General features: G+C 66.9%; 55 protein-coding genes and 5 tRNA genes (2 of these 60 running past the window's edge). 34 read left to right on the top strand and 26 right to left on the bottom strand.

The window, feature by feature from the left end; genetic code table 11:
• The 5 genes from rsmB to ACX17K_RS16485 form a co-directional block, all read left to right on the top strand.
• Positions 1–660 carry the 3' portion of a 16S rRNA (cytosine(967)-C(5))-methyltransferase RsmB gene (gene rsmB / locus ACX17K_RS16505; RefSeq protein ID WP_493775639.1) on the top strand. The gene continues 591 nt to the left of window position 1, outside the view, so only the last 660 of its 1251 coding nucleotides appear in the window; its start codon lies beyond the left edge, outside the window; its stop codon occupies positions 658–660.
• Positions 647–1219 (top strand): DUF4390 domain-containing protein, encoded by a 573-nt coding sequence (locus ACX17K_RS16500; RefSeq protein WP_493775638.1) that lies wholly within the window; start codon positions 647–649, stop codon positions 1217–1219. Before rsmB ends, ACX17K_RS16500 begins: the two co-directional genes overlap by 14 nt.
• Positions 1219–3330: a sensor histidine kinase gene (locus ACX17K_RS16495; protein ID WP_493775637.1), complete on the top strand. Its 2112-nt coding sequence runs from the start codon at positions 1219–1221 to the stop codon at positions 3328–3330. Before ACX17K_RS16500 ends, ACX17K_RS16495 begins: the two co-directional genes overlap by 1 nt.
• Positions 3330–4598 (top strand): sigma-54-dependent transcriptional regulator, encoded by a 1269-nt coding sequence (locus tag ACX17K_RS16490; protein ID WP_011137805.1) that lies wholly within the window; start codon positions 3330–3332, stop codon positions 4596–4598. Before ACX17K_RS16495 ends, ACX17K_RS16490 begins: the two co-directional genes overlap by 1 nt.
• A 149-nt stretch (positions 4599–4747) precedes the next feature.
• Complete coding sequence (locus tag ACX17K_RS16485) at positions 4748–5515, top strand: HesA/MoeB/ThiF family protein (RefSeq protein ID WP_493775636.1); 768 nt, start codon at positions 4748–4750, stop codon at positions 5513–5515.
• A gap of 36 nt (positions 5516–5551) precedes the next feature.
• Here the strand turns inward: ACX17K_RS16485 and ACX17K_RS16480 are convergent, their stop codons facing one another.
• The 5 genes from ACX17K_RS16480 to ACX17K_RS16460 all read right to left on the bottom strand — a co-directional run bounded on the left by ACX17K_RS16480 (position 5552) and on the right by ACX17K_RS16460 (position 8289).
• Positions 5552–6037 (bottom strand): TlpA family protein disulfide reductase, encoded by a 486-nt coding sequence (locus ACX17K_RS16480; protein WP_221667909.1) that lies wholly within the window; start codon positions 6035–6037, stop codon positions 5552–5554.
• Positions 6038–6066: 29 nt separating this feature from the next.
• Positions 6067–6480 (bottom strand): acyl-CoA thioesterase, encoded by a 414-nt coding sequence (locus tag ACX17K_RS16475; protein WP_166439827.1) that lies wholly within the window; start codon positions 6478–6480, stop codon positions 6067–6069.
• 27 nt (positions 6481–6507) lie between these two features.
• Positions 6508–6885, bottom strand: a complete 378-nt coding sequence (locus ACX17K_RS16470) for a VacJ (protein WP_493775635.1) — start codon at positions 6883–6885, stop codon at positions 6508–6510.
• Positions 6886–6899: 14 nt separating this feature from the next.
• A complete protein-coding gene (locus tag ACX17K_RS16465; RefSeq protein WP_493775634.1) occupies positions 6900–7730 on the bottom strand; it encodes an energy transducer TonB in 831 nt (276 codons plus the stop codon).
• 91 nt (positions 7731–7821) lie between these two features.
• On the bottom strand, positions 7822–8289 hold the full coding sequence (locus ACX17K_RS16460; protein WP_021475269.1) for a Dps family protein: 468 nt from the start codon (positions 8287–8289) through the stop codon (positions 7822–7824).
• 76 nt (positions 8290–8365) lie between these two features.
• Between ACX17K_RS16460 and ACX17K_RS16455 the strand changes: the two genes are divergently transcribed.
• Complete coding sequence (locus ACX17K_RS16455) at positions 8366–8662, top strand: DUF167 domain-containing protein (RefSeq protein ID WP_493775633.1); 297 nt, start codon at positions 8366–8368, stop codon at positions 8660–8662.
• On the opposite strand, the gene ACX17K_RS16450 is transcribed toward ACX17K_RS16455, so the two are convergent.
• Positions 8656–9096 carry an FxsA family protein gene (locus ACX17K_RS16450; protein ID WP_493775632.1) on the bottom strand — a complete coding sequence of 147 codons (441 nt, stop codon included), beginning with the start codon at positions 9094–9096 and terminating at the stop codon, positions 8656–8658. The two genes, ACX17K_RS16455 and ACX17K_RS16450, sit on opposite strands and share 7 nt — an antisense overlap.
• 31 nt (positions 9097–9127) lie before the next feature.
• Between ACX17K_RS16450 and cutA the strand changes: the two genes are divergently transcribed.
• The 12 genes from cutA to ACX17K_RS16390 all read left to right on the top strand — a co-directional run bounded on the left by cutA (position 9128) and on the right by ACX17K_RS16390 (position 16880).
• Positions 9128–9442: a divalent-cation tolerance protein CutA gene (cutA, locus tag ACX17K_RS16445; RefSeq protein ID WP_493775631.1), complete on the top strand. Its 315-nt coding sequence runs from the start codon at positions 9128–9130 to the stop codon at positions 9440–9442.
• 130 nt (positions 9443–9572) lie between these two features.
• Positions 9573–9648: transfer RNA gene (locus ACX17K_RS16440), tRNA-Lys, on the top strand.
• A gap of 37 nt (positions 9649–9685) precedes the next feature.
• Positions 9686–9761, top strand: a tRNA-Lys gene (locus ACX17K_RS16435).
• 28 nt (positions 9762–9789) lie between these two features.
• Positions 9790–9865: transfer RNA gene (locus ACX17K_RS16430), tRNA-Lys, on the top strand.
• A 35-nt stretch (positions 9866–9900) separates the two neighbouring features.
• A tRNA-Lys gene (locus ACX17K_RS16425) sits at positions 9901–9976 on the top strand.
• Positions 9977–10012: 36 nt separating this feature from the next.
• A tRNA-Lys gene (locus tag ACX17K_RS16420) sits at positions 10013–10088 on the top strand.
• A gap of 131 nt (positions 10089–10219) precedes the next feature.
• Positions 10220–10714, top strand: coding sequence for a sigma-70 family RNA polymerase sigma factor (locus tag ACX17K_RS16415; RefSeq protein WP_493775630.1), 495 nt, complete (start codon positions 10220–10222; stop codon positions 10712–10714).
• A complete protein-coding gene (locus tag ACX17K_RS16410) occupies positions 10711–11697 on the top strand; it encodes a FecR family protein (protein ID WP_493775629.1) in 987 nt (328 codons plus the stop codon). Before ACX17K_RS16415 ends, ACX17K_RS16410 begins: the two co-directional genes overlap by 4 nt.
• A gap of 101 nt (positions 11698–11798) precedes the next feature.
• On the top strand, positions 11799–14720 hold the full coding sequence (locus tag ACX17K_RS16405; RefSeq protein WP_493775628.1) for a TonB-dependent receptor: 2922 nt from the start codon (positions 11799–11801) through the stop codon (positions 14718–14720).
• A gap of 93 nt (positions 14721–14813) precedes the next feature.
• On the top strand, positions 14814–15392 hold the full coding sequence (locus ACX17K_RS16400) for a biliverdin-producing heme oxygenase (protein WP_231161913.1): 579 nt from the start codon (positions 14814–14816) through the stop codon (positions 15390–15392).
• Between the two features lie 20 nt (positions 15393–15412).
• Positions 15413–16492 (top strand): TonB family protein, encoded by a 1080-nt coding sequence (locus ACX17K_RS16395; protein ID WP_493775627.1) that lies wholly within the window; start codon positions 15413–15415, stop codon positions 16490–16492.
• Between the two features lie 58 nt (positions 16493–16550).
• Positions 16551–16880 (top strand): hypothetical protein, encoded by a 330-nt coding sequence (locus ACX17K_RS16390; protein WP_493775626.1) that lies wholly within the window; start codon positions 16551–16553, stop codon positions 16878–16880.
• On the opposite strand, the gene ACX17K_RS16385 is transcribed toward ACX17K_RS16390, so the two are convergent.
• Positions 16881–17465, bottom strand: a complete 585-nt coding sequence (locus ACX17K_RS16385) for a DUF4124 domain-containing protein (RefSeq protein ID WP_493775625.1) — start codon at positions 17463–17465, stop codon at positions 16881–16883.
• 1 nt (position 17466) lies between these two features.
• Positions 17467–18111: an orotate phosphoribosyltransferase gene (pyrE, locus tag ACX17K_RS16380; RefSeq protein WP_021475833.1), complete on the bottom strand. Its 645-nt coding sequence runs from the start codon at positions 18109–18111 to the stop codon at positions 17467–17469.
• A 74-nt stretch (positions 18112–18185) separates the two neighbouring features.
• On the opposite strand from pyrE, the gene ACX17K_RS16375 reads away from it, so the two are divergent.
• Complete coding sequence (locus tag ACX17K_RS16375; protein ID WP_493775624.1) at positions 18186–18962, top strand: exodeoxyribonuclease III; 777 nt, start codon at positions 18186–18188, stop codon at positions 18960–18962.
• Positions 18962–19558 carry an alpha/beta hydrolase gene (locus tag ACX17K_RS16370; RefSeq protein WP_493775623.1) on the top strand — a complete coding sequence of 199 codons (597 nt, stop codon included), beginning with the start codon at positions 18962–18964 and terminating at the stop codon, positions 19556–19558. Before ACX17K_RS16375 ends, ACX17K_RS16370 begins: the two co-directional genes overlap by 1 nt.
• 73 nt (positions 19559–19631) lie before the next feature.
• On the opposite strand, the gene ACX17K_RS16365 is transcribed toward ACX17K_RS16370, so the two are convergent.
• Positions 19632–20468: a sulfurtransferase gene (locus ACX17K_RS16365; protein WP_493775622.1), complete on the bottom strand. Its 837-nt coding sequence runs from the start codon at positions 20466–20468 to the stop codon at positions 19632–19634.
• 204 nt (positions 20469–20672) lie between these two features.
• Between ACX17K_RS16365 and ACX17K_RS16360 the strand changes: the two genes are divergently transcribed.
• Entirely contained in the window at positions 20673–22322 is a 1650-nt protein-coding gene (locus ACX17K_RS16360) for a methyl-accepting chemotaxis protein (RefSeq protein WP_346790285.1), read from the top strand.
• A gap of 7 nt (positions 22323–22329) precedes the next feature.
• On the opposite strand, the gene ACX17K_RS16355 is transcribed toward ACX17K_RS16360, so the two are convergent.
• Positions 22330–22731, bottom strand: a complete 402-nt coding sequence (locus ACX17K_RS16355; RefSeq protein ID WP_493775621.1) for an HIT family protein — start codon at positions 22729–22731, stop codon at positions 22330–22332.
• 162 nt (positions 22732–22893) lie between these two features.
• Here ACX17K_RS16355 and paeA point away from each other — a divergent pair, with 162 nt between their 5' ends.
• From paeA to ACX17K_RS16340, 3 genes are all read left to right on the top strand, one after another.
• A complete protein-coding gene (gene paeA, locus ACX17K_RS16350; RefSeq protein WP_493775620.1) occupies positions 22894–24210 on the top strand; it encodes a polyamine export protein PaeA in 1317 nt (438 codons plus the stop codon).
• A 133-nt stretch (positions 24211–24343) separates the two neighbouring features.
• The gene (locus ACX17K_RS16345) at positions 24344–24589 is read left to right on the top strand and encodes a hypothetical protein (RefSeq protein WP_493775619.1); all 246 of its coding nucleotides are present in this window, start codon (positions 24344–24346) and stop codon (positions 24587–24589) included.
• Positions 24590–24859: 270 nt separating this feature from the next.
• The gene (locus ACX17K_RS16340; protein WP_493775618.1) at positions 24860–26476 is read left to right on the top strand and encodes a glycosyl hydrolase family 18 protein; all 1617 of its coding nucleotides are present in this window, start codon (positions 24860–24862) and stop codon (positions 26474–26476) included.
• A gap of 60 nt (positions 26477–26536) precedes the next feature.
• On the opposite strand, the gene ACX17K_RS16335 is transcribed toward ACX17K_RS16340, so the two are convergent.
• From ACX17K_RS16335 to ACX17K_RS16310, 6 genes are all read right to left on the bottom strand, one after another.
• Complete coding sequence (locus ACX17K_RS16335; RefSeq protein ID WP_493775617.1) at positions 26537–27061, bottom strand: cysteine hydrolase family protein; 525 nt, start codon at positions 27059–27061, stop codon at positions 26537–26539.
• 40 nt (positions 27062–27101) lie between these two features.
• Positions 27102–28073: a D-2-hydroxyacid dehydrogenase family protein gene (locus tag ACX17K_RS16330; RefSeq protein WP_493775616.1), complete on the bottom strand. Its 972-nt coding sequence runs from the start codon at positions 28071–28073 to the stop codon at positions 27102–27104.
• 40 nt (positions 28074–28113) lie between these two features.
• Positions 28114–29589 (bottom strand): sensor domain-containing diguanylate cyclase, encoded by a 1476-nt coding sequence (locus ACX17K_RS16325; protein WP_493775615.1) that lies wholly within the window; start codon positions 29587–29589, stop codon positions 28114–28116.
• 65 nt (positions 29590–29654) lie between these two features.
• A complete protein-coding gene (gene dnaN / locus ACX17K_RS16320) occupies positions 29655–30755 on the bottom strand; it encodes a DNA polymerase III subunit beta (protein WP_493775614.1) in 1101 nt (366 codons plus the stop codon).
• Between the two features lie 66 nt (positions 30756–30821).
• Positions 30822–31616: a MerR family transcriptional regulator gene (locus tag ACX17K_RS16315; protein ID WP_493775613.1), complete on the bottom strand. Its 795-nt coding sequence runs from the start codon at positions 31614–31616 to the stop codon at positions 30822–30824.
• 98 nt (positions 31617–31714) lie between these two features.
• Complete coding sequence (locus tag ACX17K_RS16310) at positions 31715–35569, bottom strand: DUF3683 domain-containing protein (protein ID WP_493775612.1); 3855 nt, start codon at positions 35567–35569, stop codon at positions 31715–31717.
• Positions 35570–35882: 313 nt separating this feature from the next.
• On the opposite strand from ACX17K_RS16310, the gene ACX17K_RS16305 reads away from it, so the two are divergent.
• Genes ACX17K_RS16305 through ACX17K_RS16295 form a run of 3 tightly spaced genes read left to right on the top strand, consistent with a single transcriptional unit; the run spans position 35883 to position 37843 of the window.
• Positions 35883–36488 (top strand): LemA family protein, encoded by a 606-nt coding sequence (locus ACX17K_RS16305; protein WP_231163722.1) that lies wholly within the window; start codon positions 35883–35885, stop codon positions 36486–36488.
• A 1-nt stretch (position 36489) separates the two neighbouring features.
• Positions 36490–37338, top strand: a complete 849-nt coding sequence (locus ACX17K_RS16300) for a TPM domain-containing protein (protein ID WP_493775611.1) — start codon at positions 36490–36492, stop codon at positions 37336–37338.
• Between the two features lies 1 nt (position 37339).
• Positions 37340–37843 carry a TPM domain-containing protein gene (locus tag ACX17K_RS16295; protein ID WP_231163724.1) on the top strand — a complete coding sequence of 168 codons (504 nt, stop codon included), beginning with the start codon at positions 37340–37342 and terminating at the stop codon, positions 37841–37843.
• 15 nt (positions 37844–37858) lie between these two features.
• Here ACX17K_RS16295 and pdxA read toward each other — a convergent pair whose 3' ends face one another.
• The 3 genes from pdxA to ACX17K_RS16280 are packed head-to-tail and all read right to left on the bottom strand — an operon-like array spanning position 37859 to position 42408.
• The gene (pdxA, locus tag ACX17K_RS16290) at positions 37859–38845 is read right to left on the bottom strand and encodes a 4-hydroxythreonine-4-phosphate dehydrogenase PdxA (RefSeq protein ID WP_493775610.1); all 987 of its coding nucleotides are present in this window, start codon (positions 38843–38845) and stop codon (positions 37859–37861) included.
• Positions 38845–40134 carry a peptidylprolyl isomerase gene (locus ACX17K_RS16285; protein WP_493775609.1) on the bottom strand — a complete coding sequence of 430 codons (1290 nt, stop codon included), beginning with the start codon at positions 40132–40134 and terminating at the stop codon, positions 38845–38847. The genes pdxA and ACX17K_RS16285 overlap by 1 nt, the downstream gene beginning before the upstream one ends.
• A gap of 12 nt (positions 40135–40146) precedes the next feature.
• On the bottom strand, positions 40147–42408 hold the full coding sequence (locus ACX17K_RS16280) for an LPS-assembly protein LptD (RefSeq protein ID WP_493775608.1): 2262 nt from the start codon (positions 42406–42408) through the stop codon (positions 40147–40149).
• 74 nt (positions 42409–42482) lie between these two features.
• On the opposite strand from ACX17K_RS16280, the gene amgK reads away from it, so the two are divergent.
• The 4 genes from amgK to ruvC are packed head-to-tail and all read left to right on the top strand — an operon-like array spanning position 42483 to position 45410.
• Positions 42483–43517, top strand: a complete 1035-nt coding sequence (gene amgK, locus ACX17K_RS16275; protein WP_493775607.1) for an N-acetylmuramate/N-acetylglucosamine kinase AmgK — start codon at positions 42483–42485, stop codon at positions 43515–43517.
• Positions 43517–44173, top strand: coding sequence for a hypothetical protein (locus ACX17K_RS16270; protein ID WP_493775606.1), 657 nt, complete (start codon positions 43517–43519; stop codon positions 44171–44173). The genes amgK and ACX17K_RS16270 overlap by 1 nt, the downstream gene beginning before the upstream one ends.
• 11 nt (positions 44174–44184) lie before the next feature.
• A complete protein-coding gene (gene murU / locus ACX17K_RS16265) occupies positions 44185–44883 on the top strand; it encodes an N-acetylmuramate alpha-1-phosphate uridylyltransferase MurU (protein WP_493775605.1) in 699 nt (232 codons plus the stop codon).
• On the top strand, positions 44880–45410 hold the full coding sequence (gene ruvC / locus ACX17K_RS16260) for a crossover junction endodeoxyribonuclease RuvC (RefSeq protein WP_463089684.1): 531 nt from the start codon (positions 44880–44882) through the stop codon (positions 45408–45410). Before murU ends, ruvC begins: the two co-directional genes overlap by 4 nt.
• A 75-nt stretch (positions 45411–45485) precedes the next feature.
• On the opposite strand, the gene ACX17K_RS16255 is transcribed toward ruvC, so the two are convergent.
• Positions 45486–46238 (bottom strand): trypsin-like serine protease, encoded by a 753-nt coding sequence (locus ACX17K_RS16255; protein ID WP_493775604.1) that lies wholly within the window; start codon positions 46236–46238, stop codon positions 45486–45488.
• Positions 46239–46255: 17 nt separating this feature from the next.
• Here ACX17K_RS16255 and ACX17K_RS16250 point away from each other — a divergent pair, with 17 nt between their 5' ends.
• The 3 genes from ACX17K_RS16250 to ACX17K_RS16240 all read left to right on the top strand — a co-directional run bounded on the left by ACX17K_RS16250 (position 46256) and on the right by ACX17K_RS16240 (position 48209).
• Positions 46256–46453 (top strand): hypothetical protein, encoded by a 198-nt coding sequence (locus ACX17K_RS16250; protein ID WP_493775603.1) that lies wholly within the window; start codon positions 46256–46258, stop codon positions 46451–46453.
• A gap of 306 nt (positions 46454–46759) precedes the next feature.
• Positions 46760–47353: a Holliday junction branch migration protein RuvA gene (ruvA, locus tag ACX17K_RS16245; protein WP_021477442.1), complete on the top strand. Its 594-nt coding sequence runs from the start codon at positions 46760–46762 to the stop codon at positions 47351–47353.
• A 70-nt stretch (positions 47354–47423) separates the two neighbouring features.
• The gene (locus ACX17K_RS16240) at positions 47424–48209 is read left to right on the top strand and encodes a substrate-binding periplasmic protein (RefSeq protein WP_493775602.1); all 786 of its coding nucleotides are present in this window, start codon (positions 47424–47426) and stop codon (positions 48207–48209) included.
• An 80-nt stretch (positions 48210–48289) separates the two neighbouring features.
• On the opposite strand, the gene ACX17K_RS16235 is transcribed toward ACX17K_RS16240, so the two are convergent.
• The 6 genes from ACX17K_RS16235 to ribB all read right to left on the bottom strand — a co-directional run.
• Entirely contained in the window at positions 48290–48640 is a 351-nt protein-coding gene (locus ACX17K_RS16235) for a BON domain-containing protein (protein WP_493775601.1), read from the bottom strand.
• Positions 48641–48949: 309 nt separating this feature from the next.
• Positions 48950–50290, bottom strand: coding sequence for a sigma 54-interacting transcriptional regulator (locus tag ACX17K_RS16230; RefSeq protein ID WP_493775600.1), 1341 nt, complete (start codon positions 50288–50290; stop codon positions 48950–48952).
• Positions 50287–50775 carry a hypothetical protein gene (locus ACX17K_RS16225; RefSeq protein ID WP_493775599.1) on the bottom strand — a complete coding sequence of 163 codons (489 nt, stop codon included), beginning with the start codon at positions 50773–50775 and terminating at the stop codon, positions 50287–50289. The genes ACX17K_RS16230 and ACX17K_RS16225 overlap by 4 nt, the downstream gene beginning before the upstream one ends.
• On the bottom strand, positions 50772–52175 hold the full coding sequence (locus ACX17K_RS16220; RefSeq protein WP_493775598.1) for a sensor histidine kinase: 1404 nt from the start codon (positions 52173–52175) through the stop codon (positions 50772–50774). The genes ACX17K_RS16225 and ACX17K_RS16220 overlap by 4 nt, the downstream gene beginning before the upstream one ends.
• Before the next feature lie 91 nt (positions 52176–52266).
• A complete protein-coding gene (locus ACX17K_RS16215) occupies positions 52267–52977 on the bottom strand; it encodes a riboflavin synthase subunit alpha (protein ID WP_493775597.1) in 711 nt (236 codons plus the stop codon).
• Between the two features lie 11 nt (positions 52978–52988).
• A protein-coding gene (gene ribB, locus ACX17K_RS16210; RefSeq protein ID WP_493775596.1) for a 3,4-dihydroxy-2-butanone-4-phosphate synthase crosses the window boundary here: on the bottom strand, positions 52989–53316 show its 3' portion. It continues 305 nt past the right edge of the window; 328 of the gene's 633 nt are visible here — the last part of the coding sequence; its start codon lies off the right edge, out of view — the gene reads right to left on this strand; it ends in the stop codon at positions 52989–52991.

The following is a 53316-nucleotide window of genomic DNA, read 5'->3' as shown; positions in this document are numbered from 1 at the left end:
AAGGCGCTGGGCGACGACGCGGTGCAGTTGGCGCGGCCGGTGGCGGTGCGCGATCTGCCCGGCTTCGCTGACGGTCTGGCCTCGGTGCAGGACGAGGGCGCGCAGCGCGCCGCGCATTGGCTGGATCTGCAGCCGGGCTTGCGGGTGCTGGACGCTTGCGCCGCGCCGGGCGGCAAGACCGGCCACATGCTGGAGCGGGCCGATGTGGAGGTGACCGCGCTGGACATCGACGCCACGCGGCTGGCCCGCGTCGGCGACAATCTGCGCCGGCTGGGCTTGTCCGCCCAGCTGATCGAGGCCGACGCGTCGCGGCCGGACGAGTGGTGGGGCGGCCGTCCGTTCGACCGCATCCTGGCCGACGTGCCGTGCTCGGCTTCCGGCGTGGTGAGACGCCATCCGGACATCAAATGGCTGCGCCGGCCCGGCGATTTCGCCGCGCTGGGAGAGCAGCAGGCGGCGATGGCCGACGCGCTGTGGCCGCTGCTCGCCAGCGGGGGAAAAATGCTATACGCTACCTGCTCGATTTTTCCCGAAGAAAACCGCCAGCAATTGGAGGGCTTCCTCAAGCGCCACCCGGATGCGGCGTGCCTGAAGGAAGAACAACTGCTGCCTTGTGAGCGACATGACGGCTTCTATTACGCGCTGCTTGAGAAACATTAGCCTGCTGTTGGTTCTGCTCTGTTGCCTGTTGCCGCCGGCGCTGGCCGACACCATAGGCTCGCGCCGCGCCGAGGCCGAGGTGATGCCGGACGGCACGCTGGCGGTCAGCACCCGTTTTCTCACCAAACTCACCCCCAGTCTCAGCGAGGCGCTCGAGCAGGGGGTGGTGCTGGGCTTCCGGCTGGAGTTCGAGCTGACCAAGCCGAGGACCACGTCCTACTACCTGTCGCTGCGCGAGTGGTTCGATCCCCATGCGCAGCTGGCTTTCAAGCTGTCCTACCAGCCGCTGACCGGGCGCTACCGCGTCACCATCGGCAGCCTGTCCAACTATTACCCCACCTTGCGCGAAGCTTTGTCCGCCCTTGGCGCGATCCAGGGCTGGCGCGTGCTCAATCCCGGCACCCTGGACCCGAAGAAGCCGGGCCAGGTGGCCGGCCAGGTCCGGCTGATGCTGGACATCGGCGATCTGCCCAAGCCGTTCCAGATGAACGCACTGGGTTCTGACGACTGGTCGCTGGATTCCGGCTGGATCAAGCTGGATGTCAAGGACGCCGGCTGATGCGCTACGCCACCATCGCGATGGCGACGATCGGAGCCATCCTGCTCTATCTGTTGGCGGTGGCCACCGGCAACGCCTCAAAACTCAACGATTACTACTGGTGGGTGTTCGGCCTCAACAGTCTGCTGCTGCTGGCCCTGCTCGGCGTGGTGGGGCGCCAGCTTTGGCGTCTGCGCCAGCGGGTGAAGAACCGCGTGTTCGGCGCCAAGCTGACGCAGAAGCTGGCGTTGATGTTCGCCGGCGTCGCGTTGGTGCCGGGTTTGCTGGTATTCACCGTGTCGGCGCAGTTTCTGACCCGTAGCATCGAGAGCTGGTTCGACGTGCGTGTCGAGGCGGCGCTGGATCGCGGCCTGGTGCTGGGCCGCAGCGCGCTCAATTACGTGCTGGACGACGTCGGCCGCAAGGGGCGGATGGTGCAGGACGAGGTGGAGGCGCTGCCGGACGGCGTGCTGCCGGTGCGGCTGGAACGGCTGCGCGAGCAGCTGGGCCTGAAGGAAATCGCCATCTTCAACCGCGGCAACGGCCAGCTGCTGGCTTTCGCCGGCGGCGACGCGCGCGGGTTGCCGCAATCCCCTGGCCATGAGGCGCTGCGCGCGGTCAAGCTGCGCACGCCGCAGCAGAGCATAGAAAACGACGGCAACAACGGCCTGGCGCTGAAAGTGCTGCTGGCTTACCGGGGGCCGGGCGAGCAGACGCGGGTGCTGCAGCTGCTGCAGGCGGCGCCGGCCGACATCAGTCGCGACGCTGAACAGATCGAGAGCGCTCGCTCCGAGTATCGGCAGCTGCTGCTGGCGCGCCAGGGCCTGCGCACCTTCTACATGCTGACGCTGGCGCTGGCGGTGCTGCTGGCGCTGACGGCGGCGCTGGCTTTCGCGCTGTTCCTGTCGGAGCGGCTGTCGGCGCCCTTGTCCGAGCTGGCGGCGGGTACCCGGGCGGTGGCGCAGGGCGACTTTTCCAAGCGCCATCCGGTCTACCGCCGCGACGAGCTGGGCATGCTGACCACGCTGTTCAACCGTATGACGCAGCAATTGGACGAGGCGCGGCAACTGGCGGAAAAGAGCCGCGGCGAGCTCGAAGGCGGCAAGCTTTATCTGGAAAGCATACTGACCAATCTGTCGGCCGGCGTGATCGCCTTCGGCGGCGACTGGCAGATCCGCACCGCCAATACCAGCGCCTCGCGCATTCTGGGCGTCGATTTCAGCCAGTTGGCGGAGCACCGATTCCCGGAATGGGGCGGTCTGATGCCGGCAGTGTCCAGCCTGGTGGAAACGGTGATGCAGCATGCCGACAGCGACGTCGAGAGCGACTGGGAGACCCAGCTCGACTACGACACCGCCCAGGGCGAGCGCACGCTGCTGGTGCGCGGAGCGCGGCTGCCCGAGCATTCCAGCGACGGCTACGTGCTGGTGTTCAACGACATCACCGAACTGGCCCGCGCCCAGCGCGACGCGGCCTGGGGCGAGGTGGCCAAGCGGCTGGCGCACGAGATCCGCAATCCGCTCACGCCCATCCAGCTGTCCGCCGAACGGCTAGCGATGAAGCTGGCGGACAAGCTGGAAGGGCCGGAAGCGGACATGCTCAAGCGCTCCACCGACACCATCATCAAGCAGGTCGGCGCGCTGAAAAGCATGGTGGAGGCGTTCCGCGACTATGCCCGCGCGCCCAAGATCAAACTGGTGAAACTTGATCTCAATCAGGTGATCCGGGAGGTGATGGCCCTTTACGAATCCAATCCTGCTGTTAAGATTGCGCTGGACGAAGTTCCGCTGATGATCATGGGGGATGCTGCTCTACTGCGGCAGGTGCTGCATAACCTGATGCAAAACGCCCAGGATGCAGTCCTTGACGTTGGCATCCCGATGATTCAAATTAGCAGCCGACAAGAAGAAGGAAACGCGCTCGTCAGCGTCGAGGACAATGGCGCGGGCTTCGGCCCGGACATCCTCAGACGCGCGTTCGAGCCATATGTGACCAGTAAAGCCAAGGGAACCGGTCTTGGACTGGCCGTGGTCAAGAAGATTATGGAAGAACACCATGGACAGGTCATTTTGGGGAACGCCGGGCAGCATGGAGCGCGCGTCCTTCTCTCCCTGCCATTGCTGGAGGCCTAATGCGTAGCAGCGACATTTTGATTGTGGACGACGAGATCGGCATCCGAGAGCTGCTCTCCGAGATCCTGCAGGACGAAGGTTATACCGTGGCTTTGGCGGAAAACGCCGAAGTGGCCCGCCAATTGCGCAATCAGACCCGGCCGGCGCTGGTGCTGCTGGATATCTGGATGCCCGATTGCGACGGCGTCACCCTGCTGAAGGAATGGGCCAAGTCCGGCCTGCTCAACATGCCGGTGGTGATGATGTCCGGCCACGCCAGCATAGACACCGCGGTGGAAGCCACCCGCATCGGCGCCTTTGATTTCCTGGAAAAGCCGATCGCGCTGCAGAAGCTGTTGACCACGGTTCAGCGCGCGCTGAAGTACGGCGACATGCAGGCCAACACCTCGTTGAACCTGGACAAGCTGGGCCGCAGCGAGCCGATCCAGGAGCTCAAGCGCCAGCTGGAGCGCGTGGCCAAGGTCAAGTCGCCGGTGCTGCTGACCGGCGAGTCCGGCTCCGGCTTCGAGCTGGTGGCGCGCTTTTTCCACCAGGGCAACACGCCTTGGGTGACGCCGGCCAAGCTGGAGCAGTTGGCCGACGCGCCGCTGGAGCTCTTGCAGAAGGCCAACAACGGCGTGCTCTACCTGCCGGAAATCGGCCAGTACAGCCGCCGCGTGCAGCAGGGCCTGCTGTTCCTGCTGTCCAAGCTCGACCGCTTCAACGTGCGTCTGATCTGTTCCTGCAGCCGTCCGCTGCAGGAGCTGCTGGTGGATCCCGAGTGCGACAACCGCCTGCTGACCGCGCTGTCCAGCGTGATCGTGCCGATCCCGCCGCTGCGCGAGCACGCCGAGGACATCACCTTCATCGCCGAGCAGATCCTGGTGGAGCTGGTGGAATCCAAGCAGGTGCCGGCGCGCAAGCTGACCACCGCCGCGCTGAACGCGATGCGCCAGTACGACTGGCCGGGCAATCTGGAGCAGCTGCGCAGCATCATCAAGAGCCTGGCGCTGACGGCCGAGTCGGACGAAGTCGACGCCGCCGAGGTCAACAAGGTGCTGGCCCAGTTCCGCCACGAAAAGCCGGTGGAAGAGTCGGGCTTCGACTTCAACATCCCGCTGCGCGAGTTGCGCGAACAGCTGGAGCGCCGCTATTTCGAGTACCACATCTCGCTGGAGAACGGCAATATGAGCCGGGTGGCGCAGAAGGTGGGCCTGGAGCGCACTCACTTGTACCGCAAGCTGAAGCAGCTGGGCATCAAGTTCGCCCGCAAGGTGGCGGAGGAGTAAGGCAAAACGCCTGATACTGCGTCGCGCCTCCCCGCCGTGCTATTTGTACTGTCTGCGGAGGCGCGCTTGGTCTCAGGCGTTGTGCTCGACACAAATCGCTTATCGACGCCAGCCTTCCCGGCTGGCGTTTCGCATTCCGGAGCATGAGCATGGAGCAAGACCGCGAGCTGGACGACGAGGCGCTGCTGCGATATAGCCGCCACATCCTGTTGCCCGAGATCGACATCGAAGGCCAGCGCCGGCTGCTGGCGGCGCGCGCGCTGATCGTCGGCGCCGGCGGCCTGGGCTCGCCCGTGGCGTTGTACCTGGCCAGCGCCGGCGTCGGCCGGATCACCCTCGTCGACGACGACGTGGTGGAACTGTCCAATCTGCAGCGCCAGATCGCCCACGACGCCGTCAGTTTGGGCCAAGGCAAGGCCGAGTCGGCGGCGCGGCGGATGGCCGCGATGAATCCCTCGATCGAGATCAGGCCGCTGGCCGAGCGGCTGGCGGGCGATCGCTTGATCGAAGAGGTGGCTGCGCACGACGTGGTGCTGGATTGCTCCGACAATTTCGCCACCCGCCACGCGGTCAACCGCGCCTGCATCGCCGCCAGGGTGCCGCTGGTGTCCGGCGCGGCGGTGCGCTTCTCGGGCCAGTTGGCGGTGTTCGACAGCCGCGACGCGGCCTCGCCCTGCTACCACTGCCTGTTTCCGGACGAGGGCGAGGCCAGCGACGGCCCCTGCGCCACCTTCGGCGTGCTGTCGCCCTTGGTCGGCGTGATCGGCAGCCTGCAGGCGGTGGAGGCGGTCAAGCTGCTGGCCGGCGTTGCGCCGGTGCTGGGCAAGCTGACGCTGTACGACGCGCTGAGCGGCGGCTTCAAGCAGATACGCGTGCCGCGCGATCCGGGCTGCGCGGTGTGCGGGGGCATGGGGTAGGAAAACGCCCCGGCGGGCGGGGCGGTGGTTTGCGGCTTAGAGGTGCTGCTCGATCAGCTTGCGCACCTCGGGGAAGTTCATCACCCCGACGTAGCGCTTGATGATATTGCCCTGCTTGTCGATCAGGAAAGTCGTCGGCGCCAGCTGGATGTCGCCGAAGGCCTTGGCCGTGGTTCCTTGCGGGTCCAGCGCGACGAAGAAGGGCAGCTGGTTCTTGGCGACGAAGTTCTGCACGTAGTTGGGCGGGTCGTAGCTCATCGCCACCGCCAGCACGTTCAGCCCTTTGCCGCCGTAGTCCTGGTGCAGCTTCTTGATTTCCGGCATCTCCTCGACGCAGCCGGGACAACTGGTGGCCCAGAAATTGACCAGCACCACCTTGCCTTTCAGCGCCGAGGTGCTGGTGGCGGCGCCGGTCAGCGAGGTCAGCTTCACCTCGGGGGCCGGGTTGCCGGAGAACATCAGCTTGTAGGCGGCGCCGGCGGCGACCAGCAGCGCCAGCGCAATGATCAAACCCTTCTTCATCTCGATTTCCTGTCGTGTCTGCCGCTGGTTCAGACCGGAGAGGCGGTCATCTGTTCCAGCATGTCCTTCAATTGTCCTTCCAGCACCACCGCCTTGTTCTGTTTGGCGTCGAACACCACGAAGGTGACGTCGGCCTCGGCCACCACGGTGTCTGCGCCTTCCAGCAGCACGCGCTGGTGGATCACCGCGCTGCGGTTGCCGATGGACTTCAGGCCGGTCTCGATCAGCAGTTGCTCGCCCATCAGCGCCGGGCGGCGATAGTCGATGTTGATGTTGACCACAGCCAACGCCAGGCCGGATTTCAGGAACCAGTCCAGTCCGCCTTGCTCTTCGAACTGGCTCCAGCGGGCTTCTTCCAGAAATTCCAGATAGCGCGCGTTGTTGACGTGGCCGAACAGGTCCAGGTGATAGCCGCGGACCTTGATCCGGGTGTGGTGCGCCATGTGTTTCCCCTCTATTGTGTGTGGCGGTTAATCGGCGCTGCCGTCCAGATCCAGCGGCACGAAGGCCTCTCGCTCCAGCGGCTCTTCGACCAGATCGGTCAGCACCGAGTGGATTTCCACCTTGAACCATTGCTGGAACAGGTTGGGACTGATGTTCTGCGGCCACAGGCTCTGGTCTTCGCACCAGTCGGCCAGCTCGGCCTCGAACAGCTGGCGATGGCGTTGCTGCACGAAGCGGCGCGCGGCGTCGGCGTCTTCCGCCGGCGGGATCAGCAGCGCGTTGCTGTCGGCGGCCAGCGCTTCCAGCGTCAGTTGCGGATCGATGCCGCCGGGCAGGCTTTTCAGCCAGGCGAGAAACGGGGCCTGCGGGCGCAGCAGCGCGATGCTGCGGTTGACTTCAAACATGATGCTTCCTTGGTTCAATGGCTGGATAAGAGGTTGTCCCGGGTGAAGACGAAGCGCTGGTTGATGCGCATTGTTGGGGCGCGGGCCAGCGCGGGCGGAAACGGCGGAAACGGCGAGGACAGCTCGACGATGCGCTGGGCGGCTTCGTCCAGCACCGGGCTGCCGGAGCTGCGGGTGACTCGCTGTCCCTGCAGGCTGCCGTCGGCGGCTATCGTCACTTCCAGCGTCACCGCGCCATGCAGGGCCTGGCGGCGCGCTTCATCCGGGTAATTCAGGTTGCCGATGCGCTCCACTTTCAGCCGCCAGTCGGCCTGGTAGCGCGCCCAGGGATAGCCGCGGGCCGCCTCGCCGAGCGCGTTGCCGGCCTGGCCGCTCTCCTTGTCGTTGTCGACGATGGCGCTGTCGCCGCCGCGCGACAGCGCGCCGACCTGGGCCAGCAGCGAGCCGGTGCTGACCTGGCCGCTGGGCGGCGCGGGCTGGACCTTGGCCGGCGCCGGGGTTGGGCGGGCGATCGGGTTGGTCGGAGCCGGCGGCGGCATTTCCGCGGCGGGGCGCGGCTTGGGCGGCTCGCGGCGGCTGAGCAACTGGCGCGGCTCGGCGCTGTTGCCCGAACCGGCATGATCGATTTCGGCCAGCCTTTCGGTCGGCGGCGTGGCCGCCGCAGGATGGCGGATCAGGCGGATATTGATCTGGGACGCGGGCGCTTCGCCGGGCCGGTCGGGCGCGGAGAGGCGGCCGCCCAGGCTGAGCAGCAGCAGGTGGGCCAGCAGCGACACGCCCAGCGCCACCCACAGCAGCGGGGCGCTGGACGCGGATGGGCGGGGACGGTACAGGTGATCGGCCATCGCGGGTTTCCGGATTTTGCCAGAGTGTAGCATGGCGGCCATGCAAAAACGCCGCGCGGAGGCGGCGTTTCGGCGGCGGCGCGCGGCCGGCTTATTTTTCCAGCAGGCTGCGCAGCATCCAGGCGGTTTTCTCGTGCACCTGCAGGCGCTGGGTCAGCAAGTCGGCGCTGGGCTCGTCGGACGCGCGCTCCACTACGGCGAACACGCTGCGGGCGGTGCGGCACACGGTTTCGTGGCCCTCGACCAATTGGCGGATCATCTCTTCGGCCTTGGGCGGCGCGCCGGCGGATTCGGGGATGGCGGTCAGCTTGGCGTAGTCGGCGTAGCTGCCCGGCGCGTAGTGGCCCAGCGCGCGGATGCGCTCGGCGACGGCGTCCACGGCCAGCGCCAGCTCGTTGTACTGGGTCTCGAACATCAGGTGCAGGGTGTTGAACATCGGCCCGGTGACGTTCCAGTGGAAGTTGTGCGTCTTCAGGTACAGGGTGTAGCTGTCCGCCAGCAGGCGGGACAGGCCGTGGGCGATTTCCTGGCGATCTTGTTCGTTGATGCCGATATCCATGACGATGCTCCTTTTTGGCGGCGCTGCTTCCAGGCCGCGTTTTGGACTACACTTCCCGTTTTGGGCGGGAAATGGGATGAAATCTTGGTTGTCGTGCCATGACGGCTGCGTCCGGCTGACGCTGCACGTGCAGCCGGGCGCCAAGAAGACCGAGGCGGCCGGCGAGCACGGCGACTGCCTGAAGGTCAGGCTGGCCGCGCCGCCGGTGGACGGCAAGGCCAATGCCGCGCTGCTGGCCTGGCTGGCCGACCGTTTCGGCGTCGCCAAGCGCGATGTGGAGCTGCTGTCCGGCGATAAGAGCCGGCACAAGGTGGTGCGGATCGCCTGCGGCCTTGATGACGCGTCGGCGCTGGATCGCCTGGGTTTTCACTGAAGGCGGCGTCCCGGCGGCGTGGTTTCGTCGACGCGTTGGAATTCGCCTTCTATGACGTCGCTGTTGCCGGCGGGGCCGGCGGACGGGCCGGCGCCGGTGGCGCGCAGCGAGATGTCCGGGCCTTTCAGCGGCAGCAGCAGCAGGATGGCGGCGAGGTCGCTGAGCAGGCCGGGCAGCAGGAACAGCAGGCCGGCCAGCGCGTAACGCAGCGGCCACAGCAGCGAATACAGCGAAACCTTGTCGCCCTGGCGCATCACGCTGCCCAGCGTCAGCAGCGCGCCCAGCTTCTGGTTGCGCAGCATCCACAGGCCCAGCATCGAGGACAGCACTACCAAGAGGAACACCGCCAGGCCGCCGATGCGGTCGGCCAGCGCCACCAGGGCGGCGATTTCTGCGAACGGGTAAATCAACAACAGCAGCGGGAGAACGCGCATCTTGAATCCGATTCCATCTAACGATTGTTTATTGGTTGTCTGCAACGCGCCCGACGCGGAAACCGCCGAGCGCATCGCGACGACGCTGGTGGCCGAACAACTGGCCGCCTGCGTCAATATTCTGAGTCCCTGCCGCTCAGTGTACCGCTGGCAGGGCGCGGTGGAGCGGGCCGAGGAGATTCCGCTGCTGATCAAGACCCGCGCTGACGCGTATCCGCAACTGGAAGCGCGGCTGGCGGCGCTGCATCCGTACCAGGTGCCGGAAATCGTCGCGCTGCCGCTGACGCAGGGATTGCCCTCTTATCTCACATGGGTATCGAACAACGTAGTTTCAAGTGGCGAATGATTCCGGCCCGGTTTGTTCCGACTGTTTTCGCCCCGTTTTCGTTCCCCTCTCCGGGCGGCGGCGGAGAGAAATTTTTCGCGATACGGCTTGACGCATCTGAAACGTTTCATTATAGTTGCGAGCTCTCGATGGGTCGTTAGCTCAGCTGGTAGAGCAGCGGACTTTTAATCCGTTGGTCGCAGGTTCGAATCCCGCACGACCCACCAGAGAAAGCTTGATATAGTGTAGTCGCATGTCCCGGACGGGTCGTTAGCTCAGTTGGTAGAGCAGCGGACTCTTAATCCGTAGGTCGAGTGTTCGAGCCACTCACGACCCACCATCCAAAGACATGCCGCCGTACGTTGTGCGGGTCGTTAGCTCAGCTGGTAGAGCAGCGGACTTTTAATCCGTTGGTCGCAGGTTCGAATCCCGCACGACCCACCAATCAAGTTCATTTCTGTCTTTTGTGCAGACCGGATGGGTCGTTAGCTCAGTTGGTAGAGCAGCGGACTCTTAATCCGTAGGTCGAGTGTTCGAGCCACTCACGACCCACCACCATCCCTGCACCCTCCCCGACATGAATACCCCAATGGGTCGTTAGCTCAGCTGGTAGAGCAGCGGACTTTTAATCCGTTGGTCGCAGGTTCGAATCCCGCACGACCCACCAAGCATTCCCGCAAGGGCCCGGCTATTGTCCGGGCCCTTCGCATTTCCATCCCTGATATTGCTGATAACGATAATTGTTATCATTTCTTTCTTGCGCTATGCTGCGCCCTTTTGTCACGGGCGACGCTGGTGATGGACGGCTATTATCGCGAACTGCTCAATTTTCTCACCCGGGCCACCGGTTCGCGCCAGCGCGCGGAGGACGTGGCGCAGGACGCATATCTGAAAGTGTTGAATCTGCAGGCTCCGGAGGGCGATGCCGGCGGCGCGCCGGTGCGCTCGCCGCGGGCGCTGCTGTACGCAGCCGCGCGCAACCTGCTGATAGACCGCCACCGCCGCGAGCAGGCGAGGCCGCAACTGGACATGGTGGACATCGAACTGGCCGCGCCCGCGCATTTCGAGCCGGAGCGGCGGTTGGCCGCGCGGCAGCAATTGGCCCTGCTGGAGAGGACGATAGCGGGCTTGCCGCCGCGTTGCCGCCAGGCCTTCGTGCTGTTCAAGCTGGAAGGGTTGAGCCAGGCTGACATCGCGCGGGAAATGGGCATTTCCCGGAATATGGTGGAGAAACACATCATCAACGGCATGCTGGCGTGCAAGCGGGCGCTGGAACAGGAGGAGAGCCGATGAGGCGCGAGCGTGAAGCGGCGAACGGGGAGCTGGCCGACGCGGAAGCCGCGCGCTGGCGCCTGCGGCAGCGGGAAGGGCTGGACGAGGCGGAGCGGGTGGAACTGGCCGCCTGGCTGGATGCGTCCGGCGAGCACCGCCGCGCCTACGCCGCGCACGCGCGCGTCGATGCCTTGCTGTCAGGCCTGAGCGGAGAGCAGCGCCGCAGGCTGGCTGCGCCCGCGCCGTCCAGAACCCGGCGCCATGCCCTGGCCGCCTGCGCCATATTGCTGCTCGCCTGTACGCTGGGCTGGCAGTGGCGGGCCAGCCAGCCGCAGTGGACGCAGACGCTGGCCAGCGCGCGCGGCCAGCAGCTGGATCGGATGCTGGCTGACGGCAGCCGCTTGAGCCTGGACGCGGACACCGTGGTGGAGATCGCGTATTTCAAGGACCGCCGCGAGACCAAGCTGCTGCGCGGGCAGGCGATGTTCGCGGTGGCGCGGGACGCCGGGCGGCCGTTCCGGGTGGCGGCCGGTCAGGTGAGGGTGACGGTGCTGGGCACGCGTTTCGCCGTGCGCAATCTATATGGCGCGGTCGAGGTGGCGGTGGAGCACGGCAAGGTGGCGGTGGCCGACCACGGCGATGCCGAGGCGGCGGCGGGCGCGAGCGGCGAAGCGCGGAGCAAGCTGCTGCTGAGCGATGGCCAGCGCGCGCTCTGGCGCGATGGCTCGCTCCGCCGGGAAGCGGCGGAGCCGCCGGAAACCGTGGCCGCCTGGCGCGCGGGGCGGTTGGAGTTTTCCGACCGGCCGCTGGCCGAGGTGCTGGCCGAGTTCGAGCGCTACGGCCCGACAGGCCTCAGGCTGGCGCGGCCGGATCTGGGCGGTTTGCGCTTGAGCGGCAGCTTTGCCAGCCATGACGCGCCCGCGTTCGCCCGCATTCTGCCCCAGGTTCTGCCGGTTGCGCTGCGCCGGAGCGGCGGTGAAACGCTGATCGACGCCAAAAAATAGTCCGAGCAAAAAATATTTACCGACCGACGTCAGGATGCGGCGGGCGGCTGCGTCTTCATGGATGCGAATAATTATTAATTTCATCCGTGAGGTAGTCCGCCATGTCGATTTCCCGCCCGGGGGCCGCCGCCCTGCTGCTGGGTCTGGCTTGCGTCCAGCCCGCGCCGGCCCAGTCCCGCGTCGTCGCCTTCCAGATCGCGCCGCAGCCGCTGGCCGGCGCGCTGCAGCAGCTGGCCAGCCAGGCCGGCATGAATCTGCTGTTCGACCCGGCCTTGGCCGGCGGCCGCGCCGCGCCGGGGCTGCAGGGCAGCTACACGGTGCGCGACGCGCTGCGCCGGCTGTTGGAGGGAAGCGGCCTGGCCGCCAGCCTGCGGGCGGAAGGCATTGTGGTGCGGGCGGCGCCGTCGGCCGGAGAGGGCGCGGTCAATATCGGCGCCTTGCGGGTGCGCGGGGGCAGCAGCGCGCCGGGGGCCTTGTCCGACGACGAGATGTCGCTGTTCGACCGGCCGTATCTGAAGCCGGGTTCGTCGGCGGCGGTGACGCGCGAGCAGATCGAGCGCTTCCGTGGCACCTCGCCGGCCGACATGTTCAAGGGCGTGGCCGGGGTGCAGGTGGGCGAGAGCCGCAACAGCGGCTCGGTGGACGTCAATGTCCGCGGGCTACAGGGACAGGGGCGGGTGCCGGTGGTGATCGACGGCAGCGTGCAGTCGGTGACCGCCTATCGCGGCTACGGCGGCGTCGCCGACCGCAACTACCTGGACCCGGACCTGATCGGCGGCGTCACGGTCGACAAGGGGCCGGTTTTGTCGGCGCAGGGCGCCGGGGCGATCGGCGGCCTGGTGAAAATGGACACGCTGAAGGCGGAGGACATCCTGCTGCCCGGCGAGCGCCGCGGCGTGCGCCTGCGCGGAGGCTTGCAGAGCAATAGCGTCGCGCCCCCGGCCGAGCTGAACGCGACGCCGCGCCGGCATAGCCCGGCGCTGGACGGACGCGCCGGCCACGGCAGCGTCGCCGCCGCCTTGCGCGAAGACCGCTACGAATTGGTCGGCGCCTTCGCCTACCGCGACATCGGCAACTACTTCTCCGGCAAGCATGGCCATGAGCGCTATGTAGTGAAGAACGACTGGATGTCGTCCGGCACTCAGGAGGACGTCGGCGTCACCCGTATTTTCAAGCCCGGCGAAGAGGTGCTCAACACCGCTAACCGCAGCCGCTCGCTGCTGCTGAATGGCACGCTGAAGCCGGACGCCGAGCGCTCGCTGGAGCTGGGCTTCCGCCGCTACGACAGCGACTACGGCGAGATCATGACCTCGCAGATCGTCCGCAACGACGGCGATTCGATCCCGCAGTGGCCGCGCAGCCAGGTGAGGGTGGACGCCTATACTGCCCGCTTCAAGTGGCAGCCGGACGACAATCCGCTGATCAAGCTGCAGGCCAATCTGTGGCATACCGACATGGACAGCCGGGCCTACAACGGCGACGTGTTCCGCAATCCCACCCAGGGCAAGCCGCGCCCGGGCTGGGGCGATTGCGCAGACTGCATCGACTTTTCCTACCTGGCGCCGGCTCAGGCGCAACGCACCGGGGCCGATCTGAGCAACAGCTCGCTGCTGCGCACCCGGCTGGGCGCGCTGAAGTTCGATTACGGGGTATCGCTGCAGCATGAGCGGCTGGCGCCGGGCAAGGGCTTCATCCGCGACGAGGACGACATCCTCAACAACCGCAATCTGCGGGACGGCAGCCGCGACGAGCAGAGCGCCTTCGTCGGCGTCAACTGGGCGCCGGTGGATTGGCTGAGCTTCGACTTGGGCGGCCGCTATCTGCGTTTCGCCACCCAGGACAACAACGTCGAGGTCAAGAAGCTGGAGGCCTACCGCACCGTGTCGAAGACCGCCCAGCTCTACAGCGACGACACCTTCGAATACCTGGGCGAGGTGGAGTGGAAGCCGGACGCCGCCGGCAATTTCAGCGACGCCACCAATCCGTTCAAGCAGCCGGGCGCCACCTATGTCGACGGCAGCGGTCAGGCGCAGCCGCTGGCCGGCGCCAAGTCCAGCGAGGCGGAGGTGAGTTGGCGCGACAACCAGGAGCTGGCATCGCGGCAATACCGCCGCAGCCAGCCCTACCGCCGCCGCGACAGCGGCTTCGCGCCGTCCTTCGGCGTCAACCTGAAGCTGAGCCCCTCGGTCACCGGCTATCTGCGCTACGTCGAAGGCCTGCGCATGCCCAGCCTGATGGAGTCGACGCTGGGCTCGTCCTCGCCTTTCCTTGGCGAACTGAAGCCGGAACGCAGCCAGAACTGGGAAATCGGCGTCAGCGTGCTGAAGGACGGCCTGCTGCGCGGCGACGACCGCTTCCGCTTCAAGCTCGCCTATTTCGACAACACCACCCGCGACTACATCACCCGGCGGCCGATTCCCGGCAAGGAGGCGTGGGAGCAGAACTTCAGCATGGTGAACATGGACCGCTACCAGCTGTCCGGCGTCGAGCTGCAATCGTCGTACGACGGCGGCGCGCTGTTCGGCGAGCTGTCCGCCACCTACAACCGCAAGACCCGGATATGCGACCGCGCGTCGGCCGAGTACTTCCGCGGCATCACCTGGTTCGGCGGCGAGCACCCGATGGCCAATACGCCGGAATGCACGCCCAGCGGCTTTTCCAGCAGCTACGTCCGCAACCACATCCCGCCGCGCTTCAACCTGAATCTGACGCTGGGCGGACGCGCGCTCGACCGCAGGCTCAGCTTCGGCAGCCGCGTCACCTACAACAGCGAGCCGGTGGCCAAGCAGGGCGCCAGCGTGGACGACAGCCGCTGGGAGAGCTGGAACGGCACCGCCAACCAGGTGCTGACCCGCGCCTACACGCTGGTGGACGTGTTCGCCAGTTACCGGATCTCCAAGGGCGTCAGCGTTGATTTGGCCATCGACAACCTGACCGACCGCTACTACCTGGATCCGCTGGCGCTGAGCCTGATGCCGGGGCCGGGGCGCACCGCGCGGCTGAACGCGACCTGGCAATTCTGAGCGGCGCGTTTCCCTAAATAAACAAAAATAGTTATCATTAACATTTAATGGGCTTTGTCCGCAAAGCCCAGCTCAGTAGAAGAAAGCATCGGCATGACCACCATCGAACGCACCCGCACCCAGGACCTGAAGGCCCGCACCCACGACACCCACGACCAGCTGGACCAGCGCATCATGGCCAACCAGCCCTTCGCCAGCCGCGACAACTACGCCCGCTTCCTCGACGCCCAGTACCGCTTCCTGCGCGACGCCGACGCGCTGTACGATAATCCGGAGCTGGCCAAGCTGTTCCCGGACCTGGCCGAGCGCCGCCGCTACCACAGCATCGCCGCCGACATGGGTGATCTGGACCGCGCGCTGCCGCAACTGGCCGAGGCGCCGATCAGCGGCGAGCTGGACGTGGCCAGCGCGATGGGCTGGCTGTACGTGGTGGAAGGCTCCAAGCTGGGCGCGGCCATCCTGTACAAATTGGCCGGCAAGCTGGGCCTGGACGAGGCGTTCGGCGCCCGCCACCTGGCCGGCCACCCGGACGGCCGCGCCCGCCACTGGCGCGCGTTCACTTCGGCGCTGGACGGCCTGGAGCTGGACGGCGACGCCGAGGCCCGCGTCACCGCCGGCGCGGTGGCCGCCTTCGCCTGCATGAACGGCCACCTGGACCGGGTGTACGCTTGAGCGCGGCGCGGCACCCGGCAGTGCGCTGGCTTTACCTGCTGGGCGGCTGTCTGATGGTGGCGCTGGCGGTGATAGGCGCGCTGCTGCCGGTGATGCCCACCACCATCTTCCTGATCCTGGCGCTGGCCTGTTTCAGCAAGTCCTCGCCGCGGCTGGAGCAGCGGCTGCTGGATCATCCGCGCTATGGCCCGGGCCTGCGGCGCTGGCGCGAACAGCGCATCGTGCCGCTCAAGGCCAAGTGCTTCGCCGCGCTGGGCATGGGCGCGGGCTTCGTCGCGCTGCTGCTGGCGCGGCCGCCGCATTGGGTGCCCTGGCTGGTGGCGGCGATCGAGCTTTCGGTCTTGCTGTATCTGCTGAGCCGGCCGTCCCATCCCGGCGAGCCGTCGGGCTGGCGCAGGCTGTCGGCCCGGCACTGGAAGGGCCTGGCGCTGCTGTCGTGCGTTGGCCTGCATCTGGCGGCGCTGACCGCCGGGCTATGGTGGCCGGGCACCAAGCCGCAGGCACCGGCGCCGGCGGAGCAGCCGGCGATGCAGTGGCTGGCCGGCGGCGGCTCGACGGCGCCGGAGCAGAAGCGCGCCGCCGAACGCCCCAGCGAGGCGGCGTCGGCATCCCGCCGCGCGGCCGCGCCTCAGCGGGCCGGCGTTCAGCCGGACAGCCATTCGCCCCAGGCGACCCAAGCGGCCGGCAAGCCGGATCCCGCGCCGCGAGCGGATCAACCACCGGCCCCGTGGGCCGCGGCCGAGCAAGCACCCAGCCAGGCCGCCGCGCCCAAGGCTGCGTCGCAGGACGACAGCCGGCCGCGCGTGAGCCAGGGCCGCAGCAGTTGGGAGGCCAAGGTGCTGGCCAGACTGGAGCGCTATCGGCAATATCCGGCCACGTCGCGGCTGCGCGGCGACGAGGGCACGGCCTACTTGTCCATCCGCATCGACCGCGAGGGGCGGGTGCTGGCGGCGCGGCTGAGCCGCGGCAGCGGCCATCCGGCGCTGGACCAGGCCGCTCTGGACACCGTCTACCGAGCCGCGCCGCTGCCGCGCATCCCGGACGCGTTGCCGGATGCGCTGGAGCTGGCGGTGCCGGTGGAGTTCTTCCTCGAACAGTAATGCCCGCCGGTGCCGGCTTGCCGCATAATGTCGGCTGACAGCCGACAAGGGGAACACAATGAACAAGCTGATGTTGAGCGCGCCGCTGCTGGCGGCGCTCGCTGCCGGCGGAGCCTGGGCGCAGAGCGCCGACGAACAGCTGCTGGCGGCGCAGATGGCGTTCCAGCAGGCGCAGAGCCAGCAGAGACTGCTGGACGGCAAATTGAAGACGGCGCAGGACGAGAAGGCGCTTTCCGAGCAGCGCCTGGCCGGCGCGCAAGCCGCGCTGGACAAGGCCAACGCCGAACTGGCGGCGGCTACCGACGCGCAATCGCGCGGCAAGCAGGTGCTGGATCAGGCGACGCAGACGCTGAACCAGGCCTGGCAGCGCAAGGACGGAGGGCAGTAATCAGGGATTGAGCTGGCGGTAGCGGGCGATGTCCTGCTGCATCCGCTGGCGGAACGCGTCCAGTTCGGCGCGCTTGGACGCCATCTGCCGCAAGAGATCTTGTTGCGATTGCCGCAGCAGCTGCAGATTGCGCACGGTGGTTGCCGGCGGCGTCTGCTGGTTCTGCCGGGCGCGCTCCAGATCCTGCTCCAGATGGCCGCGTTGCAGCGCCAGCCCCTGGCCGCGAAGCTCCAGCGCGCGGTAGGAGGATTGCAGCACCGCCAGCTGGCGCTCGCGGTCGGCCTGCAGGTCGGCCAGCGTCGGATAGCTCTGCACCAGCGCCTGGTCGTGGCGGGCGGCGTCCATCCGTTGTTGCTGCTGTTGGCGGCCGGCGGCGGCGGACGCCTCGCGCGCCTGGCGCTGGGCGGCGGTTTCGGCCGGCTTGTTGACGGCGCCTTGCTTGCTCAGCTCGGCGACGCCGCGGCTCTGGCTCTCAAGCGGCGGCGAGTCGCTGTAATGCGTGTTGCCGGCCTCGTCCACCCATTTGTAGACGCCGGCCTGGGCCAGCGAACACAGCAGCAGCAACGGTCCGGCAAGCGCTTTCATGTCAGTCGTCGACTCCGTATTGGGCGCGGTAGGCGCGCACCGCGTCCAGATGCGCCGCCAGTTCCGGGCTGTTTTCCAGGAATCCCAGCAAGTCTTTCAGCGTGGCGATGGCCACCACCGGCAGGCCATGCTGCTGGGCCACTTCCTGCACCGCCGACAATTCGCCCTGGCCGCGCTCCATCCGGTCCAGCGCGATGGCGACGCCGGCCGGTTCGGCGCCGGCGGCGCGGATCAGCTCCACCGATTCGCGCACCGAGGTGCCGGCCGAGATGACGTCGTCGATGATCAGCACCTTGCCTTGCAGCGGCGCGCCGACCAGGGTGCCGCCCTCGCCGTGGTCCTTGGCTTCCTTGCGGTTGTAGGCGAAGGGCACGTTGCGGCCCTGCTCGGCCAGCGCCATGCCGGCGGCGGCGGCCAGGATGATGCCTTTATAGGCCGGCCCGAACAGCATGTCGAACTGGATGCCGCTTTGCTGGATGGACTTGGCGTAGAATCGCGACAGGTTCAGCGTGGACAGACCGTCGTTGAACAGGCCGGCGTTGAAGAAGTACGGCGACTTGCGGCCCGCCTTGGTGATGAACTCGCCAAACTTCAGCACCTGCTTGTCGAGCGCAAAACGAATAAAATCCTGACGAAAGTCGCTCATCCTCATTCCTTATCGAATCGTTAACTGTTTGAACGGCTGAAAAAAACCGCCGCAAGCATAGCACGGGAGACACAATGCTTCGAATCGTTTCCGCCAACCTCAACGGCATCCGCTCGGCGGACAAGAAGGGCTTTTTCGACTGGCTGGCCGGCATCAACGCCGACTTCGTCTGCGTGCAGGAGCTGAAGGCGCAGGCGGGCGACCTGTCCGAGCGGATGCGCAATCCGGACGGGCTGGCCGGCTATTTCCACTACGCCGAAAAGAAGGGCTATAGCGGCGTCGGCCTGTACACCCGCCACCAGCCGGACGCGGTGGTGGAGGGGCTGGGCGTCGACTGGATCGATTCCGAAGGCCGCTTCCTGCAACTGGATTTCGGCAAGCTGTCGGTGGTGTCGCTGTACCTGCCGTCCGGCTCCAGCAGCGACGAGCGCCAGCAAGTGAAGTTCGACTTCCTCGACGTGTTCATGCCGCACCTGGAAAAGCTGCGCGCCGACGGCCGCGACATCGTGATCTGCGGCGACTGGAACATCGCCCACAACGAGATCGACCTGAAAAACTGGAAGGGCAACCTGAAGAACTCCGGCTTCCTGCCGGAAGAACGCGCCTGGATGACCGACCTCTTGGGCCGCGTCGGCTGGCGCGACGCGTGGCGCAATCTGTACCCGGAAGCGCCCGGCTACACCTGGTGGAGCAACCGCGGCCAGGCTTACGCCAAGGACGTCGGCTGGCGCATCGACTACCAGATCGTCACGCCGTCGCTGATGGAGCTGGCCGAATCCTCCTGCGTGTACAAGGACGAGAAATTCTCCGACCACGCGCCGTTGATCGTCGACTACCGGCGGAGCCTGTGATGTGGGACGACGATGACGTCACCTTGCTGACGGTGCCGGGTTGGGGCGATTCCGGCGACACGCACTGGCACGGCTATTGGGAGAAAACCTACCCGCTGGCGCGCCGAGCCAAGCAGCGCGACTGGCTGTATCCGACCCGCGACGAATGGGTGGCCGGCCTGGCCGCGGCGGTGGCGGAGATTCCGGGGCGGCTGGTGATCGCCGCCCACAGCCTGGGTTGCCATACGACGGTCGCCTGGTTGCTGCAGGCCTCGCTGCTGGAGCAGCGCAAGGTGAAGGGCGCGCTGCTGGTGGCGCCGCCGGCGATTCCGCTGACCGACGAGCGCGCCCGCGCCAGCGGCGAGCTGCCGGAAGGCGCGCCGTTGCCGACCTTCGCCGGATTCGAGACGCTGCCGGAGCGCAAGCTGCCGGTGCCGACGCTATTGGTGGCCAGCCGCGACGATCCGTTCTGCGAGTTCGAAGAGGCGCGGCGCATGGCGGCGCTGTGGGGCGCGGAATTCGTCGACGGCGGCATGGCAGGCCATATGGGCAGCCACGCCGGCCTCGGCAGCTGGCCCGCGGGGCAGAGCCTGCTGCAGCGGCTGATCCTGGGATAGCGGACAGTCCGCTGCCACGCGATCGTCGGCGGGAAGCCCGGCTTGGCCGGGCTTTTTTCTTATGCGGCGGCGCTCAGCGCGCGACCGGCCGCGCCGGATCGCTGCACCATTCGCTCCAGGAGCCGGGGTAGAGCCGGCTGCCGGAGAAGCCGGCGATCTCCATCGCCAGCAGATTGTGGCAGGCGGTGACGCCGGAGCCGCACTGGTGGACGATGGCGGCGGGATCGAAACCCTCGCCCAGCAGCGCCTCCCACTCGGCGCGCAGCCGCGCCGCCGGCTTGTAGCGGCCGGCGTCCAGATTGTCCATGAAGAAGCGGTTGGCGGCGCCGGGGATGTGGCCGCCGACCGGGTCTATCGTCTCGCCCACGCCGCGGAAGCGGTCCGGGCTGCGGGCGTCCACCACCGTGAACGCTTGTTCGTCCAGGTTGGCCAGCACCGCGCCGGCATCCATGGCCTGCTGCAGCGAGCGGCGGATGGCGAAGCGGCAGGGACGGCGCTGCGGCGGCTCCGCGTCCACCGCGCCGCCGGCGGCCTGCCAGGCGGCGAAGCCGCCGTCCAGCACCGCGACCTTGTCATGGCCCAGCCAGCGCAGCAGCCACCAGGCGCGCGCCGCGTACTGTCCCGTGCCGTCGTCGTAGGCCACGACCTGGGTGTTCTCCCCCACGCCCAGCGCGCCCAGGTCCACCGCCAGCCGCTGGCCATCCGGCAGAGGATGGCGGCCGTTCTGGCCGTTCTTGCTGCCGGACAGATGATAATCGAGGTGCAGGTAGTGGGCTCCGGGGATATGGCCCTGTTCGTAGGCGGCGTGGCCGTAGTCGGGATTGTCCAGCTGGAAGCGGCAGTCCAGCACGATCAGCGATTCGCCAGGTTCGTCCATCAGCTGCTGGCAGGAAATCAGCGTGGTGTACATTTCTCGGCCTTGGTATCGAAGAAGCGTCCAGCCTATGGTTATCACAACGGCTTTGGCAAGTCCGGCCTGTCCGTAGGTCCGGGATTGGCGGCGGGGCGGGGAATTTTCACAGTCTGAATAAATTAGTATTAGTATCAAATCGATATTGAATTTATCAGCGTAAAATTTCAAAAAACTCATAAACCAAGCGGAGACGGGGAAGTCATGTTGAGTCAATTTTCCATAGGCCAGCGCATCGCGGCGCTGGCGGGGGCCCTGCTGTTGGCGGTGGGCGTGGTGGGCGGCGTGGGCTGGTGGTCGATGGACAAGATCAACCGCGAGCTGACGGCGCTGTTCGACCAGAAGATCGCGTTCCGGCACCAGATGGACGATCTGCAGCGGACCATGCTGCATATCCGCCAGGATGAGAAGAACGTCTTCATCAGCATCGGCAATCCGGCCAATTCCGATCAGAGCATCCAGACCAACAAGCAGCTGCTGGACAAGCACATCGGCGATTTCAAGACCGGCGTGGCCAAGGCCAAGGGGATGGCGATGGCGGCGGACCACCAGGGCGAGTTCGACGGCATGCTGGACGGCATCGCCGGCTACGAGCAGGGCATGAGCGGTCTGTACCAGAAGATATCGGCCGGCGAGATCGCGGCCGCCAATGTCGGCGACGCCGGCATCGCGTCGTTCAAACCCAAGCTGTACGCGGCGCGCGACGCGCTGGACAAGCTGAGCAAGCTGGCGGACGACAGCGCGCAGCAGGCGGAGGACAGCCTGGAGACCAGCATGTCGCGCACGCAGCAGGGCATGCTGACGGTGCTGCTGCTGGCGCTGCTGGTCGGCGTCGCGCTGGCCTGGGTGATCGTGCGTTCGATCACCGCGCCGCTGCGGGCGATGCAGGACAGCATGCGCCACGCCGCCGAGCATAACGATCTGACCATCGCGGTGGACCAAACCGGCCGCGACGAGGTCAGCGAGACCGGCCGCGCGCTGGCCCAGCTGCTGGCCAATCTGCGCGCCTTCATCGGCCAGACCCGCGATGACGCGAAGCAGGTCAACGACACCGCGCACGCGCTGTCCGAGGTGTCGCGCCGCATCGCCGAAGCGTCCAGGGTGCAGACCGACGCCTCTTCGTCCACCGCGGCCGCGGTGGAGCAGATGACGGTCAGCATCAACCTGGTGGCCGAGCACGCGACGGAAATGGCCAGCGAGGCCAAGAGCAGCATGAGCGCGGCGGTCAGCGGCAGCGAGACGGCGGGCGAGACCGCCGGCCAGATGCAGGAGATCGCGCGGGTGATCGGCCGCTCGGAAACCATCATCAGCGGCCTGAATCAGCGCTCGGACGAAATCGGCAATATCGTCGATGTGATCCACGACATCGCCGAACAGACCAATCTGCTGGCCTTGAACGCGGCGATCGAGGCGGCGCGCGCCGGCGAAATGGGCCGCGGCTTCGCGGTGGTGGCGGACGAGGTGCGCAAGCTGGCCGAGCGCACCGCCCAGGCCACCGGCGAGATTTCCGAGAAGATCCAGGCGGTGCAGGGCGACACCTCCACCGCGGCGGCCAGCATGCGCGAGGCGGCGGAGCGGGTGTCCAGCGGCGTGGAGCTGAGCGGGCGCTTGAGCGAAAGGCTGGAGCAGATCCGGACGCTGTCGGCTGGCCTGCTGGACAAGACCAGCGAGATCGCCGCGGCGATGCGCGAGCAGAGCACCGCCAGCAACGAGGCGGCGAAGAACGTCGAGCGCATCGCCAATATGGGGTCGGAAAACGGCCAGTCGGTGGAATCGTCGTCGGCGATGGCCAACCAGCTGTCGGGGCTGGCCCACGGCCTGGACGAGGCGATCAGCCGCTTCCGCACCGCCTGAGGCGGAGTCAGCCGGCCTGCAGCGCCTGGCGCAGCCGCGCGGCCAGGTCCGGCCAGGCGCGCGCCGGCGCTTCGCGGCGCGGCGCGGCCCAGATCGGGCTGGGGAAGTGGGCGTCGTCGTCGAAGCGGGGAATCACGTGCCAGTGCAGGTGGGGCACCACATTGCCCAGGCTGGCCAGATTGATCTTGGCCGGTTGCATGACTTGGCGGATGGCCGCCTCGGCGCGCCATACCCAGTCCATCAGGCGCAGGCGTTCGTCGGCTGCGAGGTCGGTCATCTCTTTGGCGTGCGCTTTCCACACCACGCGGCAGAATCCCGGGTAGCCGGGCTCGTCCACCAGCACCACCCACAGTTCGTCGTTTTGGTACAGCAGATCGCCGGCGGGTTGCCGGCACAGTTCGCAGCTCATACGTTTCTCCGATGAAATGGCCCGATTGTACGCGCGGCCGGAGCCGGCGGGGCGGTGGGCGAAAACGGCTCTGTTATACTGGACATCAAATCCATGCGTTCAGTCTCGCGAATCGGGTGGTCTTATTCGCGGCGCAGCGCCAGCACTTGTTCGGGACTTATCGTGAGCCTTGCAAACAATCTTTCCATCATCCTCCTGCTGATCGCCGCCAGCGCCTTTTTCTCGGTGTCGGAGATTTCGCTGGCCGCCGCGCGCAAGATCAAGCTCAGGCTGCTGGCCGAGGAAGGCAACGCCAACGCCGAACGGGTGCTGGAGCTGCAGCAGCAGCCGGGCCATTTCTTCACCGTGGTGCAGATCGGCCTGAACGCAGTGGCCATTCTGGCCGGCATTCTGGGCGAGGCGGCGTTCACGCCCTACTTCGCCTCGATGCTGCATCTGGTGACGCCGGCGGACTGGGTCGAGCGCTTGAGCTTCATCTTGTCTTTCCTCAGTGTGACCTCGCTGTTCGTGCTGTTCGCCGACCTGATGCCGAAGCGGCTGGGCATGGTGGCGCCGGAGCGCATCGCGCTGTTGGTGGTGCGGCCGATGATGTTTTGCGTCGCCCTGTTCCGGCCGCTGGTGTGGCTGTTCAACGGCCTGGCCAATGTGTTCTTCCGCATGCTGGGCGTGCCGACCGCGCGGGCGGAGGACCTGACTCCGGCCGACCTGTTGGCGATGATGGACGCCGGCGCGGAGGCCGGCGTGCTGCAGCAGCGGGAGCACCATCTGATTGAGAACGTGTTCGAGCTGGAAAGCCGCACCGTGCCGTCGTCGATGACCGCGCGCGAAAGCATCGTCTACTTCACGCTGCACGAGGACGAGGCCAGCATCAAGCAGAAGATCGCCGAGCATCCGCACACCAAGTTCCTGGTCTGCGACGGCGTGATCGACTCGGTGATCGGCTACGTCGACTCCAAGGATATCCTGATGCGGCTGATCAACCAGCAGAGCCTGTCGATGAAGCGCGAGCTGACGATACGCAATGTGTTGATCATTCCCGATTCGCTGACCTTGTCCGAACTGCTGGAGCGCTTCAAGGCCTCGCGCGAGGACTTCGCGGTGGTGATGAACGAATACGCGCTGGTGGTGGGCGTGATCACGCTGAACGACCTGATGAGCACGGTGATGGGCGACCTGGTCAGTCAGTTCCAGGAAGAGCAGATCGTCCGCCGCGACGACCGTTCCTGGCTGGTGGACGGCGCGACGCCGGTGGAGGATGTGCTGCGCGCGCTGGACATCGGCGCCTTCCCCGATGACGAAAACTACGAGACCATCGCCGGCTTCATGATGTATATGCTGCGCCGGATTCCCAAGCGCACCGACAGCGTGGAATTCGAGGGCTACAAGTTCGAGGTGGTGGACATCGACAACTACCGGATCGACCAGCTGCTGGTGACGCTGGTGCCGCCGACGCCGGCCGAAGGCGAGTCCGCCCGCTGACATTACGATTGGTTACACCCGCTTACACAGGCCTCACAGACGGGGTGGGGCCGTCTGCCTACTATGGGTTCAAGGACGCAGCGAACAGCGCCCCAGAAACAGAATCCTTACACTCGTATTCGGGAGCATGACCATGAAAAAACTGACCGCCCTCCTGCTGGCCGCCGCTCTGGGCCTGGGTTCCGCCGCTACCTACGCCGCCGACGCTTCCGCTCCGGCCGCCAAGGCCGCCGCGCCGGCCAAGCATCACAAGCATCATAAGAAACACCACGCCAAGAAGGCCAGCTCGGCTCCGGCCGCGCAAAAGGCGCAAGCCGCCAAGAAGCACGGCAAGCACCACCATCACAAAAAGCATCACCACGCGAAGAAAGCGGCCTGATCGGCCGGGTCATCTCCGGATGTGAGAGAAAGGAGGCTTAAGGCCTCCTTTTTGTTTTGGCGTTCTTTTTGAAGATTTTGTTGTATATCTGTCATTCAGTATCAATAAAACCTGTACGAAATGACAGACGTTTGCGCCTGTTCTTGAATTTGGGTCTGGATATTCGATTCTGATACCAATGTAATACCACATGAGACGCTCATGTTCGGTGTATGCATAGGCAGAGCGAATCCCTCCGCCGTTCACTCAATCAAGAAGAGGAGAACCACAATGATGCCATTTCCGTTGTCGCGCGCGCTGCTGGCAGTCGGCGCCGCCTTCGCGTTGTCTCAGGCGGTCTGGGCCGCGCCGTCTTGCTCGCCGTGGGCGACCGGCAAGGTCTATAACGCCGGCGACTACGCCACCTTCAACGGCAAGACCTGGCGTGCCAGCTGGTGGACCCAGGGCGAGCAGCCCGGCAGCAGCCAGTGGGGCGCCTGGCAGGAGCGTCCGGCCAGCGAATGCGTGCCTGACGGCGGCGATCCCGGCACGCCGGGCAATCCGGGCAGCGGCGTGCCGCCCGAGCCCAAGCCCACGGTCGGCCGCCATGTGGGCTCCTACTTCGCCCAGTGGGGCATCTACGACCGCAACTACAAGGTCTTCAACCTGGTGAAGTCCGGCGGCGACAAGCAGCTGACCTTCCTCAACTACGCGTTCGGCAACGTCTACGCCGACGGCAAGTGCGGCATGGTCACCCGCGCCGAGAATGGCAATGGCGACGGCGGCGACGCCTGGGCCGATTACCAGCGCTCCTTCGCCGCCAACGAATCGGTGGACGGCAAGGCCGACAACTGGAACGATCCGCTGCGCGGCAACTTCAACCAGCTGCGCAAGCTGAAGCTGGCCAATCCCTCGCTGAAAGTGCTGATCTCGCTGGGCGGCTGGACCTGGTCGAAGAACTTCGGCACCTTCGCCGCCTCGGACGCCGGCCGCAAGGCGATGGTCAGCTCGTGCATCGACCTCTACATCAAGGGCAATCTGCCGGTGGGCGAGAGCGCCGGCGGCCAAGCCGCGGCGCTGGGGGTGTTCGACGGCTTCGACATCGATTGGGAATACCCGGGCGGCGGCGGCCTGCCGACCAATAGCGTCGATCCCAACGACAAGCAGAACTACACGCTGCTGATGGCGGAGTTCCGCAACCAGCTGAACGCGTTGTCCACGGCCAACAAGCGCCGCTACTACCTGACGGCCGCCATCGGCTCCGGCGTCGACAAGATCCGCAACACCGAGCCGGCCGCCTACAGCGCCTATCTCGACTGGATCAACGTGATGACCTACGACTTCCACGGCGGCTGGGACGCCAAGGGGCCGACCAACTTCCAGTCCAACCTCTACCGCGATCCGGCCGCGCCGGTGACCGGCGACCAGGTTTACTACACCGTCGACGACGCGGTGAAGACTCTGGTGAACGCCGGCGTGCCGCGCGCCAAGATCAACGTCGGCCTGCCGTTCTACGGCCGCGGCTGGGCCGGCGTCGCCGCCGGTCCGCAGGCCAACGGCTTGTACCAGGTGGCCACCGGTCCGGCCAAGGGCACCTACGAGCAAGGCATCGAGGACTACCGGGTGCTGGTGACGCGCAGCGCCAAGCAGTTCAACAGCCCGGTGGCCAAACAGCTGTGGACCTACGACGGCAACGAGTTCTGGAGCTATGACGATCCGGCCACCATCCGCGGCAAGCTGGACTACGTGCGCTCGCAGCAGCTGGGCGGCGTGTTCAGCTGGTCGCTTGACGGCGACGACGCGCAGTCGACCTTGCTGAAGACCAGCGCCGAGGTGAGGCTGGACGCGGCCACCGCTGCCCAGCGCCGCGCGGCGGCGGCGGCGAAAGCCAAGGCGGCCAAGAAGTAAGCGGGCGGGGATGGAAAAACGGCGGGGCTTGCCCCGCCGTTTTTCATGGCTTGCCCGGACTCACAGCTCGGCGGCGGGCAGCACCCGCAGCGGCAGCGGCGTGGCGCTGGAGGCGTGCCAGACGGCGTTGAAGTGGTCGATCACCTGCTCGCCGCTCAAGGCGAAGGCGCTGAGGGTGGTATGGCCGTCGGCGATGACGGTGACTTGATAGCCGCGCGACACCGCGTTGCGCAGCGTGCTGTCGACGCAGAAATCGGTGGCCGCGCCGCCTATCCACAGCTTGCTCGCGCCCTGCGCCGACAGCTGTTGCGCCAGATCGGTTTCGCAGAAGCTGTCGCCGTAGCGCTTGTAGACGATGGCGTCGCCGTCCTGGCGCGCGAGTTTGGGGTGCAGTTGCCAGGCGTCGGAGCCGCGCGGCAGGTCGTCTTCCTCGTGCTGGACGAAGATCACCGGCATGCCGCGTTGGCGGGCCTTGGCGATGGCGAGGTTGAGATGGTCGAGCACGGCATCGAGGCGGGCGGCGCGAAGCTCGCCTTCGACGACGCCGGCTTGTACATCGATGATCAGCAGCGCGGTATCGGACATGTTTGCTCTCCGGCAGGTGTGGGAAAAGGGCGGGGCGGACTCAGGCCAGGGCTTCTGGGTTCAGCACATGCGACGCGTCGTCCTCGAAGAAGCGCAGCGCGTTGCGATAGGCGATCTCCAGATACTGGCGGTAGCTGTCGGCCTCGGCGTAGCCCAGGTGCGGCGTGCACAGCACGTTGGGACGGCGCAGCAGCGGATGGCCGGCGTCATAGATCGGTTCCTGCTCGAACACGTCGAGCGCGGCGAAGCCGGGGCGGCCGGCGTCCAGCGCCGCTTCCAGCGCGCCCGGCGCGATCAGCTCAGCGCGGCTGGTGTTGACCAGCAGCGCGTCCGGCTTCATCGCCGAGAGGTCGGCGCGGGTCACGTTGCCGGCGGTGGCGGGGAGCAGCCGCTGGTGCAGGGTGACGATGTCGGCGTCGGCGAAGAAGGCCTCGCGGCTGGCGGCGGCCCGGTAGCCCAGCGCCAACGCTTCCTCGCGGGCGCGCTCGCTGCCCCAGACCAGGATCTCCATGCCGAAGGCGCGGCCGTAGCCGGCCACCAGCTTGCCTATCTTGCCGAAGCCGAGAATGCCCAGCGTCTGGCCGCGCACCGCATGGCCCACCGGACCCTGCCATCGGCCTGCGCGCAGGCTGGCCATGTTCTCCTCCAGCCGGCGCCGCGCCGCCATGATCAGCAGCCAGGCCAGTTCCGCCGGCGCGTGCGGCGAGCCGCTGCCCTCCACCACCGCGACGCCGGCGCGGGTGCAGGCGTCCACGTCGATGTTGCGGGCGAGCTTGCCGGTCTGGCTGATCAGCTTCAACGCCGGCATCCGCTCAAGCAGCGCGGCGTCCACCACGGTGCGTTCGCGGATCAGCAGCAGGGCGCCGGTTTCGGCCAGAACGGCGTCCGCGTCCGGCAGCCGGGACAAGTCGCCGACGCTGGCGCAGCGGTAGCCGGGGTTCTGGTGCAGCGCGGCCAGCTCGGGGCCGATGTTCTGGTAGTCGTCGGGGATCAGCAGCTGGATGGAGGGCATGGGCGGACTTCGCGATGAAAGTCCACATTATAAGCATTTATCATGCGATGGGCTCGTCCAGCGGGTGATAAGGCTGGGCATGGCAGACGCGGTTGCGGCCGCCCTGCTTGGCGGCGTACAGCGCGAGGTCAGCGCGGGCGACCGCGGCTTCCAGCGTTTCCGGCGGCAGCCACTGGCACAGACCGATGCTGATGGTCACCGTCAGCCGCTTGCCGGAGGCGCTCATCATGTGATGGGCGACGATGCTGCGCAGGCGTTCGGCCAGCGCGTCGTCGACGCCGTGGCTGTGGACCAGCACCACGAATTCCTCGCCGCCCCAGCGTATCAGCAGGTCGCCGCCGCGCAGCTGCGAGCGCAGCAGGTCGGCGATCTCGCGCAGCACCTGGTCGCCGATCTGGTGGCCGTGCTTGTCGTTGACCTGCTTGAAGTGGTCGATGTCTATCATCAGTAGCTGCGGCTCGGCGCTGGCGCGCTCGCTGGCCCGCAGCCAGCCGGGCAGCAGGTCCAGGAAGGCCAGCCGGTTCAGACAGCCGGTCAGCGGGTCGGTGGTGGCCAGCTGCCGCATCCGCCGCTGGTGATGCTGCAAGGTGGCCAGCACCGCGATCAGCACCAGCAGCAGGATGGTGCTGTTGATGGCCAGGTTGACCTGCAGCGCGGCATGCAGCGGCTGCAGCGCGCGGGTTTCGTTCTGCTCCACCAGCAAATGCCAGCCCAGTTCCGGCAGCAAGCGGGTGGTCAGCAGGTAGCGGTTGCCGTCGCGGCTGTATTCCAGTTTCCTGGGCTCGGGGCCGCCGGCCAGGATGGAGTCGGTCAGCTGGGCCAGGCCAGGCAGGTCGCGCAGCTGGCGTTGCCCGGCGCCGGCGCTGTCCAGCACGATGCGGCCGCCGTGGTCGATGAAGTAGATGCGGCGCTGGAAACGCCGCTCGTGCGCGGCCAGCTGCGCGCTCAGCTCGGCCTGGGGCAGGCCGACGCCGATCACGCCCAGCAGCTTGCCCCGGCTGTCGACGATGCGATGATTGATGAACAGCGTGGTCTTGCCGCCATTGGTCATGTCCTCGTCCAGCGCGATGTCGTAAGCGCCCTGGGCGTTCTTGAGGCTGCGGAAATACCAGCGGTCTTCCGGATCGGCCGGCGACACGGTTTTCAGCACGCCGCCGGCGTAGTAGTAGCGCCGGCTGCTTTCCGACACCAGGAAGCTGCCGGTGATGCCGTAGCGGCCGTTGATGGCCGCCAGGTAGCGCGCGACGCGCTCGGGGCCGCGCTCGCCGTCCATGAGCCAATCCTGCAGAAAGGTGTCGTTGGCCATCAGCGACGCCACCGACAGCGGGCGCAGAATGCTTTTGTCTATCTCGGAAAAGATGGTGTCGCCGGTCAGCGGCAGGCCTTGTTCGACGATGCCGTGGCGAATGTCCTGGCTGCCCTGCTGGTAGTACAGGCCGGCATTGACGATGATGCCGGCCAGCAACAGCAGGGCGACGATGATGGCCAGGCGATAACGAGACAATGGGCCGGACACGGCTACCCTTCCGAATGGCAAAATCGCGGATCGTAATATGAAGATAGGCGTTGCGAGGCCGCGCGTCAGCCACGAAGCGGCATGGCCAGGTACTGGAAGTGCGGATCGTCGGGGTTGGTGACCAGCATGCCGCGCCGGCCGTCGCCCAGGCTGAAGCGCAGATGCTCGGCCGGCACATGGGTCAGCACGTCCTGCAGGTATTGCAGATTGAAGCTGGCGTCCAGCGGCGCGCCTTGCCAGTCGGTCGGCAGCGTTTCCTCCGCCTCCTCGCGGTCGGCGTTGCGGCAGCGCAGGGCCAGCTGGCCGGGACGGATCGCCAGTTCCAGCTGGCGGAACTTGGCGTGCGCCAGCACCGCCACCCGTTGCACCGCTTCCAGCAGCGGCAGGCGCGGCAGCGTCAGCTCGCAGTCGTGGCGCTCAGGCAGCAGGCGCAGATAGTCCGGCGCGCGGGCGTCCAGCAGCTTGCAGCGCAGCAGGGTGTCGCCGATCGCGCAGGCCAGTTGCCGCGCGCCGGGCTCCAGCAGGACGGGAGCGTCCCGATCGCCCAGAAGCTTGGCCAGCTCCAGCGCCGCCTTGCGCGGCAGCAGCAGTGTTCTTCCCGGCTGCGGGGCTGGCAGCGGATAGCGCTGGAAGGCGAGCCGCACGCCGTCGGAGGCGATCAGCCGCAGCTCGCCGCCGTCCAGTTGCAGCAGCAGGGCGTTGAGGTAGGGGCGGATGTCGTTGTCGGCCAGCGCGTACAGGATCTGGCCCAGCTTGCGTTTCAGCTCGCTCTGTTCCAGCCGCAGCGGGGCGGCGGTGTCGGCATCGGCCTCCAGCAGCGGGAAGTCGTCGGCCGGCAGCGCCTGCAGCAGGAAGCGGCTGCCGGCGGCCAGCAACAGCAGCTGGCTGCCATGGCGCTTCAACTGCAATTCGCAGCCTGCTGGCAGCGCGCGCAGGATGTCCAGCAGCTTGCGCGCCGGCAGGCATAGGCGGAACGGCGTATCGGTTGGAACGGCCCGGCGGCTTCGCAGCTGGATTTCCAGATCGCTGGCGGTCAGCGTCAGGTTTTCGCCGTCGGCTTCCATCAGCGCGTGCGACAGGATGGGCAACGCGTGGCGGCGCGGCGCCACGCCGCAGACGATGGAAAGCGACGCGAGCAGGGTGTCGCGGTCGGTGCGAAGCAGCATGGCCGGGTTCTCCGGAGTGGCGGACCCGGCAATTTATCACATCGCGTTATGCGAATGGATTATTCGTCAGCGGATCGGAATGTAGAGCTCGGTCAGCGAGTCCGGATGGCCGGGCGCGATGAAGCGCTGGTCCATGTATTCGAATTCGATGCCGTCCACCGCGTCCAGGCCGGCCGCCGGCAGCCAGCTGCCGTGGATGGCGCGGAAGGTGGCGGGCAGGCCGTCCACCGGGCCGACGTGGCGGAAGCGGGCGTAGCGTTGGGCGGGCACGTCGACCGCCGCCATGCCGTCGGGCACCGGCGCGTCCGGGGCCGCCTGCAGGGCGGCGAGATAGCGCCAGCCGCCGTCGGGCAACGGCTGGCACAGGCCGTAGCTGCTGCCGGGGCGGGCGTCGGCGATCTCGTGCTCGCGTTCGAGGAAACGCTGCCACATGGCCGGGATGTCGCCCTCGTCCTGGGGACTCCAGGCGAGGCCGATGACGCGGAAGGCGGGCAGGTTGACGATGTCGGGTGTTTGCATGGCGGTCTGGCTCCAGTCGGGTTGGTCGAGTCGGCGCTCGATGCGCGCGATCCGCTCGCGCCGCGTTTCGATCTCATCCCGCAGCCGCGCCGCATGTTCGCGCAGCGCGCGGCGCAGGGCGTCGTCGTCGGCGGGCAGCAGCCTAGCGATCTCGTCCAGCGGCAGGCCCAGCTCGCGCAGCATGACGACGCGGCCCAGCTCCGCCACCTGCGCCGGCAGGTAGTAGCGGTAGCCGTTGTCGCGGCCGGTCAGCGCCGGGCGGAACAGGCCGATGCTGTCGTAGTGGCGCAGCGTCTTGGTGCTGAGGCCGTAGCAGCGGGCCAGTTGTCCGATGGTGAGCATGAGTCGAAACGGGTGGCGGCGGATGGAGCCAGTCTGGACCTTGCCGCAAGGGCAAGGTCAAGCCCCGGCCTTTCCTGGGGGAAAGGCCGGGGACGGAGTTACAACAGCACCCTTTCGATGCCGCCGTCGCGGGCGCGGGCCACGTATTCCGGCAGCCAGTTCTCGCCCAGCAGGTGGCGGGCGATCTCTACCACGATGTAGTCGGCTTCGGTGCCGGTGTCGTCGTTGTAGCGCGACAGGCCCTGCAGGCAGGACGGGCAGGAGGTGAGGATCTTCACCGGCTTGGCCGGCGGCTGGCCGCCGGTCAGCGTCTGCAGATTGTTGCGGATTTCCTCCTCCTTGCGCGCGCGCACCTGGGTGGCGATGTCCGGCCGGCTGGCGGCGAAAGTGCCGGCCTCGCCGCAGCAGCGGTCGGACAGCGGCACGCCGCCGCCCATCAGCTCGTTGACCACCTTGAGCGGCTGGTGGGTCTTCATCGGCGTGTGGCAGGGGTCGTGGTACAGGTATTGCTGGCCCTGGATGCCGTCCAGTTTGACGCCCTTCTCCATCAGGTATTCATGGATGTCGATCACGCGGCAGCCGGGGAAGATGTCCTCGAAGCGATAGTGCGCCAGTTGGTCGAAGCAGGTGCCGCAGCTGACCACCACGGTCTTGATGTCCAGGTAGTTCAGCGTGTTGGCGACGCGGTGGAACAGCACGCGGTTTTCGGTGGTGATGGCGTCGCCCTTGTCCTGGTAGCCGGCGCTGGTCTGCGGATAGCCGCAGCACAGATAGCCGGGCGGCAGCACCGTCTGCGCGCCGACGTGCCACAGCATCGCCTGGGTGGCGAGGCCGACCTGGCTGAACAGCCGCTCCGAGCCGCAGCCGGGGAAGTAGAACACCGCCTCGGCGTCCTCCGCCGCTTTGGGGTTGCGGATCACCGGCACGATGTGCGGATCTTCCACGTCCAGCAGCGCGCGCGCGGTCTTTTTCGGCAGCCCGCCCGGCATCGGCCGGTTGATGAAGTGGATCACCTGCTGTTTGACCGGCGCCGGGCCGACGGTGGCCGGCGGCTGTTTCTTCTGGCCGCCGATCAGGCCCAGCCGCTTGCCGACCTGGTTGCCTAGGCGCTGCGCCTTGTAGCCGACGCCGACCAGGCCGGCGCGTATGGTCTTGATCGTCGCCGGGTCCTTGGCGGTGAGGAAGGCCATGCCCAGCGCGGTGCCGGGGTTGAATTTCTTCTGGCCGGCCTTGCGCAGGAAGTTGCGCATCGCCACCGACACGTCGCCGAAATCGATCTTCACCGGGCAGGGCTTGACGCAGCGGTGGCAGACCGTGCAATGGTCGGCCACGTCGGACAGCTCTTCGAAATGCTTGAGGCTGACGCCGCGGCGGGTCTGTTCCTCGTAGAGGAAGGCCTCGGTCAGCAGGCCGACGCCGAGGATCTTGTTGCGCGGGCTGTACAGCAGGTTGGCGCGCGGCACATGGGTGGAGCACACCGGCTTGCACTTGCCGCAGCGCAGGCAATCCTTGATCGAGTCGTTGATCGCGCCGATGTCGGATTGCTCCAGGATCAGCGACTCCGCGCCCAGCAGCGAGAACGATGGCGTGTAGGCCAGGCGCAGGTCGGCGCCGGGCAGCAGCTTGCCGCGGTTGAAGTGGCCGTTGGGGTCCACCAGCTCCTTGTAGACGCGGAACGGGCCGATCTCGTCGTCGCTGAGGAATTCCAGCTTGGTGATGCCGATGCCGTGCTCGCCGGAGATCACGCCGCCCAGCCGCCGCGCCAGCGCCATGATGCGCTCCACCGCGTGATGGGCGGTCTGCAGCATCCGGTAGTTGTCGGAGTTGACCGGCAGGTTGGTGTGCACGTTGCCGTCGCCGGCGTGCATGTGCAGCGCGACGAACACCCGGCCGCGCAGCACGTGCTTCTGCAGCTCGCGGATGGCGGCGCGGATGCCGGCGGCGGCGTTGCCGGAGAAGATCTGCTCCAGCTCGGCCAGCACCTCGCGCTTCCAGCTGACGCGCAGCGCGAAGTCGCGCAGCGCGTGGAACACGGTGTCCGGCCGCGCGGCGGCGTCTTCCAGCGGCGCGTCGGGCCAGCGGGCCGCGTACTCGTGGAAGTGCGCGTCCATGTGGTCGAGCAGCCACTGCCAGCGGTCGCGGTGCACCGCCAGCAGCGACAGCGCGGCGGCGCGCCGGTCGCCGATCAGCTCTTCCGACGGCAGGTTGGTGTCCATCTTGTCCACTGGCAGCCGGCCGTGGAAGTACTCGGTCAGGGTGTCCAAGAGCTCGATCTTGTTGGCGATCGACAGCTCGATGTTGATGCGTTCGATGCCGTCGCTGTAGTCGCCCAGCCGCGGCAGCGGGATCACCACGTCCTCGTTGATCTTGAACGCGTTGGTGTGCTTGGCGATGGCCGCGGTGCGGCTGCGGTCCAGCCAGAAGGTCTTGCGCGCCTCCGGCGTCACCGCGATGAAACCCTCGCCGTGGCGGGCGTTGGCGATGCGCACCACCTGGCTGGCGGCTTCGGCGGCGGCGTTCTCGTCGTCGGATACGATGTCGGCGATCAGCACCATCTTGGGCCGGCCCTTGCTCTTGGCCTTGGTGGCGTAGCCGACCGCGCGCACGTAGCGCCAGTCCAGGTGCTCCAGGCCGGCCAGCTGCACGCCGGCGGCCAGACAGGCGCCGCCCGGCTTGAACAGGTCGGTGATCTCGACGATGGCCGGCGTGGCCTCGGCCACGGTGCCGAAGAATTCCAGGCAGACGGTGCGGGTGTGGCCCGGCATCCGGTGCAGCACGAAGCGGGCGCTGGTGATGATGCCGTCGCAGCCTTCCTTCTGCACGCCGGGCAGGCCGGCCAGGAATTTGTCGGTGACGTCCTTGCCCAGGCCCACCTTGCGGAAGGTGCTGCCGGGAATGATCAGCTCGCGGCTTTCCTCCACGGTCTTGCCGTCGTCGGCCAGCCGCGACACGCGGAAGCGCGCCTCGGCCACGTCGTGGATCTTGCCGTAGTTGTGGCCGATGCGCTCCACCAGCTGCCAGCGGCCGTCCGGGTCCACCATCTTCCAGCTGGCCAGGTTGTCCAGCGTGGTGCCCCACAGCACGGCTTTCTTGCCGCCGGCGTTCATCGCGATATTGCCGCCGATACAGGAGGCCTCGGCCGAGGTCGGGTCCACCGCGAATACCAGTCCGGCGGCGTAGGCGGCTTCGGAGACGCGGGCGGTGACCACGCCGGCGCCGCAATGGATGGTCGCGCGCTTGCCGTCCAGCCCGGGCAGCTCGATATGCTCCACGCCCAGATGGCGGTCCAGCTTCTCGGTGTTGATCACCGCGCTCATCCGGTCCAGCGGCACCGCGCCGCCGGTGTAGCCGGTGCCGCCGCCGCGCGGGATGATGGTCAGCCCGAGCTCGATGCAGGCGCGCACCAGCGGCGCCATCTCGGCCTCGCTGTCCGGGCTCAGCACCACGAACGGGTATTCGACGCGCCAGTCGGTGGCGTCGGTGACGTGGGCGACGCGGGACAGGCCGTCGAACTGGATATTGTCGCGGCGGGTCAGCCGGGTCAGCTTCTTCAGCACCCGGGCGCGCAGCTCGCGGGTTTCATCGAACTGGCGGGCGAACTCGTCCACGGCCTCGCGGGCGGCGGCGATCATCAATTGCACCTTGTCGTTGCCGTCGCGGCGCTTCTCGATCTCGGTCAGCCGGTGGCGCATCGCCTCCACCAGCGCGGCCAGTCGCTTGGGATTGTCCAGCAGGTCGTCCACCAGGTACGGATTGCGGTCCACCACCCAGATGTCGCCCAGCACCTCGAACAGCATTCGCGCGGAGCGGCCGGTCTTGCGCGCGCCGCGCAATTCGTCCAGCAGCGTCCACATCGGCTCGCCCAGCAGGCGGATCACGATTTCGCGGTCGGAATACGAGGTGTAGTTGTACGGGATCTCCCGCAGGCGTTGTTCGCTGGTGATGGCTGTCATTTGTCCGCAAGCTGGGTTTTATTAGAGGAGTGCCTGCCAGTTTAACGTAATTGCTGCGATGCGAAAAATACGAGTTGAATAGGGTTTTTTCTTCTTTAGATCAAGATATTGCCGGTTGGCATGAGACGCGCTCATGGGAGTCGGGCTGGATATTTTATTCACGGGGGATGACTGGCTTGGCTGCCGCGGCTTGTCATTTTATGCCGCGGATCGCCATGTTCATGAGTTTTTCGATTCCCGGCGCGCCGCCATTTTTCGGTTAAGCTATCGGTTTTGGACGCTTCCTTGCGGGGCGTTTCGCACTATCGAGAGGATGACGATCATGTGGAAGAAACTGTTGCTGGTTTTCACGCTGGCGGCCACGCTGAGCGGCTGCGGCTACAACGCGATGCAGTCTCAGGACGAAGCGGCCAACGCCGCCTGGTCCGAAGTGCTGAACCAGTACCAGCGCCGCGCCGACCTGATTCCCAATCTGGTGAAGACGGTGCAGGGCTACGCCAAGCATGAGAAAGACGTGCTGACCCAGGTGACCGAGGCGCGGGCCCGCGTCGGCAGCATCCAGATGGACGCGGCGGCGGCCACCGACGAGAACAAGCTCAAGCAGTTCTCCGCCGCGCAGAATCAATTGGGCTCGGCTTTGTCCCGCCTGCTGGTGGTGTCGGAAAACTATCCGCAGCTGAAGGCCGACCAGTCGTTCCGCGACCTGCAGGCGCAGCTGGAGGGCACCGAGAACCGCATCGCGCTGGCGCGCAAACGCTATATCGATTCGGTGCAGGCCTATAACGTCACCGTGCGCAGCTTCCCCAACAATCTGACCGCGATGATGTTCAGCCTGAAGACCCGTCCCAATTTCACCGTGGAGAACGAGAAGGCGATCTCCGCGCCGCCGCAGGTGAACTTCGACCAGCAAGGCAAGTGAGATGAGCCGCGCATGGGCCTGGCTGTGGCTCGCGCTGTGCCTGCTGGCGGGCGTCGCGCGGGCCGAGCTGGCGGTGCCGCCGCCGACCTCGCCGGTGATCGACCAGGCGTCCTTCCTGACCGACGCCGAGCGCGGCGAGCTGGAGAAGCAGCTGCTGGATTTCCACCAGCGCAAGGGCAGCCAGCTGGCGGTGCTGATCGTGCCGGCTGTCGACCCGGAAACGCCGTTCGACTACGGCACCCGGGTGATGGACAGCTGGAAGCTGGGGCGCAAGGGCGTGGACGACGGCGCGCTGCTGCTGATCGTCGCCGATTCGCACAAGACCCAGCTGCTGGTGGGGCGCGGCCTGGAGGGCGCGATCCCGGACATCTACGCCAAGCGCATCCTGCAGGACACGCTGCGGCCGCTGTTCAAGCAGGGTTTGCGTTTCCAGGGCATTCAGGCGGCGACGGCGCAGATCGAGGGCCTGATAGACGGCGAAAAGCTGCCTGAGCCGGCGAAGCAAGCCGCGCAGGGCGGCGGCTGGGGCGAAAGCTGGCCGCTGCTGGCCTTCTTCCTGCTGATCGGCTCCGGCGTGGCCGGCAAGCTGTTTGGCCGGCTGGTGGGCAGCTTCATCATCGGCTGCCTCAGCATCGGCCTGTCGGTGGTGCTGGGCGCCGACGTGATGATGGCCTTGCTGATCGGCGCGGTGGCCGCGGGCCTGTGCCTGGCGCTGGGCGAGCACGGCCTGTCGCTGGCCAGCTGGGGCAATTGGGGCGGCGGAGGCGGGGGAAGCTCCGGCTCCGGCGGCAGCGGATGGTCGGGCGGCGGCGGCGATTTCGGCGGCGGCGGCGCTTCGGGAGACTGGTGAAATGAATCGATGGCAACGCGCATGGCGCCACCTGTGCAGCACCGGCTGGCAGGCGCGGCGGCAATTCCCGGCGGCCCAGTTGAAGCGGCTGGAGCAACGGATCGCCGAATCGGAGCGGGCGCACCGCGGGCAATTGCGTTTCGTGGTGGAGTCGGCGCTGGACTGGCGCGCCGCCTGGCGCGGCATGAGCGCCAGGCAGCGGGCGCTGCAGTGGTTCGGCGAGCTGAGAGTGTGGGATACCGAAGAGAACACCGGCGTGCTGGTGTACCTGTTGCTGGCCGAGCGGAGGATAGAAATCGTCGCCGACCGCGGCATCAACCGCCGGGTGGCGGCTGGGGAGTGGGCCGGCATCTGCGCCGAGATGCAGCGGGCCTTCGCCGCCCGCGATCATGTGGCGGGTTTGGAGCTGGGGCTGAGCCGCATCCACGAGGTGCTGCTGAAGCACGCGCCGCGTGACGGCGAGCCCTTCGTCAACGAGCTGCCGGACCAGGTGGTGGTGCGCTGAGCGGCGAGGCGGAGGTCAGCGGCGCGACGAGCGTTGCGCCAGCTGTTCCGCCAGCCGCACCGCCTCGACCAGGCTGCCCGGATCGGCGCGGCCGCTGCCGGCCAGGTCCAGCGCGGTGCCGTGGTCGACCGAGGTGCGGATGATGGGCAGGCCCAGCGTGATGTTGACGCCGGCGCCGAAGCTGGCGTGCTTGAGCACCGGCAGGCCCTGGTCGTGGTACATCGCCAGCACCGCGTCGGCCTGGGCCAGCTTGTCTGGATTGAACAGCGTGTCGGCCGGCAGCGGGCCGATCAGATTGATGCCTTCGGCGCGCAGCGCGTCCAGCGCCGGTTCGATGACGTCGATTTCCTCGCGGCCCATATGGCCGCTCTCGCCTGCGTGCGGATTCAGGCCGGCCACCAGGATGCGCGGCGCGGCGATGCCGAACTTGCCGGCCAGGTCGGCGTGCAGGATGCGGATCACCTCGAACAGCAGCGGCGCGGTGATCGCGTCGGCGACGTCGCGCAAGGGCAGGTGGGTGGTGGCCAGCGCGACGCGCATGCCGCCGCCGGCCAGCATCATCACCACCTTTTTCGTGCAGGTGCGCTCGGCCAGGTATTCGGTATGGCCGGTGAACGGCACCCCGGCGTCGTTGATCACGCCCTTGTGCACCGGCGCGGTCACCATCGCGGCGAATTCGTCGGACACGCAGCCGTTTATCGCCGCATCCAGCGTGGCGAGCACGTAGCGGCCGTTGGCCGGATTCAGCCGGCCGGCTTCAGCCGGCTCGGCCAGCGGCACGTGCAGCACCTCCAGCGCGCCGGCGGGCGCCGGCAGGCCGGGGCGGTAGTCGGCCAGTTTCACATCCAGACCCAGCGCAGCGGCGCGTCCGGCCAGCAGGCCGCGGTCGGCGACCGCCACGCAGCGGGTTTCCGGCGCCAGCTCGGGCAGCCGCAAAACCAGGTCGGGGCCGATGCCCGCCGGCTCGCCGGCGGTGATGGCCAGAACGGGCCGGCTAGCCATCACTTCTCGTCCAGATGTTCTTCGACGAAGGCGGAGTCGCGCAGCTGACGCACCCAGTCGGTGTAGGCCTGTTCCATCTTGCGCGAGCGGATCTGCTGCTTGACCGCCATCTTTTCGTGGTCGCTGGACACGTCCTGGTTGCGCTTGCCTTCGACCAGGATCAAGTGCCAGCCGAACGGCGTGCGCACCGGCTGCGACACCTGGCCGATCGGTTGCGACACCATCACCTTCTCGAATTCCGGCACCAGGTCGCCCAGGTTCACCCAGCCCAGGTCGCCGCCCTTGGAATTGCTGCCGTCTTCCGAGTACAGCTTGGCCATGTCGGCGAACTTGGCGCCGCGCATGATGCGGTCGCGCACCTGGTCGATGCGGGCCTTGGCGTCGGCTTCGGACACCGCCTCGTTGGTGCGGATCAGGATGTGGCGCGGGTGGTACTGCTCCACCATCATCGGCGCGCCGCCGCTGCGCTTGTCCACCAGCTTGAAGATGAAGAAGCCTTGCTGGGTGCGGATGACGTCGGTGTCGGCGCCGACTTTCAGTTGTTCCAGCAGCTGAACGAACTCCGGCGGCAGCGAGGTGGCGCTGCGCCAGCCCATGTCGCCGCCCTTCAGCGCGTTGGGCGCGTCGGAGTAGGTGGCGGACACCTTGGCGAACGGCTGGCCGGCGGAGAGATCGGCCTGGGCCTTGTGCACCTTTTGCGACAGCAGGTCGATCTGCTTGGCGTCGGCGCGTTCCGGCACCGCGACCAGAATGCTGGCCAGATGGTATTCGGTGCGGTTGGCGCTTTGGGCGCTCTTCAGCGCCTGATCCACCTCGTTGTCGCTGACGGTGACGCGGGAAGCCACTTCGCTGTCGCGCAGGCGGGAGATGGTCAGTTCGCGGCGGATGTCGCCGCGCAGGCGGTCCATCGTGATGCCGTCTTTGGCCAGCTGGGCCTTCAGGCCGGCTTCGTTCAGCTTGTTCTGCTTGGCGAGGTTGGCCACAGCCTGGTCGACCGCGGCGTCCTCGATGCGCAGGCCGCCGCTGGCCGCGTACTGCAGCTGCACTTCCTCGGTGATCATCTGCTCCAGCACCTGGCGCTCCAGCACGTCGCGGGCGGGCGGGGCCACCTTTTGCGATTCCAGCTGCTTGATCGCTTCGTCCACGCGCGCCTGCAGTTCCTGCCAGGTGATCACGTTCTTGTTGACCACGGCGACGATGCGATCCACTTCTCGTACCGGGGTGGCGGGGGCCGCCAGCGCGCTTTGCATGACGCTGGCGATCAACAGGGCAAGCAGGGTCTTTTTCATGGTCAGGCTTTGTTACTCGTTAATCTTGGTGTAGCCGGGTACGGCCAGACGCAGCGTGTCCTGCACGCCGTTGTTGCCCAGGGCGCCTAGGCCCTTGAGTTCCAGCTGGAAGAACCACGCGTTCTTGGTGGTGGTCGGATCGGATACGTAGCGTTGGCTGTACATCCGCAGCGACCAGCAACCATCGTTGTACTCGAAGCCGGCCAGCCGCTCAATAGGCTTGCGTTCGATGAACGAATAGTTGTAGCGGCCGATAGCGTACCAGCGGCGGGCGATCGGCCACTGCGCGGCCACGTCCACCTGGCGCATCGGGCCGTAGTTATTGGAGTTGTCCAGCTGCTCGTAGCGGCCGTAGCGGTAGCGCACGCTGGCGACTTTGCCGGCGGCCGGGTTGTAGCGCAGCTGGGCGTTGTAGCGTTCGGTCATGCCCAGTTGCTGGTTGTATTGATAGCTGCTGTCGAAGCGCCATTCGCGGGTCAGATCGCCGCCGGCGGACAGCAGCAGGTCGGAGCTGGGCTGGTTGACGGTCTGGGTGACATCGTCTTTCAGATAAAAACGTTTGCCCACTGCCAGGCGCAAGCGTTCCAGGCCGTTGCTCTGGTCGATGAAACGGCTGGTCAGCGCGGTGGTGATCTGGTTGGCGCCGTTGATGCGGTCATAGCCGGAATAGCGGTTTTCGGTGAACAGCTGCGCGAAGTTGATGTCGTTGAGCGACGTATCGAACATCGGCAGCGAGTTCTGGTCCTTGTTGTTGGGAATGTTGACGTAGAACAGCCGGGGTTCCAGCGTCATCAGATGGTCCCGTCCCAGGAACTGGGTGTCGCGGTCGAAATACAGGCCGGCGTCGGTGCTGAAGATCGGCAATGTGCGGGTCTGGACATTGCTTGGATTGCCCTGGAAGGCATCCAGGTTGTAGTGGGTGTAGTTGACGCCCAGCTTTGGCCGCAGAAAGCCCCAGCTGCGGTCGAAGTTCCAGCTGACGCTGGGGTAGAGCACCAAGCGCTCGCCATTCTGCAGCGAGGGGTGGTCGAAGCGGGTCAGATCCGAGATCAGGTTGGCCGAGAAGCCGGCAGGCAGGCTCTGGTTCGCGTTGAACGTCAGTTGCGGCATCTTGGCGTAGGGGATGTCGCCGGGGGCCGGATTGATGGTCAGGTTCTGATAGCGCTGGGCGCGCAAGGTGACGTTGCCGCCGCCGCCCTGCCAGCCGAGCGCGTAGTTCAGCCAGGCTTCGCGGTTCAGGTTGACGTTGGAGGCGATGGCCACCTGGTCGCCGAAATCGGTGAAGTAGTTGTTGTCCGATACCTGGTTGAAATCCATGCCGAAGGTCAGCCCATGGCCGAAGTTCTGGCTATGGGTGGCGCTCCAGGCGTAGCGGGACTGGTCTGTCAGCTTGTCTTTAGGCAACTGCTCGGTATAGATGCGGCCGCTGTAGTCGGGCTGCAGGTAACGGAACTCGCCGGCCAGCATGTTGCCGTGCTTGACGTTGATGTGCGGCGTGATGGTGGCGTCGTAGTTGGGCGCGATGTTCCAGTAGTAGGGCAGCGAGAACTCCGTGCCCGAGCTGCCGGTCTTGAAGGTCGGCATCAGGAAGCCGGACTTGCGGTTGCTGTTGAGCGGGAAGTCCAGCCACGGCGAATACAGGATGGGCACGCCGTAGAACTGCATCCAGGCGTTGTGGGCGACGCCGACGCCGGTGTTGTAGTCGAGGTCGGTGCGCGACGACTTCAGATACCAGGCCTCGTCGCCGGGATCGCAGGTGGTCATCCGGCTGCCGTAGACCCGATATTGGTTCTGGCCCTGGAAATCCACCTGGCTGCCGTCGCCGCGCAGGGTGACCGGCTTGGCGGGCGGCGCGCCGGGCGCCGGCTTGGCGGCGGTCTGGTTCTGCCGGGCCATGGAAAACACCGGCTCCATGCCGGTGCCGCTGTAAGTGTCGACGTTGTAGTCCAGCGTGGTGCCGGTGATCACGTCGCCGCCGCGGGTCATGCGGAAGCGGTCGCCGGCCTTCACCCTGCTCTTGTTCTGGTAGTAGTCCAGCCAGTCGGACTCCACCTTTTGGTCATCCCGGGTCACCACCACATTGCCCTTGGCGTGGAGGATCACATTCATTTCGCCATCCAGATCGTCGGCATGGACCACGGTCTGGCCCGGCTCCTTGGGCGGGGCGGGGACGGCTATCGGCGGCTCTTCGTCTTCTGCGAAGGCGGCGGGGGCATTCAGGGCAAAGGCGGCGGCCAGGGCCAGCGCCAGCGGAGTCAGTTTTTGTCTGTGCATGCACAAAGCCATATCGTGGGGGGCAGTGGGCGGTATAAAATCGCCCAATTCTATCAGCACCACGATAAAGCGACATGCAAAGACAGGAACAGCTCAAGAAATGGCTGGCGCAACAGTATCCCGGCGACGAAATCCAGCTTGAATTCGCCGCGGCCGACGCCGACTTCCGCCGCTATTTCCGTGCAATCTGGCCCGATGGCGCAAGCCGCATCGTGATGGACGCGCCGCCGGAGCACATCGGCACCGACGCCTACATCAAGGTGCGAGACATCTTCTCCATGGTGAAAGTGCCCGAGATTTACCTGCGCGACCGCGAACAGGGCTTCATCGTGATGGAGGATCTGGGCAAGGTCACCTACCTGGCCGCGCTGCAGCACGACGAGCGCGCTCTGGTGCACCGCCATCTGTTGCTGGAGGCGCTGGACACGCTGGTGGAGATCCAGAAGGGCAGCCAGCCGGATGTGTTGCCGGAATACGACGAAGCGCTGCTGACCCGCGAGCTGAACCTGTTCCCGGAGTGGTTCTGCGCCAAAGAGTTGGGCAAGCCGTTGAATTTCAAGCAACGCCAGCTGTGGGACGCCGGCGTCAAGGCCTTGCTGCCGGCGCTGCTAGCCCAGGCCAAGGTCTTCGTCCACCGCGACTTCATCGTCCGCAACCTGATGCTGACCCCCGGCGCGCCAGGCGTGCTGGATTTTCAGGACGCGGTGTACGGCCCGGTCAGCTATGACGCGGTATCGTTGCTGCGCGACGCCTTCATCGAGTGGGAAGAGGAGTTCGTGCTGGATCTGGCGATTCGCTACTGGGAGAAGGCGCGCGCGGCAGGCCTGCCGGTGCCGGAGGCTTTCGACGACTTTTACCGCGCCTTCGAGTGGATGGGCGTGCAGCGCCATCTGAAGGTGGCCGGCATCTTCGCCCGCCTGCACCACCGCGACGGCAAGGACAAGTACCGCGCCGAGATCCCGCGCTTCATCAAGTACCTGAAGCGCACCACCCGCCGCTATGTCGAGCTGGCGCCGTTCTACCACTTGCTGGTGGACCTGGTGGGCCGCGACGAGACTGACGAGGAACTGCAGTCCAGCTACCCGGTGTTGGGCGTCAAGGGCCAGTGATGCGCTGGCCGCTTCTTTTGCCGTTGCTGCCGTTGGCGGCCGGTGCAGCCGATCTCCAGAAGCGGCAGTGCTTCCCGGCGCAGGAGCTGCGCGTGTGCCTGTGGCAGGATGCCAGGCTGGCCGCGCGGCAGGACGGCGGTTTCGGCGGCGACAGCGAGGGCGATGGCTGGAAGCCGGCCCTGGCGCAGTCCGAGTTGCGAATCTACGACAGTCAGGGTGGCCAGTTGTCGCGCCTTAGGGTCGGACGCGTGTCGAAGCTGGAACGCACCCGGCTCAGCGACGGCGGCAAGCCGGTGTTCCTGCTACAGGAAGACCATTCTGCCGGATTCGGCTCCTATTCCGGCGTCGAGGCGCGGCCGTTCACCGTCGGCGCGCGCGGCATCCGCTTCGCCCAGCCCGAGGGGCGCGATCCGGCCCAGCCGTTCGCGATGGCGAACGCGTTGAAGAGCGGCTGGAAAGAGGTGCGGGACGGCTTCTTGCTGGCGTCGTGCGCGCCGGATTTCCCGGCCAAGGGCGAGTGGGATGGCGAAACCTTCCGCGTCAGCTATCGCCGTTTGAAGCTGCAGGATGGCCAATGGCGGCTGACCGAGCGCAGCGAGCGCGGCTTCTGGGAGAACGAAGGCGATTTCCCGGCCGAGCGGCTGTTCCCGAAATGAACGAGAAGAATATGAAGGCAATGATACTGGCGGCCGGCCGCGGCGAGCGGATGCGGCCGTTGACCGACCATACGCCCAAGCCCTTGCTGGTCGCCGGCGGCAAGCCGCTGATCCAGTGGCATATCGAGCGCCTGGTCCGCGCCGGCGTCACCGAGCTGGTGATCAACCATGCCTGGCTGGGCGAGCGGATAGAGGAGGCGCTGGGCGACGGCGGCCGCTTCGGAGCGTCCATCGCCTATTCGCCGGAAGGCCAGGCGCTGGAAACCGCCGGCGGCATCGCCACCGCTTTGCCCCTGCTCGGCGACGCGCCTTTCCTGGTGCTGAACGGCGACGTGCTGGCGGATTTTCCGGTTGAACGGCTGATCGAGGGGGCCGCAAGGCTGGACGGCGACGCCGCGCAGGCTCACCTGACGCTGACGCCCAAGGCAGGCTACCCAACCGGCCGCGACCTGACGCTGCGCGCGGACGGCCGCGTGGCCGCCTGCGCGGACGGCGACACGCCGTATACCTTCTGCGGCCTGGCCGCCTACCATCCGGCCTTCTTCCGCGACGTGAAGTCCGGCGCGGCAAGCCCCTTGCTGCCGTGGTTGCTGGCGGCGATGGAGCAGGGCCGGGTTCGCGGAGAGGTGCAGCAGGGAGTGTGGCTGGATGTCGGCACGCCGGAGCGGCTGGCCGAGGCCGACCGCATCGCCTCCGGCTGGACGGCATGAGCCGGCGCATTCTCGGCATCGATCCCGGCAGCCGCATCTGCGGCTTCGGCGTCATCGACGTGTTGGGCAACCAGCGCCATTACGTCGCCTCCGGCGCCATCCGCACGCCGCAGGGCGCCAGCCTGGCGGAGCGGGTCAAGGTGATCGTGGACGGGATACACCAGGTGATCGCCACCTATCAGCCGACCGAGGCGGCGCTGGAGCAGGTGTTCGTCAACGTCAACCCGGCCGCCACGCTGATGCTGGGCCAGGCGCGCGGCGCCTGCATGACGGCGCTGGTGCTGAAGGACCTGCCGGTGGCCGAGTACACCGCGCTGCAGGTCAAGCAATCGGTGGTCGGCCAGGGCAAGGCGCCGAAGGAGCAGGTGCAGTACATGGTGGTGCGCATGCTCAATCTGTCCGGCACGCCGCAGGCCGACGCCGCCGACGCGCTGGCGGTGGCGCTGACCCACGCGAATCACAGCGGCGGCGCCATCGGCAAGCTGGCGAAAAGCGGGCTGAAAGTGAGAGGCGGGCGGTTGGTGTAGGCAAGATCCGGCGGCCCGCCGGTTTCCGATCGCAAAAAAAGCGGCCTGCGGGCCGCTTTTGCCATCTGCGGATCCTCAGCGCCGCCGTTCCGTCGGCCACACCCAGTCGCCGGGAGGCGGCGTCTGGCTGCCGCCCGGGCTGAGCGTTTCCGACCATGCCTGGATATTGCTGGCGTACTTGCACAGCGCGGCGAAGGCGGAAACATTGCCGGCGTTGCCGTTGTATACCCCCACTTGCACGCCCTTGGGCGACAGCAGCGGGCTGCCGGAATCGCCGCCGCGGCCGACGTTGCCGTTGGCCAGCAGGGAGACGCCATTGGCGAGCGGCGACGGGCCCAGGCGGACGATGTTGGCGACGCTGGCCTGCATCAGGCTCTGCCCCAGCTGATAGCCCTGGTCGTCCATCCGCCGCTGCGCCTGCATCGCGCCGATGCCGGCATTGCAATCCTCCTGCGCCACCACCGGGACGATGCGGGCGCCGTTGCGGCCGGCGATAGGCTGGGACAGCTTGAGCAGGGCCAGATCCACGGCGACGCCGTGGTGGTCGAACTTGATCCAGTTGGGTTGGGCGTTGTCGCGCCGGGCGCTGACCTGGTTTTCAAAATTGCGGCCATAGTAGGCGGTGACGCCGGCCCAGTTGTCCAGGATGCAATGCGAGGCGGTCAGCACCAGATCCTTTCCCACCAGCGAGCCGCCGCAGATATTTCCACTGCCATTCTGGTTCTGAAAGTTCAGCTTGATGTAATTGGTTTCCTGCGGAGAAAAAGGCGCGGCGGCGGCAAAATGGGCTAATGCCGACAGGCATGAAACGGCAAGCAGTTTCTTCACGGATGGATTCCTTGTCGATGGAGAATCAAGGCGGCTTTGCAGCCGCTGTCAAAACTGATCCCAGCAAGGTTGGGCTGATATTTCCAGTATTGATATTCTTGACTCTCGTTAATGTGGCCTTGCCGATTCATTATGCCCAGCTGAGGAGATTGTGGAATGGCAGGGTTTGCATGGGAGATTTTTTTAGAATGACGTTTGGTTTTGTGTTTGTTTGAATATTGAGTATTTTGCCGCGAAAGCGGCTGAATATCAGGCGCTGGGCGATATGGCATAAAGTGAAATAGCCATCTTGTTAATATTCACCGGCGCGCGCCAGAAAATAGTCTGGGTTTTATTTATTTTAAGCGTAGTTACTTTTGAATATTTGAATAGCTTGTCTTGATATATCAAAGGCTGGCAGCGATGGGGGTCGCCGTTGGGTGGATCCTTGCCGGGCGAGCTTGGTGGGCGCGGGCGCGGCTTGTGGGATAATGCCGGCAGCCGCGCCAGTCCGGCGCGGGCCTGATTGCGAGAATGCCAAGATGATCGGACGTCTTTCCGGAAAACTGATCGAAAAATTGCCGCCGCAAGTGGTGGTGGACGTGAACGGCGTCGGCTATGAAGTGGACGTGCCGATGACCACCTTCTACCAGTTGCCGGCGCTGGGCCAGCCCTGCACCTTGTTCACCCACCTGGCGGTGCGCGAGGACGCCCATTTGCTGTACGGCTTCGCCAGCAAGGAGGAGCGGCAGACCTTCCGCCAGCTGATCAAGGTGACCGGCATCGGCGCCAAGATCGCGTTGGCGATCCTGTCCGGCATGACCGCCGACGAATTGGCGATCGCCGTCGCCAGCGAGGATATCAAGCGCTTGTCGGCGGTGCCGGGCATCGGCAAGAAGACCGCCGAGCGGCTGGTGCTGGAGCTGCGCGGCAAGCTCGCCACCGGCGGCAACCTGACGGTGCCGGGCGGCCTGGCTTTCGCCGCCACGCCGGACGAGAAGAGCGACATCGTCAACGCGCTGCTGGCGCTTGGCTACAACGAGAAAGAAGCGGCGGCGGCCACCAAGAGCCTGCCGTCCGACGTCACGGTCAGCGAAGGCGTGCGCCTGGCCCTGAAGAGCTTGATGAAGGTCTGACGCCTATACTGTCGATGCGGCCGCGCGAGAGCCGCGTCGACGAGAGGGAGAGGGCATGAGGAGGCGATGCGTGGCTGCGGTTGCGCTGGGAATCGGCCTGGGCGCCATGCCGGCTTTCGCCTCCCCCTTTCATTGTCCGCCGCATCCGATACGGTTGGCCTTCTACCGCATCGGCCTGTTCTACACCGACCGCAACGGGCTGGATTGGGATGTCGCCGAGGAACTGCGCCGCCGCAGCGGCTGCCGCTTCGAATACGAGGTGATGCCGCGCGCCCGCATCTGGCGCGAGCTGGAGGCCGGGAAGCTGGACATCACGCTGTCGGCCATCGCCACCCCCGAGCGCGATCGCGTCTATTGGTTTCTCAACTACATCCAGCTCAAACAGTATGTGCTGCTGTCGCCCAAGCTGCCGGCGGCCATCGATTCGATGGATGGCTTCATCCAGGCCGGCGCCCCGTGGCGCTGGGCGGTGGTCCGCAGCTATAGCACCAGTTCCTATTACGACCCGCTGATGGTCCAGCTGGCGGCGACGGGCCGGGTGGTGGAGGTGCCGGAGGAGGACTTTTTGTTCCGTCTGCTGGCGCAGAACCGCGTGGCCGGCATTTTCTCCACGCCCATGGTCTATCGCCAGAAACTGCGCGAATTCAATCTGGAAGACCGCGTGCGGGTGGCCGATTGGGACAAGGTCTCGGCGCCCAGCCCGCGCGGCATCGTGTTCACCAAGCGGACGTTTTCCGAGCAGGACATCGGCCAGTGGCAGGCGCTGGTGGACAAGATGAACCGGGACGGCACCATGCGCAGGCTGATCGGCCGCTACATGACGCCGGCGGAGACCGAAACGGCGTTGTGGCATTGAGCGGACGAAAAAAAGCCCGCCTTTCGGCGGGCAAACGGATGCGGGACGGTTGCCGTCCGAGATGAACGGCGAAATCGGACTTAGCCGGCGGGCAGCAGGTTGACCTGGCTGCGCACGCTCTTCACGCCCGGCACGCGAGCCACTTCCTCGGCGATGCGGGAAACCACGTCCTGGTTCGGCGCGGTGCCGTTCAACACCACGTCGCCGTTGTTGACCTGAGCCTCGACCTTGGCGCCCAGCTGAGCGGCGGACTTGGCGATGATCTCGTTGATCTGGCGGCCCAGTTCCGCGTCGGCGGGATTGGCGGCGGCGTGTTGTTGAACTGCTTGCTCCTGGGTCGGCGAGCTGGCGGTCTGCTTGGTTTCCGCGGCGATGCCGGCGCCGGCGTACAGAGCGGGAATCAGGGTGGCGATGATCAGGGTCTTGCGCATGATGAGTCTCCTTGGACAGGGTGATGGTCATTGCTCTTGGCCGGCGGTTCCGGTGGGCTTGGGCGGAGTTGAATCTCCTCCAACCGCCCACTCCGGAGCGCCTTGCGGCCAATCGCGCTTGGTCCCGATACAGCAAGCGCCGTGCCAGCGCTTGTTTTTCCTTATTTATCAGTCATTTGACAGTTTTGGGTGGGATGCCGGCCGGCCAAAGGGGGCGAATCTGTCGCCGATTGGCGACAGCGATCCGGCCATTCGTCATAAAATCCATGCCAATCAATGGTTTGGGGCTGTCGCCTGCAGGCGACAGCCTCAGCCGTCCTTGAACGCAGCCGCGTTCAGTTCGTGCTTTTGCAGCAGCCGGTAGAACTCGGTGCGGTTGCGGTCGGCCAGCCGGGCGGCGTCGCTGACGTTGCCGCCGGTCAGGCGCAGCAGCCGCTCCAGGTAGTCGCGCTCGAACTCGCGGCGGGCCTCGGCCAGCGTCGGAATGGCGCGGGATTCGCCGGCCACCGCCTTTTCCACCTGGGCCAGGGTCAGCAGCGGGCCGGTGGCCAGCACGCAGCACTGCTCCACCACATTGGCCAGCTGGCGGATATTGCCCGGCCAGCGCGCGGCGGCGAGGAAGGCGAGAGCGTCCGGGGCGAAGCCCGTCACCGTCTTGCCGTAGCGCGCCGCCACCTGTTGCAGGAAATGCTGGGCCAACAGCGGGATGTCTTCGCGCCGCTCGGCCAGCGGCGGCAGCGTCAGCGCCACAACGTTCAGCCGGTAATAGAGATCCTCGCGGAACTGGCCGTCGGCGATGCGGGCCGGCAGGTCGCGGTGGGTGGCCGACAGCAGCCGGATATCCACCGGCAGCGGCCGGCTGGCGCCCACCGGCCGCACTTCCCGGTCCTGCAGCACCCGCAGCAGCTTGACCTGTAGCGGCAGCGGCATGTCGCCGATCTCATCCAGGAACAGCGTGCCGCCGTCGGCCTGGCGGATCAGGCCCTCGTGGCGGGCGGAGGCGCCGGTGAAGGCGCCTTTTTCGTGGCCGAACAGCTCGCTCTCCAGCAGGTTTTCCGGAATCGCGCCGCAGTTGACGGCGACGAAGGGCCGGCCGGCGCGGCGGCTGGCCTGGTGGATGGCGCGGGCCAGCACTTCCTTGCCGCTGCCGCTTTCGCCTTGCAGCAGCACGCTGGCGTCGGTGGCGGCCACCATCCGCGCTTCGCTCAGCAACTCCTCCATCGCCGGGCCGCGGCTGACGATGCCGGCGCGCCAGTCGTCGCCGGGGGCGCTGTCGCCCGCCGACAGCGTCAGGCCCTGCGCCACCTTGTCCAGCAGCAGCTGGCCGTCGAACGGTTTTTCCAGATAGCAGAACACGCCGCGGCTGACCGCCTCCACCGCGTCCGGCACGGTGCCGTGGGCGGTGAACAGGATGACCGGCAGCGTCGGATAGCGGCGGCGCGCGGTTTCGAACAGCTGCAGGCCGTCCATGCCCGGCAGCCGCCAGTCGGTCAGCAGCAGGTCGGCGCGGCGGGCGGCCATCGCCGTCAGCGCGGCTTCGGCGCTGGCCAGCGCCTCCACCTCGTGGCCGGCGGCCTCCAGCCGCAGCCTGACCAGGCATAGCAGGTCGGGATCGTCGTCCACCAGGACGATGCGTGCGGGGGCGTTCATCGCTTGCTTCCTCCGCTCAGGCCGTTGGGTTTGGGTAGATCCAGTTCCAGGCGGCGCAGCGCGTCCAGCTTGGCGGCCTGGTCGTCGATGCGTTTTTGTTGGTCGCGCAATTGCTGCTGCTGGCGGTCGTTCTGGTCCTGCAGCCGGAACTGGGACTGGGCCTGGCGCAGTTGCAGCCGCGCCAGCGCGGCGCTGGCCGGCGACAGGCTCTTGTCGGCCAGCAGCTTGTCCAGCTCGGTGGCCAGGCGGCCCGGATCGCCGCGGTTGGCGCGCAGGACGCGCAGCAGGCGGTAGCTGTCGCAGGCTTCGTAGGCCTGCCAGCGCTGGCGCACGGCTTCGTCCGGCCAGTCCAGCGCGATCAGCAGCGCGTCGCTGCCCGGGCAGTAGCGTATCGGCGGGCTGGCAGGGCGGACGCCGGCGCAGGCCGCGAGCAGCGGCAGCAGCATTAGCGGCAGCCAGCGCCGCGGGAAAACGGATGGGGTCATATCGGCTCCGGTTCAGGCCAATGGAGGCGGAAGCGCGCGCCGGGGCCGTCGTCCAGCAGCCGCAGCTCGCCGCCCATCAGCTGCGCGTAGCCGCGCGCCATGGTCAGGCCGAGGCCGCTGCCGGGGCGTTCGCCGTCGGGCGCGGGGCCGCTCCAGAAAGGTTCGAAGATCTTGTCGCGCAGCGCGTCGGGCACGCCGGGCCCCTGGTCGGCCACTTCCAGCCAGGCCTGGCCGCGCTCGCGGCCGCAACGCAGCGTCAGCCGCCCGCCGGCGGGGCTGTGGCGGATGGCGTTGAGCAGCAGGTTGTCGACGATAGTCTCTACTTTGGACGGATCGCCGCGCACCGCGCCGGGCGCGCCGTCCAGCGCCACCTCCAGCCGTTTGGCCTGCCACAGCGGCTGGCAGCTGGCCAGCCTGGCCTCCAGCAACTGGCGCAGCGGAAAGGCGGAAACGTTCAGCGTGGTGGACAGCCAGAGGCCGGCGTCCTGCTTCAGCAGCGCCTCCACCCGCTGGCGCAGCGTCAGCGCGTTATTGCCCAGAATGTCGACGATGTGGCGCTGCTGCGGATTGAGCGGGCCGGCTACCTGTTCTTTCAATAGCGCGGCGGCCTCGTGTATCGACGCCAGCGGCGTCTTCAGCTCATGTGACACCTGGCGGAAGAAGCGGGTTTTCTGTTGTTCCAGCTCAACCAGCCGCAGGTCCAGCTGTTCCAGCTCCCGGCCCAGCCGCTGCAGGTCGGCGGGGCCGGCCTGGCGCCAGTTCAGCTGTCGGGCGCCGCCGGCCAGCCGGGCGATGCGGCGCTGCAGGCCGCGCAGCGGGGCGTGGATCAGCAGGGTGACGATCAAGGCCAGCAGCACGGCGGCGGCCAGCGCCAGCCAGGCCAGGCGGTTGGCCTGCAGCCGCATCCGTTCGATGTCGTCCCGCCAGCTGGCCTGCCGCTTTTCGCCGGCCTGGGCGAGCGTCTGCTGTTGCTGATCCAGCACGCGGTTCAGTTGGCGGAACAGCGCGTCGCGCTGTTGGCGGCGATTGGGGGGGAGCCGCTGCAATTGCGAGGCCAGGGCAAGGGCGCTGTCTATGCCGGGCACCGCTTCGGCCGGCGCGTCCTGCCGCAGCGTCCGCTGCGCGCGCTGCAGCTCGCCGCGCGCCTGGCTGGCGGTCTCGTTGAGCTTGCGGTCGCGCAGGATCGCCGCCTGGCGGCTGGCGCGCTCGAATTGCACCGCCTGCTCCTGCGACAGGCGCGCGATGTCCTGCCAGCGCTGTGCTTGGCGCTGGTGAAGCTGGGCGCTGTCGGCGGCCAGGCCCAGCTCGTGGCGCAGCTGCACCAGCGCCGCGGCGGGGATCAGCGCGACGCCGAGAAAGCCGGCCAGCAGCAGGCCGCGGAAGGAAAGGAAGCGGAGCATGGAGTCGGCGATAAAGAAAACAGGGGCGCGGATGCGCCCCTGTTCTGCAGACAGGCGGGCGGCCGATTGGTTCGCGGCCGCCGGCCCGCGCTCAGCGCGCGGCCAGCGCCGGGCGGTGGCGGGCGGCCGGCAACAGCGCGGGCGCCAGCTCGTCCAGCCTGGGCGCGAGCAGCGGCATCAGTGCCGCCAGCTTGTCCTCCAGCGCCTCGCGCATGGTGTCGACCAGCACCTGGGTGTCGCGCTCGATTTCCAGGTTCAGCCGGCTGCCGGCTTGCTTGGCGCCGAGCGAGGTGGCGCGGCGGGTTTCCGGGATCAGCCACACTTCTATCCAGCCGGCCTGTTTGTCGATGTCGGCGATGGTCAGGCTGACGCCGTCCAGCGCCGCGTAGCCTTTGGCGAACAGGTAGCGCAGCGCGCCGGCGGGCACCGACAGCCGCAGGCACAGGTTGTCGCCGTATTCCTTGCGCTGCTCGATGGTGGCTTGATAATCGACATGGCCGGACAGCGCGTGGCCGCCGATTTCGGCGCCGTCGCGCAAGGCGCGCTCGGCGTTGACTTCATCGCCGACGGCGCACGCGGCCAGCGTGCTGGTGACCAGCGTCGGCAGGATCAGGTCGAACTCGGCGCGGTCTCCCTGAGGCGGCGCGGCCACGGTCAGGCAGGCGCCGTTGACGGACACGCTGCAGCCCTGGATGAGCCCGGCGCAGAAGCCGGCCGGAAAATCGACGGCGATGCGGCGGCTGGCCTCGCCTTCTTCGATGGCGGCGATGCGGCCGATGGCCTGGGTGATGCCTGTGAACATGTCGCGCCTCCTCAAGCCTGTTCGCGCTGCAGCCATTCGGCCAGCTCGGCGACCGACAGCTGGGGCAGATCGTGGCGCTCGGCGTAATCCTGCACTTGCTGGCCGCGCATCATCGTGCCGTCCGGATTCATCAGCTCGCACAGCACGCCGGCCGGGCTGAAGCCGGCCAGCCGCGCCAGCTCCACCGAGGCTTCGGTGTGGCCGCGGCGCTCGCGCACGCCGCCGGCGCGGGCGACGATGGGATAGACGTGGCCGGGCCGCACCAGGTCGCTGGCCTTGGCGTCGGGATGGATGGCGGCGCGCATGGTGGTGACGCGGTCGGCGGCGGACACGCCGGTG

The organism is Chromobacterium sp. INPA-IVC (assembly GCF_059047085.1).
The sequence above is the reverse complement of the archived record's forward strand: the minus strand, read 5'-3'. Positions and strand labels throughout refer to the sequence as shown.

What these genes read in the sequence shown, in the direction of transcription:
- ACX17K_RS16475 (WP_166439827.1), bottom strand. Translation starts at nt 6,480, where the DNA reads ATGGCGCACCACACCCGGATCAAGGTCCGCGGCTATCACCTGGACCTG.
- ACX17K_RS16375 (WP_493775624.1), top strand. Translation starts at nt 18,186, where the DNA reads ATGCTTCGAATCGTTTCCGCCAACCTCAACGGCATCCGCTCGGCGGAC.
- ACX17K_RS16465 (WP_493775634.1), bottom strand. Translation starts at nt 7,730, where the DNA reads ATGGCCGATCACCTGTACCGTCCCCGCCCATCCGCGTCCAGCGCCCCG.
- dnaN (WP_493775614.1), bottom strand. Translation starts at nt 30,755, where the DNA reads ATGCTGCTTCGCACCGACCGCGACACCCTGCTCGCGTCGCTTTCCATC.
- ACX17K_RS16250 (WP_493775603.1), top strand. Translation starts at nt 46,256, where the DNA reads ATGGAGAATCAAGGCGGCTTTGCAGCCGCTGTCAAAACTGATCCCAGC.
- ACX17K_RS16415 (WP_493775630.1), top strand. Translation starts at nt 10,220, where the DNA reads ATGGACGGCTATTATCGCGAACTGCTCAATTTTCTCACCCGGGCCACC.
- ACX17K_RS16370 (WP_493775623.1), top strand. Translation starts at nt 18,962, where the DNA reads ATGTGGGACGACGATGACGTCACCTTGCTGACGGTGCCGGGTTGGGGC.
- ACX17K_RS16410 (WP_493775629.1), top strand. Translation starts at nt 10,711, where the DNA reads ATGAGGCGCGAGCGTGAAGCGGCGAACGGGGAGCTGGCCGACGCGGAA.
- pdxA (WP_493775610.1), bottom strand. Translation starts at nt 38,845, where the DNA reads ATGGCTAGCCGGCCCGTTCTGGCCATCACCGCCGGCGAGCCGGCGGGC.
- ACX17K_RS16460 (WP_021475269.1), bottom strand. Translation starts at nt 8,289, where the DNA reads ATGGATATCGGCATCAACGAACAAGATCGCCAGGAAATCGCCCACGGC.
- ACX17K_RS16295 (WP_231163724.1), top strand. Translation starts at nt 37,340, where the DNA reads ATGAATCGATGGCAACGCGCATGGCGCCACCTGTGCAGCACCGGCTGG.
- ACX17K_RS16285 (WP_493775609.1), bottom strand. Translation starts at nt 40,134, where the DNA reads ATGAAAAAGACCCTGCTTGCCCTGTTGATCGCCAGCGTCATGCAAAGC.
- ACX17K_RS16270 (WP_493775606.1), top strand. Translation starts at nt 43,517, where the DNA reads ATGCGCTGGCCGCTTCTTTTGCCGTTGCTGCCGTTGGCGGCCGGTGCA.
- ACX17K_RS16220 (WP_493775598.1), bottom strand. Translation starts at nt 52,175, where the DNA reads ATGCTCCGCTTCCTTTCCTTCCGCGGCCTGCTGCTGGCCGGCTTTCTC.
- ACX17K_RS16230 (WP_493775600.1), bottom strand. Translation starts at nt 50,290, where the DNA reads ATGAACGCCCCCGCACGCATCGTCCTGGTGGACGACGATCCCGACCTG.
- ACX17K_RS16470 (WP_493775635.1), bottom strand. Translation starts at nt 6,885, where the DNA reads ATGTTTGAAGTCAACCGCAGCATCGCGCTGCTGCGCCCGCAGGCCCCG.
- ACX17K_RS16310 (WP_493775612.1), bottom strand. Translation starts at nt 35,569, where the DNA reads ATGACAGCCATCACCAGCGAACAACGCCTGCGGGAGATCCCGTACAAC.
- ACX17K_RS16280 (WP_493775608.1), bottom strand. Translation starts at nt 42,408, where the DNA reads ATGCACAGACAAAAACTGACTCCGCTGGCGCTGGCCCTGGCCGCCGCC.
- ACX17K_RS16235 (WP_493775601.1), bottom strand. Translation starts at nt 48,640, where the DNA reads ATGCGCAAGACCCTGATCATCGCCACCCTGATTCCCGCTCTGTACGCC.
- ACX17K_RS16485 (WP_493775636.1), top strand. Translation starts at nt 4,748, where the DNA reads ATGGAGCAAGACCGCGAGCTGGACGACGAGGCGCTGCTGCGATATAGC.
- ACX17K_RS16300 (WP_493775611.1), top strand. Translation starts at nt 36,490, where the DNA reads ATGAGCCGCGCATGGGCCTGGCTGTGGCTCGCGCTGTGCCTGCTGGCG.
- pyrE (WP_021475833.1), bottom strand. Translation starts at nt 18,111, where the DNA reads ATGAGCGACTTTCGTCAGGATTTTATTCGTTTTGCGCTCGACAAGCAG.
- ACX17K_RS16355 (WP_493775621.1), bottom strand. Translation starts at nt 22,731, where the DNA reads ATGAGCTGCGAACTGTGCCGGCAACCCGCCGGCGATCTGCTGTACCAA.
- ACX17K_RS16390 (WP_493775626.1), top strand. Translation starts at nt 16,551, where the DNA reads ATGAACAAGCTGATGTTGAGCGCGCCGCTGCTGGCGGCGCTCGCTGCC.
- ACX17K_RS16400 (WP_231161913.1), top strand. Translation starts at nt 14,814, where the DNA reads ATGACCACCATCGAACGCACCCGCACCCAGGACCTGAAGGCCCGCACC.
- ACX17K_RS16335 (WP_493775617.1), bottom strand. Translation starts at nt 27,061, where the DNA reads ATGTCCGATACCGCGCTGCTGATCATCGATGTACAAGCCGGCGTCGTC.
- ACX17K_RS16365 (WP_493775622.1), bottom strand. Translation starts at nt 20,468, where the DNA reads ATGTACACCACGCTGATTTCCTGCCAGCAGCTGATGGACGAACCTGGC.
- ACX17K_RS16495 (WP_493775637.1), top strand. Translation starts at nt 1,219, where the DNA reads ATGCGCTACGCCACCATCGCGATGGCGACGATCGGAGCCATCCTGCTC.
- ACX17K_RS16360 (WP_346790285.1), top strand. Translation starts at nt 20,673, where the DNA reads ATGTTGAGTCAATTTTCCATAGGCCAGCGCATCGCGGCGCTGGCGGGG.
- ACX17K_RS16305 (WP_231163722.1), top strand. Translation starts at nt 35,883, where the DNA reads ATGACGATCATGTGGAAGAAACTGTTGCTGGTTTTCACGCTGGCGGCC.
- amgK (WP_493775607.1), top strand. Translation starts at nt 42,483, where the DNA reads ATGCAAAGACAGGAACAGCTCAAGAAATGGCTGGCGCAACAGTATCCC.
- murU (WP_493775605.1), top strand. Translation starts at nt 44,185, where the DNA reads ATGAAGGCAATGATACTGGCGGCCGGCCGCGGCGAGCGGATGCGGCCG.
- ACX17K_RS16455 (WP_493775633.1), top strand. Translation starts at nt 8,366, where the DNA reads ATGAAATCTTGGTTGTCGTGCCATGACGGCTGCGTCCGGCTGACGCTG.
- ACX17K_RS16215 (WP_493775597.1), bottom strand. Translation starts at nt 52,977, where the DNA reads ATGTTCACAGGCATCACCCAGGCCATCGGCCGCATCGCCGCCATCGAA.
- ACX17K_RS16450 (WP_493775632.1), bottom strand. Translation starts at nt 9,096, where the DNA reads ATGCGCGTTCTCCCGCTGCTGTTGTTGATTTACCCGTTCGCAGAAATC.
- ACX17K_RS16315 (WP_493775613.1), bottom strand. Translation starts at nt 31,616, where the DNA reads ATGCTCACCATCGGACAACTGGCCCGCTGCTACGGCCTCAGCACCAAG.
- ACX17K_RS16480 (WP_221667909.1), bottom strand. Translation starts at nt 6,037, where the DNA reads ATGAAGAAGGGTTTGATCATTGCGCTGGCGCTGCTGGTCGCCGCCGGC.
- ruvA (WP_021477442.1), top strand. Translation starts at nt 46,760, where the DNA reads ATGATCGGACGTCTTTCCGGAAAACTGATCGAAAAATTGCCGCCGCAA.
- ACX17K_RS16345 (WP_493775619.1), top strand. Translation starts at nt 24,344, where the DNA reads ATGAAAAAACTGACCGCCCTCCTGCTGGCCGCCGCTCTGGGCCTGGGT.
- ACX17K_RS16490 (WP_011137805.1), top strand. Translation starts at nt 3,330, where the DNA reads ATGCGTAGCAGCGACATTTTGATTGTGGACGACGAGATCGGCATCCGA.
- ACX17K_RS16405 (WP_493775628.1), top strand. Translation starts at nt 11,799, where the DNA reads ATGTCGATTTCCCGCCCGGGGGCCGCCGCCCTGCTGCTGGGTCTGGCT.
- ruvC (WP_463089684.1), top strand. Translation starts at nt 44,880, where the DNA reads ATGAGCCGGCGCATTCTCGGCATCGATCCCGGCAGCCGCATCTGCGGC.
- ACX17K_RS16385 (WP_493775625.1), bottom strand. Translation starts at nt 17,465, where the DNA reads ATGAAAGCGCTTGCCGGACCGTTGCTGCTGCTGTGTTCGCTGGCCCAG.
- ACX17K_RS16330 (WP_493775616.1), bottom strand. Translation starts at nt 28,073, where the DNA reads ATGCCCTCCATCCAGCTGCTGATCCCCGACGACTACCAGAACATCGGC.
- ACX17K_RS16225 (WP_493775599.1), bottom strand. Translation starts at nt 50,775, where the DNA reads ATGACCCCATCCGTTTTCCCGCGGCGCTGGCTGCCGCTAATGCTGCTG.
- ACX17K_RS16340 (WP_493775618.1), top strand. Translation starts at nt 24,860, where the DNA reads ATGATGCCATTTCCGTTGTCGCGCGCGCTGCTGGCAGTCGGCGCCGCC.